We start from the raw sequence: 54568 nt of genomic DNA, 5'->3' as shown, positions 1-54568 counted from the left end.
CACCGGCCTCGGCGCGGTGAAGCGGATGGCGGCCGAGTTCCGGATCACGTCCTCGCCCACGGCCGGGACCCTCGCCGCCGCGCGCCTGCTCGACCCCGCGGTGCCACCGCCCCGCCGCGCGATCGGGCACTTCCGCCTGCCGCGCGACGGCGAGGAGTACTGCGGTGACGCCGTCGCGCTGGCCGACGTCACCGGCAGCCGGACCGCCGTCGTCGCCGACGGGCTCGGCCACGGCCCCGACGCCGCCGAAGCCGCGGACGCCGCGCTGCGCGTGTTCACCGAAAACCCGGACCGCCCGCTGTCGCACCAGCTGACCAACATGCACCGCGCGCTGCGCACGACCCGCGGCGCGGCGGTCGCGCTCGTGCGGATCGCGCCGCGGCGGCTCGAGTTCTGCGGCGTCGGCAACGTCAGCGGCGCGAGCCTCGGCGACGGGCCGTCCCGGCTGCTGCTCAGCACCCCCGGCATCGTCGGGTTCACCCTGCCCTCGGCACCGGTCCGGCACCTGACGCTGACCGACGAGGACGTCGTCGTCCTGCACACCGACGGCGTCGGCACCGGCTGGCGCGTCCCCGGCCGGGCCCCGGACCTGCTGCTGCTCGCCGCGGACCTCGCCCACCGGCACCGGAACGCCCGCGACGACGCGGCGATGCTCGCCCTCAGCGCGGACCGGTCCGCCTGATGCGCCCCGACCTGGCCCGGATCCGGCGGCGCCTCCGCACGGCCTGCACCGAGGCCGGCGTGCCCGCCGACGACCGCGGGCGGCTGGTCCTCGCCGTCACCCTGCTCGCCGAGCCCGCCCTCACCGCGGGCGAAACGGTGGACGTGGCCACGGCGGCTTCAGACCGGCGGCTCGCCGTCACCGTGCAGCTCGACCACGCGGTCAGCCAGGGCAGCCGCGACGCCCTGCCGCTGCTGCCCGAGCGCGGCGACGGCCGGACGCTGACCTGGCACCTCACCGGCGGCGGGCCGGCGGCCCCGGCCGACCCCGACGACGACCGGGCGACGCGCGAAGAGATGCTGGCGCTGGTGGCCCGCGCCGACACCCTCGCGCACGAACAACGGGACCTCAAGCACGAGATCGCGGAGACCAACAGCGGCGTGCTGGCGATGTACGTCGAGCTCGAACAGCGCGACGAGCAGCTCCGCCGGGCGCACGCGGCCATCTTCCGCGAGCTGGAGGACGCGCTGCGCCCGCGGCCGCCGGTGGTGCCGGGCCTGGAGCTGGCCGTCCACTATTCGCCGACCGACCAGGACTCCCCGACCGGTGGCGACCTGTACGACTGGTTCGTCCTGCCCGACGGCCACGTCCACGTGACCCTGGTCGACGCGGTCGGCCACGGCGTCACCTCGACCCGGCACGCCCTGACGGTCACGCACGCCATCCGCACGCTCGCCTTGGAGGGCCACCCGTTCCGCGACCTGATCGCGCACGCGTCCCACACCCTGGCGGCGATCGAACCGGGCCTGATGGCCACGGTCCTGCTGGCCCGGATGGACCCGGCGACGGGCCGCACCCGGTTCGCGAACGGCGGTCACCCGGAGCCGGTGCTGGTCACGGCGGCCGAGCCGGCGCGGCTGCTGCCGGCGCCGGTGCCGGGCCGCGGGGTCGGCTTCCCCGACCCGGGCAGCCGCGAGCTGGTCGACGTGGTCCTGGCCGAGGGCGACACGGTGCTGCTCTACACGGACGGCCTGGTCGAGAGCCGCAAGGACGTCGACGAAGGCCAGGCCCGGCTGTTGAAGCTGGCCGAAGCCCACCGGAGCCGGCCGACGGCGGGCCTGCCGCGCGAGCTGGTGACCCGGATGCACGACGTGGTGCTGCACGCCGACGACACGGTCGTCCTGGCGCTGCGCCGGACCGCCGCGTCGTAGGCCGCGGTTAGCCCCACCGGACCCGGGTATGCGCCGACGACCCGTCGGAAGGAGGCGCTGTGCGTGCGATGGTGTACCGCGGGCCGTACAAGGTCCGCGTCGAAGAAAAGGACGTCCCGGCGATCGAGCATCCCGGTGATGCGATCGTCCGGGTGAAGCTGGCCGCGATCTGCGGTTCGGACCTGCACCTGTACCACGGGATGATGCCGGACACGCGGGTCGGCATGACCTTCGGCCACGAGTTCATCGGCGTGGTCGAGGAAGTCGGCTCCGGCGTGCGGAACCTGCGGCGCGGCGACCGCGTCATGGTGCCGTTCAACGTCTTCTGCGGGACGTGCTGGTTCTGCGCGCGGGGGTTGTATTCCAACTGCCACAACGTCAACCCGAACGCCACCGCCGTCGGCGGCATCTACGGCTACTCCCATACCTGCGGCGGGTACGACGGCGGGCAGGCCGAGTTCGTCCGGGTGCCGTTCGCCGACGTGGGGCCCACGGTGATCCCGGACTGGCTGGACGACGAAGACGCCGTCCTGCTCACCGACGCACTTTCCACCGGCTACTTCGGCGCCCAGCTCGGCGAAATCGCCGAGGGCGACGTCGTGGTGGTGTTCGGGGCCGGGCCGGTGGGCCTGTTCGCGGCGAAGTCGGCGTGGCTGATGGGCGCGGGCCGGGTGATCGTCATCGACCACTTGGAAAACCGGCTGGAGAAGGCGCGCACCTTCGCCCACGCCGAGACCTACAACTTCACCGAATACGACGACATCGTCGTGCACCTCAAGAAGCTCACCGACCACCTCGGCGCCGACGTCGCCATCGACGCGGTGGGCGCGGAGGCCGACGGCAACCTCACCCAGCACGTCACCTCGGCCAAGCTGAAGCTGCAGGGCGGCTCCCCGGTGGCGCTCAACTGGTGCATCGACGGCGTCCGCAAGGGCGGCACGATCTCGGTGATGGGCGCCTACGGCCCGATGTTCAGCGCCGTCAAGTTCGGCGACGCGATGAACAAGGGCCTCACGCTGCGGATGAACCAGTGCCCGGTGAAGCGGCAGTGGCCGCGGTTGTTCGAGCACATCCGCAACGGCTACCTCAAGCCGAGCGACATCGTCACCCACCGGATCCCGCTCGAGCACATCGCCGAGGGCTACCACATCTTTTCCGCCAAGCTGGACGGCTGCATCAAGCCGCTCATCGTCCCGGACGCCGGCTGAGGAAGGAACGACCATGACCTACACGTCGGAGCGGCCGCCGATCGCCGAGTCGAGCGACAGCCTGCGCGCGCGGATCCCGGGCTGGGGTGCGGACCTGGACCCGAAGGACCGGCCGTCGGTGCCGAAGCTGCGGTGGCAGGAGGACAAGACCGGCGCCCACTGGGAGTTTCCCGAGCGGCAGCCGGAAAAATGGCCGCGGGAGCGCTCGATCGAGCACGAGTTCCTGACCCCGGTCTTCGGGACGTCCTGTCCCCCGAAGGGACTTTCCGGTGCCCTGCGCCGGTTTTCCTACCGGAAGTACAGCGAAGGGCGGGCCGCGCACTGGCTGCTCCTGCTGGCCGCCGACCGCGTGGACGCCTGGGAGAGCCACCTGCGCTCGTTCGCCACGCTCCGCCCGGACAACCCGATCACCGAAACCGGCGTGCTGAGCGAGTTCACCCGGCACGGTTTCTCGTCGCGGGCGGGGAAGAACCGCGCGGACGTCAAGCACCACCTGGCGGACCCGCTCATCATCGCCGGTCCTTGGGTGCTGGCGGCGGGCCTGGCCTGTTCGGCGGTCCGGAAGGTGCTGCGGTGGCGCCGCCGCTGATCGCCCGGCTCGCGGCGGCGGGGCTCCTCGCGCTCGCCGTCGCGGCCGGTGCCCCGGCGGACCGGCCCGCGGCCACGCCCGGGAAGGCGCACGGCGTCGCCGTCGACGGCAAGCTCACGACGAAAGCGGGAGTCCGGGAAGGAACCGGGGTCGCCGCGGGCACGGCTGACGTCTTTACTGAGGTCCGTTGGTCAGCGAGAGGTTGAAGGTGTACCGGGACGCCCGGTACACGTGCCACCCGTACTCGACCACCCGGCCGGAGTCGTCGTAGGTCGTGCGCTGCATCGTGAGCAACGCCGCCCCCGGCTCCTCCCGCAGCAGTTCCGCGTCCTCTTCGGTCGCGAGCCGGGCACCGATGTTCTGCTCGGCCGCGTGCAGCCGCACCCCCGCCGACCGCAGGAGCTGGTAGAGCCCGCGCTCGCGCAGCTCGTCGTCGTCGGCATCGAGAACGCCGTCGGGCAGGTAGTTGTTCATCAGGGCGAGCGGCTCGCCATCGGTCGAGCGGAGCCGCTTCAGCCGCCGCACGTGCGTCAGCCCGGGCGCTTCGAGCAGCTCGGCCACCTCGGCGCCGGCCTCCTCGACCCGGTTGACCAGCACCGCCGACTCCGGCTTGCCGCCCAGCCCGGTGAGGTCGTCGAACAGGCTGCTCAGCCGCAGCGGCCGGGCGACCTTCGTGCGGACGACCTGCGTGCCGACCCCGCGCCGCCGCACGAGCAGGCCCTGGTTGACCAGCGTCTGGATCGCCTGGCGGATCGTCGGCCGCGACAGGCGCAGCTTCGCGGCGAGGTCGACCTCGTTGCCCAGCCGCGCCCCCGCCGGCAGCCTGCCGTCCTCGATCGCCGCGTGCAGCTGCCGGGACACCTGGAAGTACAGCGGCTCGGGGCTGCCCGGGTCCAGGACGATCTCACGCCCCGCGTCCCAGGCCGGGAAGATCACGTCCGGCTTGCTCATCCGCGAAGCCTACCGCCTCCGCGCCACCTGTTGGGATGACGTGTTGTCCATATGTCTTGACAAAGTCCTCCGGCGCTGGAATCGTCGGCGACAGGGACACGAAGGGCGTGTCCGGGGAACAGCGGGGAGCGGACCTGTGACCGACGTGGTGCGGCGCATCGTCGCCCGGCGCGTGCACGACCCGGGAGCGATCGCCGAGGCGGCCGCGAACCGCATCCGCGCGGGGTCGCCCTTCAACGACCGGGGCCGCACCATGATCATCGCGGCGGATCACCCCGCCCGCGGGGCGAACGCGGTGGGCGGCAACCCGTCGGCGATGGCCGATCGCGGCGAACTGCTGGAGCGGCTGTGCCTGGCGCTGGAACGCCCGGGCGTCACCGGCGTCCTGGCGACCGCGGACGTCATCGACGACCTGCTGCTGCTCGGCGTGCTCGACGGCAAGACGGTGATCGGGTCGATGAACCGCACCGGGCTGGCCGGGTCGAGCTTCGAGATCGACGATCGCTTCGCCTGCTACGACGCCGAAGCGATCGAGCGGATGCGCTTCGACGGCGGCAAGACCCTGACCCGGATCTGCCTGGAGGACCCGGCCACGCCCAGCGTCCTGGAGAACACCGCGAAGGCGGTCAACGAGCTGGCCGACCGCAAGCTGATGGCGCTGGTCGAGCCGTTCCTGTCGAGGTGGGTCGACGGGCGCGTGCAGAACGACCTCTCCCCCGACGCCGTCATCAAGTCGATTACGATCGCCGCCGGACTCGGCCGCTCCTCGGCCTACACCTGGCTCAAGCTCCCGGTCGTGGACGACATGGAACGTGTCCTCGCGTCCTCGACCCTGCCGGCCGTCCTGCTCGGCGGCGAGGTGAAGGACCCGGACGCGGCCTTCGCCGCCTGGCAGCGGGCCCTGACCCAGCCGACCGTGCAGGGCCTGGTCGTCGGCCGGTCGCTGCTCTACCCCCACGACGGCGACGTCGCCAAGGCCGTCGACACCGCGGTGGGCCTGCTGTGAACCCGCCCCACCGCACCGGCGCCACTACCCGGAGGAACCCCGTGCACACCATCGAACACTGGATCAACGGCACCGCGACACCGGCGGGCTCGACCCGCACGGCGCCGGTCTACGACCCGGCCACCGGGCAGCGGCAGGCGTCGGTTCTTCTCGCCGAAGCGTCCGATCTGGACATCGCGGTCGCGGCCGCCGGCAAGGCCTTCGAGTCCTGGGGCGATTCCTCGCTGTCCCAGCGCACCAAGGTCATGTTCGCCTTCCGTGAGCTGCTGGTGCGGCACGAAGACGAGCTCGCCCGCATCATCTCCGCCGAGCACGGCAAGGTGATCGAGGACGCCCGGGGCGAGATCGTCCGCGGCCGCGAGGTCGTCGAGTACGCCTGCGGCATCGCCGACGCGCTCAAGGGCAGCTTCTCCGACCAGGTCTCCCGCGACGTCGACGTGCACGACTTCCGCCAGCCCCTGGGCGTGGTCGCCGGGATCACCCCGTTCAACTTCCCGATCATGGTGCCGCTGTGGATGCACCCGATCGCCATCGCCACCGGAAACACCTTCGTCCTCAAGCCGAGCGAACGCGACCCATCGGCCTCGAACTTCGTCGCGCGGCTGTACGCCGAAGCCGGGTTGCCGGATGGCGTCTTCAACGTGGTGCACGGCGACAAGACCGCGGTCGACGCGATCCTCGACCACCCCGGCATCGCGGCGGTGTCCTTCGTCGGCTCGACACCCATCGCCAAGTACGTCCACGAACGCGGCACCGCGGCGGGCAAGCGCGTCCAAGCCCTCGGCGGCGCGAAGAACCACGCCGTCGTGCTGCCCGACGCCGACCTCGAGTACGCCGCCGACCACCTCACGGCCGCCGCGTTCGGCTCGGCCGGCCAGCGGTGCATGGCGATCTCCGTCGGCGTCGCCGTCGGCTCGGCCGGCGACAAGCTGGTGGAGATCCTCGAACGCAAGGCCCACGAGGTGAAGGTCGGCCCCGGCACCGACCCGGCCAGCGACATGGGCCCGGTCGTCACCGAGGCCGCCCGCGAGCGCGTGGTCCACTCCGTCGCCCGCGGCGCGGAGCAAGGCGCGAAGGTCGTCGTCGACGGCCGCGACCTGAAGGTCGAAGGCCACGAGGAAGGCTTCTTCGTCGGTCCGTCCCTGCTCGACGCCGTCACCCCCGAGATGGACGCCTACCGCGAGGAGATCTTCGGCCCGGTGCTGGCGATCGTCCGCGCCGGAACGCTGGACGAGGCGATCGCCGTCATCAATGCCAACCCCTACGGCAACGGCACCGCCGTCTTCACCGCAAGCGGCGAAGCAGCGCGCAAGTTCCAGCGCGAGGTGAAGGTCGGCATGATCGGCGTCAACGTCCCGATCCCGGTCCCGATGTCGTACTACTCCTTCGGCGGCTGGAAGGATTCCCTCATCGGCGACAGCCCGATCCACGGCCCCGCGGGCGTCCGCTTCTACACCCGCGCGAAGGTGGTCACCACCCGCTGGCCGCACTCCGAGGCCGCCTTCAACTTCCCCACGTCCAGCTAGCGCCTCGGCAAGGAAGGTGGGCGTTGTAACCGTGTCGCGCGGACTCGAGGCTGGTGACCGCGAAGCTTCGATCCGGGATCGGGTGCGGCCGCGGCGGTCCGGGATCGTCGCGCCGCATTTCTGACGCAGGACACTGGTACGGCAGCAGCCCTTGCTGTGCCGCTGTCGTACTTTCACGACACGTTACGTTCTATTGCTGCCTTGTGCCCGTCGCGCTGATGCTGCGGCCGCTCACGACAGTGGGTGTGTCGCGCAGCAGTCCGCGCGGGCCGTGAACTCGTCGGTTCTCGTCTCCAGGGTGCGTAGTGCGACGCTGAACCGACGCCCCAGCAGCGTCGGTTCAGCGTATCCGGTCGCGAAGGCCATGAGGTCGTTCACCGCGAGCCCTGCCATCGTGGACAAGGAGGGCGCGCTCTGCCAGTTCTCGGTCCGCCGCAATGGTGTCACGCTCAGCTGGGCCTTGCGCAGCTCCGACGTTGTCGTGCCCGGCCCCCACCACAATGACTGGAGCTGTGGCCGCACACATCGGAAGCACGGTCCGGTGCCATCGTTCGGATAGAGCGGACCGACGGTGACGTCGAAGGGATCTCCCGCCACCTCCAGCACGGCGATGCGCGCCCGCCTCGCCACTTCATGGACCATCTCCCCGGTCGTGCCGGGGACGAAATGCGCGTCGTTGGTCCAGCACAGGCAAATCAGGGTCGTGTCCCGCAGCAGTCGTTCAACTTGGGCGCGGTCGGGACCGACGAACTCCGGCACTTCCTCGACGGCGACGTGGGGGTTGATCCGCCTCAGTGCGTCGCGTGCCGCCGTCACCTTGAGCTCGCCAACGGCGGAGGTGTCGTAGAGCACCTGCCGGCCGAGGTTGGACAGCTCGACCCGGTCACCGTCGACGAGACGCAACGTGCCGAAGCCGGTCAGTGCGAGGTTCAGCGCCAGCCACGATCCCCAGCCGCCCATGCCAAGCAGACACACCCGTTGGACACGCAGACGTTCCTGGTAGGCGAACCCCGGCAGCGAATCCCGTTCGTACGCGGAGAACTGGAGCAGCTGGCGGTCATACCGCTCCAGCTCGACCGCGCTCAACGCGGACTCGGCGGCCCCGTCGTCCAACAACCCCGCCCCGGCCAGCTGCCCGACGAGCCGGCGCACCTGCTCTTCGTCGGCCAGCAGCTCGTCGGCCAGTTGCGCTGTTGTGCGCGTGCCGTCGAGGAGCAACAGCAAGTCGACAAAGGCCTGCGGCGCATCCCGCACCACATAGGAGTTACGAGCCAGCTTGCCGATGACGACGTCACCGGCGGCGGTGCGGATCACCGGATGAGAAGGCTTGAGCCTGGGCTTCTCCAAGCCCACGGACGAGGTCCTCCCGGCCGCGTTCGGTCAGGCGTCCCGCTGTTCGCCTGCGACGACCGGCCACTCGAAGATGCCCTGGTCGGCGACCAGCGCGGTGCGCTCCGGCGCGGCCTGGAGCACGAGCGGAACGTCCCACATGCCCTGGTCGGCGGCTGCGGCGATGCGGTCGGCGAGTGGTTCCAGCACAATTGCGTCGATCATGATGTCCTCCCCAGTCGATGCGAAATCGACCATACACTCCACGACACACCTCGCCCAGTTCCCATGCGCCGGACAACACCACCCGTAGCAGGGCTACACGCCGGGTGTCGCCCTGGCGATCTCGACCAGGCGCTGCGCTTCGTCGTGCTCCCTTCCTTGGCGAGGTACTAGGACGAGTCCGCGATTGACTGCTCGGCGCACGTCGGCTCGGTCGTTCGGCACGGCGGCCGCAACCGGAACATCCTTCTCCGTTTTCCGGTACCGTGGCGGCAGCCCGCCGAAGGAGGCCGCTGTGGGATACCGAGTCCCCTTCCCGAAGAACGCCGTCCACCGCTTCAACACCTGTGTGGGCGCGCTCCGGACGTCGCCGCGCTGGGGACCGATGGTCCGCCGCCACCTCACCGAGATCACCTACACGGGCCGGCGGTCGGGGCGCACCTTCCGCACTCCGGTCGGCTATCGGCAAGCCGGCGACGTCGTCACCATCGGCGTGATGATGCCCGACGCGAAGTCGTGGTGGCGCAACTTCACCGGCGACGGTGCCCCGCTCACCCTCGAACTCGGCGACACCGGCCGCACCGGGCACGCGGTCGCGCGCCGCGATGCGAAGGGGCGGGTCACCGTGACCGTCCACCTCGACGGCGAAGCCTAGCCGGGCTGCGCGGCCATCCCGTGCCAGAGCAGATCGGCGAGGTCCGCCGCATCGCCCTTCCAGTCACCCTCCGGGTCGAGCCACAGGAGGCCGCCCAGTCCGCGCATGACCAGCACCGGGGTCAGGCCCGGCCGGACCGTGCCGGCCGCGACGTTGGCTCCGAGCATCGCCGACACCGCGCCGAGCATGTCCTCGTAGGCGTCGCCCGGCAGCTCGCCCCGGAACGCCGTCGCGGTCCGCAGCGCGTCGGCCAGCCCCTTCTTCGTCATCATGTAGTGGGCGACGTGGTCGGTCACCCAGACCCGGAAGGCTTGGTCCGGGGCGTGCTTCTCCAGCAGCACCGGCACGACTTCCACGATGTGCCGGACCTCGCGCCGGTAGACCGCCAGGATCAGCGACTCCGGCGTCGGGAAGTGCCGGTAGACCGTGCCGACGCCGACCTCGGCCTGCTTGGCGATCGCGTTGAACGAGACCTCGCCCGTGTCGGCCAGCGAGGCCGCCGCGGCGGCGAGGATGCGCTCGTGGTTGCGCCGCGTGTCCGCGCGGCGCGGGCTGACCGATCCGGTCGTCATCGTTCCTCCCGGTGGTCGTGCCGTCCCGCTGAATCTAGCCGAGTGCTGGAGCAGCTCCAGCCTCTGCGGTTCATTGCCAAGCGGATTGTAATCCGCTAGCCTCGCGACCGAGTGAAGCGGATGAGTATCCGCTCCCGCCCTTCACCGCCCCACCACACCGTCGGGCAGTCCGCCCGGCTCCGCGGAAAGAGACCAGTGGAAATCTCACTCCAAGTCAACGGCAAAACCGAACACCTGGACGTCGATCCCGGCGTCACGCTCCTGGACGCCCTGCGCGAGCGCCTCGCCGTCACCGGCCCGAAGAAGGGCTGCGACCGCGGGCAGTGCGGCGCCTGCACCGTGCACGTCGACGGCCGGCCCGTGCTGTCGTGCCTCACCCTGGCCGCCACCGTCAAGCAGCCGGTGACCACCGTCGAAGGACTGTCCACTGAGGACGGCCTGCACCCGGTGCAGCAGGCGTTCGTCGACCAGGACGCCCTGCAGTGCGGGTTCTGCACCGCCGGGCAGATCATGTCGGCGGTCGCCGCCGTCGAGCAGGACGTCGACGACGTGCGGGAGTTCATGTCCGGCAACCTCTGCCGGTGCGCGGCCTACCCGAACATCGTCAAGGCCGTCGAGCAGGCGAGGCGGGCCGATGCGTCCCTTTGAGCTGACCGCACCCACCACCGTCGAAGCGGCGGTCGCCACACCCGGCACGTACCTGGCCGGCGGGACGACCCTGGTCGACCTCATGAAGCTGGACGTCCTGACGCCGGACCACGTCCTGGACATCAACGACGTTCCGCTGCGCGGCATCGACACCACCGACGGGCTGCGCTTCGGCGCGCTCGAGCGGATGGGCGCCATCGCCGCCCACCCCGGCGTCTACCCGGCGATTTCGCGTGCCCTGCTGCTGAGCGCGTCCCAGCAGCTGCGGAACATGGCCAGCATCGGCGGGAACCTGCTGCAGCGCACGCGCTGCTCGTACTTCCGCGACGTCGCCATGCCGTGCAACAAGCGCGTTCCGGGCAGCGGCTGTTCCGCGATCACCGGCGCGAACCGGATGCACGCGATCCTCGGCACCAGCGAGTCGTGCGTGGCGACGCACGCCAGCGACGTCGCCGTCGCCCTGGTCGCCCTCGACGCCCGCCTGCGGCTGGCGGACGCGACCGGCACCCGCGAGGTCGCGCTCGGCGACTTCTACCAGCTGCCCGGCGAGACCCCCGCCGTGGAGAACGACCTGCGCCCCGGCGAACTGATCACCGAGGTCGTCGTGCCGCGGCTGGACTGGGCCGCGAACTCCACCTACGTGAAGGTTCGCGACCGGCAGTCCTACGAGTTCGCGCTGTGCTCCGCCGCCGTCGCGCTGGACGTCCGGGACGGGGTCGTCGCCGACGCCCGCGTCGCGGCCGGCGGCGTCGGGACGGTGCCGTGGCGGCTGCCGGCCGTCGAAGCGGCCCTGCGGGGCGGCCCGGCGACCGAGGCCGCCTTCGAAGCGGCCGCGGCCGCGGCCGTCGACGGCGCACAACCGTTGTCCGAGAACGGGTTCAAGGTGACGCTGCTGCAGCGGACCATCATCCGAGCGCTGCTCGAACTGACCGAGGGGAGCTCCCGATGATCACCCGGCTGGACGCGCCGCTGAAGGTCACCGGCGAGGCCAAGTACGGCGCCGACCACGCTTTTTCGGGCATGGTCTACGGCTACGTCCTGCTCAGCACGATCGCGCACGGCGAGATCGAGGCCGTGGACGCCACCGCGGCGAAGAGCGCACCCGGCGTCCTCGAGGTCTACACGCCGTTCGACCCGCTGACGCTGCAGACCCCGAGCATGCCGCCCTTCGGCGAGACGTGGGTTCCGCTGCAGAACAAGGAAGTCACCTACTACGGCCAGCCGATCGGCTTCGTCGTCGCGGAGACGTTCGAGCAGGCCCGGGACGCCGCGACCCTCGTCGAGGTCACCTACCGCGAGCGGCCCGCCCGGACCTCGCTCGCCGAACACCTCGACTCGGCCGAACCCGCGCCCCCGGCCATGGACGGCGCACCGCCGGAAATCGAGGTGCTCGAAGACGGCGTCGAATCCTTCGATGCCGCCCTGGCCGCGAGCCCGGTGGTCGTCGAGGCGACCTACACGACCGCGACGCAGAACCACGCCGCGATGGAGCCGCACTCCGCGGTCGCGGTGTGGGACGACGGCGAGCTGACCGTCTACAGCGGGAACCAGGCGTCCCACATGCAGGCGGCCGAACTGTCCACGGCGCTCGACCTGGCACCGGAAGCCGTCCGCGCGGTCAACCCGTTCGTCGGCGGCGCGTTCGGCGGCAAGGGCCGGACGTCCACGCCGGCGTTCCTGGCCGCGGCTGCGGCCCGCGCCCTCGGCCGGCCGGTGAAGGCCGCGCTCACCCGCGAACAGGTCTTCACCGCCACCGCCGGCCGGGCCGCGACGGTGCAGAAGCTCGCGCTCGGCGCCGAGCCGGACGGCACCCTGGTGGCCCTGCGCCACGACTCGTGGTGCCACACCGACACCGCCCGGTCGTTCGTCGAACCGACGTCGCACGGCACCTCGCGCGAGTGGTACGCCACGAAGAACCTGTCCATCTCCCAGAAGATCGTGCCGCTGAACGTCCCGCCGACGACGTTCATGCGCGCTCCCGGCGAGGCACCCGGATCGTTCGCGCTGGAGAGCGCGGTCGACGAGCTCGCCGTGAAGCTGGGCATGGACCCGATCGAGCTGCGCGTCCGCAACAACTCGACCGCCCCGCCCGGGCACGACCTGCAGTGGTCGAGCAAGCACCTCGACGAGTGCTTCCGCATCGGCGCGGACCGCTTCGGCTGGACGCACCGCCCGGCGGGCTCCCGCACCGACGGCGACTGGCTCGTCGGCATGGGCGTGGCCACCGCGGTGTTCCCCGCCCTGCGGTTCCCGGCCACCGTCGGCATCACGCTGCGGGCGGACGACACCGCCGTCGTCGCGACGAGCGGCGCGGACCCCGGCACCGGCCTGCTGACCGTGCTCTCCCTGGTGGGCGCCGAATCGCTGGACATCCCGGCGGACCGGATCACCCCGCGCCTCGGCGACTCGGCCCTCCCGCCGGGCGGCATGTCCGGCGGCTCGACGGCGACGGCGAGCGCCGGCACGGCGATCATGCTCGCCGCCACCAAGGCGATCGACGAACTGACCGCGCTCGCCGCCGACCCCGGCGCGCCGTTCGACGGGCGGCAGGTCACCTACGCCGACGGCCGCGTCTTCGCCGACGGCGAGTCGATGACCTTCGGCGAGCTGCTGCGGACCGTGGGGCGCGAAACGCTCGAGGTGACCGGGACGTCGGCGCCCGGCGAGGAGCTGACCAAGCACTCCTTCGCCTCGTGGGGCGCCCAGTTCGTCGAGGTCCGGGTGCACAAGTGGACGCGCGAGGCCCGGGTGTCGCGGATGCTCGGGGTGTTCGACGCGGGCCGGATCATCAACGACAAGGCGGCCCGCAGCCAGATCATGGGCGGCATGATCTGGGGTGTCTCGGCCGCGCTGCACGAGGGCCTGGAGATCGAGGCGAACGGCCGGCTCGCCAACGGCGACTTCGCGAGCTACCTGCTGCCGGTCAACGCCGACATCCCCGAGGTCGGCGTCCACTTCGTCGAGTACCCGGACACCCTGCACAACGCGGTCGGCGCGCGGGGCCTCGGCGAGATCGGCACGGTCGGGATGGCGGCGGCGGTCGCCAACGCCGTGTACAACGCCACCGGTGTCCGGGTCCGGCACATCCCGATCACCATCGAGGACCTCCTCGAAGGCTGACCGGCGTGGGCAGGGCGTCCCCGGACGCCCTGCCCACGCCGCACCAGGAACGCACGGCGCCGCCCCTGCTCGGTCGATCCGGGGCGGCGCCGTTATCCATCCGCGACAACCTCGGAGACGGAACGCCCATGACGGCGGCCCGTCCGCGGTCCTAGGCTGACGGGCGCTTCCCCCGACAGTCCACGAAGGGACCCCCGCATGTCCGACCCCGTCGTCCCCACCACATCCGGCGCGGTCCGCGGTCAGGTCACCCCCGCCGGCGTGGTGCTCTTCCGCGGCATCCCGTACGCCGCCGCGCCCGACGGCGAACTGCGCTTCGCCGAACCCGTCCCGGCCCCTCCGTGGGAGGGTGTCCGCGAGACGCGGAGACCCGGACCGACGGCGCCGCAACGCCGTCACGACGTGCCCGGCCTCGACCTGACCCCGCTCTCCGGCACCGGCTGGCGCCCGGGGCCGGAGTACCTGACGGTCGACGTGTGGACGCCGCAGCCGGGCGCCGCCTCCCTGCCGGTGCTGGTGTTCGTGCACGGCGGCGCGTTCCTCGGCGGCACCGGGTCCGCCGCGGTCCACGACGGCACGGCGTTCGCCCACGCCGGCGCGGTGCTGGTGACGGTGCAGTACCGCCTCGGCATCGACGGGTTCCTCCCCCTCGACGGCGGGGCGACCAACCTCGGCCTGCGCGACCAGCTCGCGGCGCTGCACTGGGTGCAGGAGAACATCGCCGCGTTCGGCGGCGACCCCGCCAACGTCACCCTCTTCGGCGCGGCGTCGGGCGCCGTCAGCGTCTCCTGCCTGCTCGGCTCGCCGTTGTCGGCCGGGCTCTTCCACCGCGCGATCGTCCAAAGCGGACACCCGGACATGGTGCGCGACAGCGTCCAGGCCCGGCGGCTGGCCAAGGTGGTCGCCGACGAGCTCAAGGCGGAACCGACGGCGGAGGCGTTCCGCAAGGTGTCGACCGAGCAGCTGCTCGACGCCCAGGACGCGGTCCTCCGCCCGGGCGGCGCACCCGACCTGCGCGACGCACTGGGCTACGACCGCGGCTACGGCCTGAGCCCCTTCCTCCCGATGGTCGGCGACGACGTCCTGCCCCAGCACCCGGCCAAGGCGATCAAGGCGGGCGCGGGCCGGGACGTCGACCTGATCGCCGGCAGCTGCAGCGAAGAGATGCGGCTCTACCTGGTGCCGACGGGTGCCCTCGAAGCGGTCACCGACGACCAGGCGGTGGCCTCCCTGGCGGTCTCGCACCCGGACCCGGCGGGCGTGCTGTACGCGTACGGCCTCGGGTCGGGCCGCACGGCGGGCGAGGTCCTGGTCGAGGCCCTGACGGACCTGGTCTTCCGCGACGGCGTGCGCGACCTCGCCGAGCACCACACCGGCCGGACGTTCAGGTACGAGTTCGAGTGGGGCTCGCCGCTGCTCGAAGGCCGGCTGGGTGCGTGCCACGGGCTGGAGCTGCCGTTCGTGTTCGGAGCGCTGGACACGCTTTCGGGGCCGCGAGGCCTGCTCGGCGAGAACCCCCCGCACGAGCTGGCGGCCGAGCTGAACGGCGCCTGGCACCGCTTCGCCACGACGGGTTCGCCGGGCTGGGCGGAGTACACCGGCGAGGACACGATGTTCCACGCGTACTGACGGCGCGACGCGGGCTCGGCTCGCCGCAACCTCCGCGCGGGGCGGCGCCGACGCACCCTTCATCTCCCTGTGCGACCGGCTGATCACGAACCGGTCGAGGGCTTTGCTCCAGCGGGCTGGCTCCGGGCCGGGACGGTTGACTATCCCCCTGCTCCGCTGCCACGCTCAGGCGCCCGGACGGCCGGATGAATGGGGACCACCGATGTCCGAGGCGGGCTCAGCCGCACCGCCACGCGCTTTCGTCCGCACGCTGCTGCGCAGCGGCACTCCCGCGGACCCCGCCGAACCCGTGTCCGACAGCAGCGACCTCACCGCCGTGGGGGAAGCGACGCTCGCCCGCGCCTCGCGTTACTGGGTTGCCGTGCCGCTGGCGTACCGGGCCGCCGCGTTCGTCAAGGTGTTCATCGGGTTCACCGCCGCGAACGGCGTGCTCGGGCTCGGGCCGGTGCTCGGCGCCACCCTTTTCGCCGTCGCGGCCAACACCGCCGCCGTCGTCTGGGTGCTGCGTTCGGGCGGCCTGCGGGCCCGCCTCACCGGGCGCGCCCTCGGTCTGGACCTTTCCCTCGGCGTGGCCCTCAACTTCGTGGTCGCCATGACCGCCCCGGCCGCGGTGCAGCCGTTCGCCGTCGACGTGTCCTGGACCTGGCTGGTCGGCTCGGTCGCCATGTGGGCGGGCACGTCCGGGCTGCCCGCGGCGCTGTGGCTGTTCGCGGCGGCCGTCCCGCTCCGGGCCGCGCTGACGCTCGCCGGCGGCCTGCCCTTGAGCAACCAGCTCGCCCTCACCCGGTCGATCGGCTGCATGGTGGCGCTGGCGGTGGCGATCGTGCTCGCCGTGGCGATCCTCATCCTGCTCGGCGTCGGCACGCGGTTCGCGGTGGACATCGGGCTGCGGCGCGGACGCGAGGCCGAGCGCCGCCGGACGCGGCGCATCATGCACGACAGCGTGCTGCAGACCCTCGAAGCACTGGCCATTTCGGCGCCGGGCGACGACGCCCAGGCCGTCACGCGGCTGTCGGAGCTGCGTTCGGTCGCCAAGGCGGAAGCGGCCGAGCTGCGCCGCCGGATCACCGAGCCCGTGCCGACCGGGTCGACGCGCGGGTTCGCGGTCGAACTCGCCGACGTCGCCACCGAGCTGGCCCGCGACGGCCTGCGCACCCAGCTCGTCGCCGCGGACTTCGCCGACGACCACAAGGTGTCGCAGGACCGGCGCACCGCATTGTGCGAGGCGGTCCGGGAAGCGTTGCGCAACACGGTGAAGCACTCCGGGACGAAGCAGGTCGTGCTCCGCGTGGAGAAACGCGACGGCGGGATCGCGGTGGTGGCCCGCGACCAGGGCCAGGGCTTCGACGTCGGCGTCCGGCCACCGGGCTTCGGCATCAGCCAGTCCATCATCGGCCGGCTGGCCGAGGTCGGCGGGCACGGCACGGTGGACTCGCAGCCGGGCCGCGGCACCCGCGTCACGATGTGGGTGCCGGGCTGAGCCCCCGCGCTCAGGCCACGCGGCGGGCGGCGCGCTCGGCGGCGAGGCTCGCGCGGCAGGCCGCGGTCAGCCGGGTGGTGGCGGCGCTGCCGCCGTGACCGCAGCGCGGGCAGGACATCGCCACGGCCAGGGCCAGCTCGTCGACGGCGACGGCCAGCTCGGTCCGGCAGCCGCGGCACCAGCGGTGCCGGGTGACCGGGCTGACGTGCGCCGGCGAGGCCACGCACTGGTGGATCCACCGGCCGTGCACGTGACAGGTCAGCCGGTCGTCGGGCGCGAGCAGGCCCATTTCCTCGGCGTCGTCCTCGGTGGCGAGCAGGACCGGCAGGCTCCGGACCCGGCTCGGGGTGCTGGTCGTGGCGGTCATGGCGCTCCCCTTTCCCTTCACCCGGACGTCGAACCGGCGGGCCCCGATTCGACACCCGGGCGCCGGCCGGCCGGATCCCGGCGGGTCGGCGCCCTTCCGGCCACTCCCCCGGGTCGGTGAAGATCGCCGGCGGCTCAGGTGTCGACCGGTGCCTGGACCGCGACCGCGAGGGGCACGCGCACCGCCACGAAGTCCGGCCTGCGCCGCAGCGCGAACCCCAGGGAGAGGTAGAGGCGGATCGCCGAGGTGTTGCCCGCGGCGGCGTGCATCATCGGGATCTCGCCGCGCTCGCGGATGCCCGCGGCCACGGCGAGCACCAGCCGCGTCCCGAAGCCCTGGCCGCGGTACGCCGGATCCGTGCAGACCGCGCTGATCTCCGTGTAGCCGGGCGGGTGCAGCCGCTCGCCGGCCATCGCGACGAGCGCGCCGCCGCGCCGGATGCCGAGGTAGGTGCCGAGCTCGACGGTCCGCTTCCGGAACGGTCCCGGCCGCGTCCGCTCGACGAGGTCCAGCATCTCCGGCACGTCCGCGGGGCCGAGCCGCACGGCCTCCGGCTCGGGCGCGGCCGCGACACCCTCGTCGACCAGCTGCACACCGGGGATCTCGTCGAGCACCGTCCAGCCGGACGGCGGCCGCGCGGCGGTCGCGGCGAGCACGACGGTCGCCCCCGGCCCGGCCAGCCCGGCGACGTCCAGCCAATCCTGCTCGCCCGGGTCGTCGGGCAGGGCCAGGAACGGCGCGACGTCCTCCGGGTAGCGCAGGACGCGCCCCTGCCGTTCCGCGAAGCGGGCGTGCGGACCGGTCAGCGACGCCCAGGTCGGGTTGTCGAGCGGAGAAGCCATGGCTCCAGCATGCGGAGGCGGGCCGGGTGACCGCCGCCACTCCCACATCCTGGGTAGGGTGCGCACGTGGGTTCCCAGGTCCCGGTGTGGATTCCGATCGTCGTCGCGCTGCTCGGCCTCGCCGGGGTGATCTTGACCCAGATCCTGTCCGGCCGGCGGGAGACCCGGCGCATGGCCGAGGAAGCGGCCCGCGAAGAGCGGCGCTGGCAGCGCGAACGCGAGGCCCGCACCCACGAGACCCGCGCCGACGCCTACGCCCAGCTGATGGGCGTCCTCGAAGCGTTCGACGGCGTGCTGTTCCAAGCCCGCGCGATCGTCGAGGCGGACGGCAAGCTCGACGAACACCAGATCACCGAGCTGCGCGAGGTGCGCAGCGAGGCCCAGCACGCGCTCGGGCCCGTCGTGCTGCACGCGCCGGAGGCGGTCCGGCGGCTGGTCAGCGACGCGACGCTGCCCCGGATGCGGCTGGCCATGATGCTGCTGGACCCCGACCCCGACCCCGACCGCGACCGCACCCGGCTGCGGCCTGCCTGGGAGGCCGGCCAGCGCGGCTACCGCGTCATGCGCGCCCGGATGCGGGCCGACCTCGGCTTCGACGCCGAACCGGTGGACGAGCTGTACGGTGCTCAGCCGACCGTGGTCAGTTCCTCGTCGGAGAGCACTTCGGAGCCGGCCGAGACGACCAGCCGGCCGCCGTCGACCTGGTAGCGGTAGTCGCCGTTCACCGCGACGAAGCCGCCGCCCTCGGCCTGGGCCGGCAGCATGATGTGGGTGTCGTCGGAGGCGGCCTGCCCGCGGGCCTGGCCGTCGTAGAAGATCCGGCCGTCGGGGGTCCGGCAGATCGTGACGAGGGATTTCGCGGTCTGCGCGACGAGCAGCGCCGACCCGGTGCCGCCGGGCAGGTAGCGCGCCGCGTCCCCCGGGCACGGCTTGTCCGCCGGGGTCGAGGTGGTCCTCGGCGGCGTGACGGGCGGGGTGACGCCGTTCGCGGTCGTGACCACGGTCTTGGTGGTCGGCAGCGCGGGCGTCGTGTACTCCGGGTACGGCCCCGACGCGGACGGCGAGGGCCGCGAGTCGCCGGCGAAGAGCAGGACCCCGCCCACCGCGGCGCCGGCCACCACCATCAGGGACAGCAGCACCCACAGTGCCCGCGCGCGAGCCCGGCCCGGCGCCAGGCCCGCGCAGGTGCCGCAGCGCCGGGCGGCGGGGTCGTTGACCGCGCCGCACTGCGCACACGTCCAGGGAAAACCCGCCATCGGGCCTCCTTCGGCCCGGCGCCACGCCACGCCGGTCCCTCCATCGTCACCGACGAGGGCACCGGCTGCAACGGCTCGTGGCTAGCCGTGCACGACGTTGACCATCCAGGGGATGCCGAACTTGTCGACGCAGGCGCCGAATTCGTCGCCCCACATCTGCTTTTCGAAGGGAACCGTGACGGTGCCGCCGTCGCTCAGCTTGTCCCAGTAGCCGCGCAGGTCGCCGGCGTCGTCCCCGCTGAGGCTCACCGAGATGTTGGTGCCCGGGTTGTGCTCCATGCCGGCCGGGGTGTCCGACGCCATCAGCGTGAAGCCGTTTTCGGCCTCCAGCTGCGCGTGCATGACCTTGTCCGAGTCCGCCCCTTCGGGTGAACCGAATTCTCCGAACGTGTTCAGGGTGAGCGTGCCGCCGAAGACACCCTTGTAGAACTCCATGGCCTGCCGCGCGTCGTCGCGGAAGCTCAGGTACGGGTTGAGACGAGAAGCCACGGCCATCTCCTTCGATCGGACGAGAGCAGCATCCTCGCAGAATGCCCGGGCTGCGCCAATCGGCGGATTTTCAGTCAGAGCACGAACCGCCGCTGCGCGACGGGTTCCATCGGCAGGGCGCCGTGCAACGCGGCCCGGGCACGCAGCTCCAGCGCCCGGTCCAGCGGCCGGGCTCCCGGCGCCGCGGTGTGGAACGTGCCACGGTCGAACAGGTACACCAGGGCGAGCTTGCCCTCGCGGCGCCCGGCCGTCTCGCCGAATTCGACGGTCGCGAACCGCAGGCAGCCACCGTAACCCGCCCGGGCCAGCCGGTCCGCGACGTCCACCAGGTCGCCGGTCAGCACGCGCAGGTCGCGGTTGCGGCGCCAGCACCGGACCGTCGACCGGCCCTGGAGGTCCTGCGTCACCAGCGGGTGCACCGGCAGCCGCGCCGACGTCGCGGCGATCAGCTCCGCCGCGGTCCGGGCCAGCGCGTCCCCGTCCACCTTGAAGTCGACCGTGCCGCCGCCGGTGGGCGCGAGGCCGAGCGCGGCGCGCATCCGCGGGGCGGCCGCGGCGAGGGTGTAGAGGGACTGCAGGTGCGGGCGGGAGGTCCAGCACCGGACGAGCTTGCTGTCCAGCAGGGTCACGACGAACGTTCCTATCCTCATTTCGGAGGCCGCCGGACCGGGCGCACTGGCAATGTCCACTGTGGACGTCAGACGCGGGGACGCGGGACCGGAAAGGACAGCATGCGCCCGCGCCGCCGATTCCGTACCGCGACCGGCCCGCGACGCGGCGAACGGCACCAGCCCGCCGCCGAACGGTCACTCCGGGTAGGTTCCGCCGATCAGCGGTATTCCTCTCGCCTCACACGGCGGCGACCTCCACCTTGCCGAAGTTTTCCCCGGCTTTCGAACCGCCAGAAGGCCGCTTCGGCGTCCTCGAACGAGTGAACGCTGTCGATGACCGGCTCGACGGGCCACCCGTCGAGCCACCGCGGCAGGTCTTCGGTGTTCCTCGCGGCTGCCGACCCGGATCTTCCGCCCGGTCGCCCCGCTGCGGAACAGCTCCATGAAGTCGACCGGCGGCCCGCTGCGGCCGACGAGCGCGATCTCGGCGTGGTGCGTCCCGCCGCGGCCAGCGACTGCGCGAACGTGCCGGGCCCGCCCACCTCGACGATCCGGTCCGCACCCCGCCCGCCGGTGGCGTCGAGCACCGCCTTGCCCCATTCCGGGGTGGCGACGTAGTCGATCACCGTGCCCGCGCCGAGTCTGGTCAGTTCGGCAACCTTGGCCGCACTCGTCGCCGTTGCCACGACTCGCGCACAGCGCGCCTTCGCCGGCTGCACGGCGAAGAGGGAGACGTCGCCGGTGCCGAGGGTCAGCACGACGTCGCCCGGGCGCACACCGTCGCGCGACGTCCACGCCGTGACCGCCGCACACGGCAGCGTCGCACCCTGCTCGAAGGTCAGCGAATCCGGCAGGGCGACGAGCGCGCGCTCCGGGACGGCGCGGTATTCGGCGAGCCGGCCGTTGCCGCACCCCGCACCGCGACTCCCCTGGACCACCCGGCCCTCGAGGACGTCTCCTTCAGCGCAGCCTTGGAAGCCCTCCGCGACCCGCACCGGCTGACCATGGTCGCCGCCCTCGCCCGGGAACCCGGGCAGTCGTGCGGCGCGATCATGCCGCCGGTCAGCAAGGCCGCCGCGTCCCGGCACTTCAAGATCCTCCGCGCGGCCGGGCTGCTCCGGCAGTGGGACAGCGGCACGCAGCGGCTGAACGCCCTGCGCCGCGAGGAGTTCGACACCCGCTTCCCCGGCTTGCTCGACCTCGCTCTCACCGAAGCCACCCGCGGCTGATTCTCCCCTTTCCTCGCCAACCAGACATTTAGCGTTGCTAATAGATCTGGGTCAGAGCTACCGTCGAAGGCATGACCGAACTCGCCGACCGGCTGCTCGGGGCCGTCCAGGGGATCCGCCGGGTGGTGCGCCGGCGGGTGCGCGCCGACGTGCCGGGCATGCCGCTGCCGGGCGCCCAGGTCGAGCTCCTGCGCGTGGTGGCCGACCACCCCGGCATCGGCGTCGCCGCGGCCGCACGCGAGCTGCACCTGGCGAACAACTCGGTCAGCACACTGGTGAACCAGCTCGCCGACGCCGGCCTGCTGCGCCGCGAGGCCGATCCCGCCGACCGGCGCGCGGCCCGGCTGGAGGTCACCGCCGCGGCCGCCGACCGGATGGCGGCCTGGCGCCGCGCCCGCACCGGGCTCGTCGCCGACGCCCTCGCGCAACTGTCCGAAGAGGACATCGCGGCGATCGACCAGGCGTTGCCGGCACTGGAAAAACTCATGGGCATCCTGAAGGAGGAGCCATGACCGAACCCGCGGCGGTGCGCTGCACCGGCCTGAGCCACTCGTTCGGCGCGACCCGCGCGGTCGACGGCGTCGACCTCGAAATCCACCCGGGCGAGGTGTTCGGCCTGCTCGGTCCGAACGGCGCCGGCAAGACGACCACGCTTCGGATGATCACCACCCTGCTGCCGGCCGCCCCGGACCGCATCACGGTCTTCGGCGTCGACGTCGCGCGCCGCCGGATGGCCGTGCGGCGGCTGATCGGCTACGTCCCGCAGCAGCTGTCCGCCGACAGCGCGCTGACCGGCCGGGAGAACGTCGCCCTGTTCGCCCGGCTCTTCGACGTGCCCCGCCGCGGGCGGGCCGAGCAGGTGCGGCTCGCCCTCGACCTGGTCGGGCTGGCCGGCGACGCCGACCGCACGGCCAAGACGTACTCCGGCGGCATGATCCGCCGGCTCGAGCTCGCCCAGGCCCTGGTGAGCTCGCCGCGGCTGCTCATCCTCGACGAACCGACGATCGGGCTCGACCCGGTCGCGCGGTCGTCGGTGTGGGACCGCATCGCCTCCATCCGCCGGGCGACCGGCATGACGGTGCTCGTCACCACGCACTACATGGACGAGGCCGAGCAGTACTGCGACCGCGTCGCCCTGATGGACGCCGGCCGGATCCGCGCGCTGGGCACGCCCGCCGAACTGGAGGCCGACCTCGGCCCGGAGGCCACGTTGGACGACGTGTTCCGGGCGGTGACGGGGAACCGCCTCGACCACGAAGAAGGAGGGATCCGCGGTGTCCGCGCCACTCGCCGTACCGCCCGCCGCCTCGGCTGACCCGGGCCCGCTGCGCCGGTTGCACGTGCTCGGCGCCCGCGTCGGCGCGATGTGCCTGGTGGAGCTGCAGAAACTGCGCCGCGATCAGACCGAGCTGCTGACCAGGGCGATCCAGCCCGCGTTGTGGCTGCTGATCTTCGGGGAGACGTTCACCCGGCTGCGCGCGATCCCGACCGGTTCGACGCCGTACCTCGACTTCCTGGCACCGGGCATCCTGGCCCAGTCGGCGCTGTTCATCGCGATCTTCTACGGCATCCAGATCATCTGGGAGCGCGACGTGGGCGTGCTCGCCAAGCTCCTGGTGACCCCGACCCCGCGCGCGGCGCTCGTCGCGGGCAAGGCCTTCGCCGCCGGGGTCCGCGCGCTCGTCCAAGCACTGATGGTGCTGATCCTGGCCGCCATTCTCGGCGTCGGGCTGACCGCGAACCCGCTGAAGCTGCTCGCGATGGCCGTCGTCCTCGTGCTCGGTTCGGCGTTCTTCTGCTGCCTGTCCATCGTGATCGCCGGGATCGTGCTGTCACGGGAACGGCTGATGGGCATCGGCCAGGCGATCACGATGCCGCTGTTCTTCGGCTCGAACGCGCTGTACCCGGTGGACCTGATGCCGCCGTGGCTGAAGGTGCTCAGCCACGTCAACCCGCTGAGCTACCAGGTCGACGCGCTGCGCGGCCTGCTCATCGGAACCCCGGCCCACCTCGGGACCGACTTCGCCGTGCTGGCGGTGGCGACGGCGGTGGCCGTTTCGGTCGCCTCGGCCCTGCTCGGCAGGTTGGCCCGGTGAGGGACATGTCTCACCGAACGGAACCTTTATCACCCGATGCCTAATCTCGAATTCGTGAAACGTCGCCGGGGCGTGGTCCCTTTTGCCGGTTTGTGTGTGCTCGCCGGAATTCTGGTGGCCGGGACGATGGCGCCCGCCGCCATCGGGGCGGGCCTGCTGTCCAATCAGGTCAGCGATTCGGTGGACGCCATTTCCGCCCGGCTCGCCGCGGCCGATCTGCCGCTGACCACGACCGTGACCGACCGCGACGGCACCCCCATCGCGACGCTCTACGCGCAGTACCGCCTCCCGGTCACCGCGGCCGGGATCGCGACCACGATGAAGGCCGCGATCATCGCCATCGAGGACCGCCGGTTCTACACCGAAGGCGGCGTCGACCTGCAAGGCATGCTGCGCGCGGCGGTCAACGACAGCACCGGCGGCGCGCTGCAGGGCGCGTCGACGATCACCCAGCAGGACGTCAAGAACTACCTCATCAACGTCGTCGACCGGAACGACCCCGCGGCCCAGCAGGCCGACCGCGAGGATTCGCTCGCCCGCAAGCTGCGGGAGGCGAAGATGGCCGTCCAGCTCAACGACACCATGAGCAAGGACGACATTCTGGCGAATTACCTCAATGTGGTCGAATTCAGCGGAACCGTGTACGGGGTCGGCGCGGCGGCCCAGGCGTATTTCGGGACGACCGCGGACAAACTGACCGTGCCCCAGGCGGCATTGCTCGCGGGAATGGTGAACAACCCCAGCGTCTACAACCCGTACACCCACCCGGACAAGGCGCTGCAGCGCCGCAACCTCGTCATCGACGGCATGGTCGCCAACGGCTCCATCCCGGCCTCGTACGCGGCGACGGCGAAGGCGGCCCCGCTCGGGCTGCTGCCGAACGGCCCGGTCACGCCGTCCGGCACGTGCCTCGGCGCGGCGCCGGACGCCGGATTCTTCTGCGCCTACGCGGAAAGCTACCTGGTGCACGCCGGGTTCACCGCCGACCGGCTGGCCACCGGCGGTTACACGATCAAGACCACCCTCGACCCGCGCGTCTCTCAGGTGGCCAAGGACGCCGTCGACGCGAACGTGCCGACCACCCAGGACGGCGTGGCCAACACCTTCGCCGTCGTCCAGCCGGGCCAGGACGGGCACCAGGTGCTCGCCATGGTCGCGAACCGCGACTACGGCACCGATCCGGCGCGGGGCCAGACGTCGACCGACATCGTCGCCGACGCGAGCAACGAGTTCGGCGCGGGCTCGTCCTTCAAGATCTTCACCTCGGCCGCGGCGCTCGTCACCGGCCAGGCGGGCCTGAACACCCCGCTGCCCAACCCGGACAGCCAGTGCTTCCCGGTGCCGGACGCGCATTCGGCGTGCTACACCGTCCACAACGACGGCCACTACGCCGACCCGATCACCCTCGCCGACGGGCTGGCGACGTCGCCGAACGTCGCCTTCGTCGGGCTCGAGAGCCAGGTCGGGATGCCCGCCGTGCTCGACATGGCCTACAAGCTCGGGCTGCGCACCACCCTCGCGACCAACGACGCCGGCCGCACGCCGGACCCGAAGTCCGGCAACCCGCAGTACCGCGAGCCGCAGTCGCAGTACTTCCGGAACCTGCTGTCGTTCACCCTCGGCAACAGCCCGGTGAGCCCACTGGAGATGGCCAACGTCTCGGCGACGCTGATGAGCGGCGGCGTGTGGTGCCCGCCGAACCCGATCCTGTCGGTGACCGACCGGGACGGCAACGCCGTGCCGGTCGCGCAGCAGGCGTGCGAGCGGGTCATCCCCCAGGGCGTGGCGGACACCCTGGAAGCGGGGCTGAGCAAGGACACCACGAGCGGCACGTCCGCCGAAGCGGCCCGCGCGGCCGGCTGGACCCGGCCCGACATCGGCAAGACGGGCACCACGCAGCTGAGCGAATCGGTCGCGTTCGTCGGCGGTGTCGACGGCTACGCGGTGTCGTCCATGGTGTTCGCCGACGGGCCGCACCCGCGGGAGATCTGCCCGGGCACGCCGGTGCACCTCGGCGACTGCGGCCACGGCGCGTTCGGCGGCACGGTCGCCGCGCCGCCGTACTTCCACGCCATGAGCCGGCTGCTGGCCGGGGTCCCCGACCAGCCGATCCCGCCCGCTGATCCGGCGTACCTGGCGGCGCGGTCGTGAACTACCGCGGTTCGAGGAAGACGAGCGGGATCTCGCGCTCGGTCTTCGTCTGGTACTGCGCGTAGTTCTTGAAGTCGGCGGTGATCTTCGGCCACAGCCGGGCGCGCTCTTCGGTGCCGGCGACGCGGGCACGCATCGGCCGCTTCGGGCCGCCCTTTAGCGAGACCTCGACGTCGGGGTTGTCGCGCAGGTTGAGGAACCACGCGGGGTGCGTGTCGTCGCCACCCCGCGACGCCACGACGACCACCACGTCACCCTCCTGGTGGGGCGAGGTGAGCAGCACCGACCGCGGCTGCCCGCTCTTGCGGCCGACGGTGGTGAGCTCCAGGACGGGCATGGCGACCTGCCAGCCCACCCGCCCACCGGTGAGCTTGATCAGGCCGCGGTGCACGGTGTTCATCGCCTTCAGAGCGAAGTCGCTTGGCATGATCCCAATCTAGTCCCGCGGCTTCCGGCGTCGCGGTACGGCCCGAATGTCCGGTTCGCCGAAGGCAAGTCCGGACAGGATCGGCAAAACCGCCCCGGCAACCGGCAACGGTGTGCGAGGCTGCGCGGCGAAGGAAGAACCGGAAGAGAGAAGACCGATGCTGATCTGGGGCTGGCGTACGCGCATCTACGTGCTGGCGATGACGACGTTCTTGTGCGGCCGGTGCGGTAACCCGGCTTCGCACGCGGTGCGCAAGGCGGTCACGAAGTTCACGCTGTTCTTCATCCCGCTGTTCCCGATCAGCGTCAAGTACACGGCGCAGTGCACCTTCTGCGGGATCGAGAACCGCATCCCGAAGGAGGACGCGCTCCGGCTGCAGGCCCAGGAGGAACAGGGCCAGGCCCAGCAGCAGGCGGCGCCGGGGTATCCGCCGCACCCCTCGCAGGGTGGTGCTTCGCAGGGTGGATTCCCGCAGCAGGGGTACCCGCAGCACCCGTCCCAGCCGCAGGGGTTCCCGCAGCCGGGTCCGCAGCAGCAGGGGCAGTTCCCGCAGCAGGGTCAGTAGGGACAGGCCTGTCGGCGGCGGTCCGGTGAGTGCCCGGACCGCCGCCGCGCCTGTCTCCGGTTCGGGGATTCCGGCACCGGCAAGGGGTGGGTTAGGTCGACCGCCGCCTCCGTCTCGGGCCGGGAGTTTCGCGGCAGCGGGACCCGAGCGGGTTTCCCGGTCGGCCGCCTCCTTTCAGGCCCGGCAGACCCGCCGCAGAGAAAACCCCGGGCAGGCCGCCCGGCGGCCGATCCGCCGTCGCGCGCCGTCGCGGCCCCAGCCGTCTTCGTGGCGGTGGGACTTCTCTATGCAATTGTCAAACATCCGCCGGTCGCCGGGTCAGGCGGCCGATCTGTGCTCGGGGTTGATCAGGGCTTGGCCTGCCGGTGTCAGGATCGCCGGGACCAGCTGGCCCGGGTGGCCGGGGCGGGCCGCGCGGACCAGGCCCCGGTGGGCCAGTGCGTGGGCGGCGAACTGGTCGCCGCACGACAGGCCGTCGATGAACAGGTCCGGTTCGCTGCTGCAGGAGACCCGGCCGCGGCCCGCGCCGACTGCTCGGAGCATCGCCCGCACCCGGTGGTTGACGACGGGGCGCGCTGCCGGTGAGCCGGTCTTCTCGTTCCCGTTCATGTCGATCCCTCCCGCTCGTGGTTCGGCCTCTACCCCTGCGTCGAACCGGTGGGCGGGATTTCGACAGCGGGTGCGGCCGGAGCGTCCCCTCATCGTCACCGCAGTCGATCCAGCGCGGGTCGAAGCCTCATCGACAGGTGTTCGGAGGCCGGCCGTGAACGGATGGGGGATCAGAAGGGTGGCCGGCCCGCCCCCACCGGTTCGGGCGTCCAGGCGCTGCTCCCTTCGCCACCCGTCGCGCGGCTGACCTTGGTCACCTTGGCGGTGGCGTACCGCAGGGCCGGCCCGATCTCCTCCACCTCCAGCTCCACGACCGTGCGCTTCTCACCCTCCTTCGTTTCGTACGACCGCTGTCTCAGCCGGCCGTGGACGACCACGCGAGCGCCGCGCACCAGCGACTCGGCGACGTTTTCCGCGTACTCCCGCCACAAACTGCAGCGCAGGAACAGCGCGTCGCCGTCGCGCCAGGCGCCGGACTCGCGGTCGAACAGCCGCGGGGTGCTCGCGACCGTGAAGTTCGCGACCGCCGAGCCGGCCGGGGTGAAGCGCAGGTCGGGGTCGCTCGTCAGGTTGCCGACCACGGTGACCGTCGTTTCGCCTGCCATCGGTCTCTCCTCGTCTTCCGGGTGCGGGGTGCACCGCTCTTGCCGATGAGGAGAGCACGGGGGTCCGACAATTCCGGGCCGGGCGACGAGATGCCGGCACCCGGCCGGGCTGGTTACCTGCCGCCATGCCGACGGCGTTTCAGAAGGAGCTCGTCACGCTCGCCCACCGGCTCGCGGACCTGTGCGACCTTGTCGCGATCGCGCTCGAGGAGGCCACTCGCTCGGTGCTGGAAAGTGACCACACGCTGGGCGGACGTGCGCGGGACCAAGGGGCCGCGGTGACCTCGCTCGGGGCCGCGTGCGAGGACCAGGCGTGTGCGTTGCTGGCCCTGCACGCGCCGCGGGAGGCGGAGGTGAAGGCGGTCGTCGCGGCCGTGCACACCGCCGCGGATCTCACTCGGATGGGTGGTCTTGCGCGGGAAGTCGCCGAGGCGCGGGGGCCCGTGCCGCCGGAGGCGCGGCCCGCGCTGGGCCGGCTGGGCGGGCACGCGGTGGCCGCCGCGCGGGCCCTCCGGGTGGTGCTGGTCGGTGGGGACGGGACCGGGCTCGGTGACGCGGTGTCGCTGGTGGGGTCGGCCGAACGGGAGGTGCGGGCGTGGGCGGACGGCCGGGAGGGACCGCGCGTGGCCGGTTTCGCGGTCGAGCTCGCGTTGCTGGCCGCGGTCTACGGCCGGTTCGCCGCGACGGCGGCCCGGATCGGGCACCGGGCCAAGGGATCCACGCCGTCCGAGGCTTGACGGCTCGGTCGGCGGGGCGCGGGCTTCATGCCGGTTAAGGCTGCCGGTCCGAGCGCCGGGGTTCGCGCCGATCGGGGCTTACTGCCCGAGCGCCGGGCCGCGGGATTCACACCGATTAGGGCTTGCCGGCCCGAGCGCCGGGCCACGAGGTTCACCCCAATCGAGGCCTGACCGCTCGAGCGCCGGCCACGGGATTCGCGCCAATCGAGGCCTGACCGCTCAGGCGCCGCGCCACGAAGTTCACGCCGGTCGAGGCCTGACGGCTCGATCGGTAAGAGCACAGCCGCTGCGGGCCGGTCGGTGCTCAACACCGCCAGGACGCCGCCCTGCCGCGCCCCGGCGGCCATCGCGACTACCGTGGCGGGCATGAGCAACACCGAGGCCGCCCCCGCCGAACTCGCCTGTGGCGATCGGCCCGCGGCCGCCGATCCCGATCGGCCCGTGGTCGAGGTGCTCGCTCCGCGGGCGGTGCCGCTCGGCGGGCCACGGGCGATGCGGGTCCGGCGGACCCTGCCGCAGCGGTCGCGGTCGCTGATCGGCGCCTGGTGCTTCGCCGACCACTACGGCCCCGACGAGGTCAGCGGGCCCGGGGCGATGGACGTCGCGCCGCATCCGCACACCGGGCTGCAGACCGTCAGCTGGCTGTTCTCCGGCGAGATCGAACACCGCGACAGCCTGGGCACGCACGCGATGGTCCGCCCCGGCGAACTGAACCTGATGACCGGCGGGCACGGCATCTGCCACTCCGAAGTCTCGACCGCCGCCACGAAGACGCTGCACGGCGTCCAGCTCTGGGTGGCGCTGCCCGAGCGGCACCGCGACACGGCGCCGGCGTTCGACCACTACGTCCCCTCGGTGAACCGGATCGAAGGCGCGGAGATCCGCGTGTTCCTCGGCTCGCTGGCCGGCCGGACGTCGCCGATCCCGACGTTCACCCCGCTGCTGGGCGCGGAAGTCGTGCTGGGGCCGGACGCCCACATGTCCCTCGGCGTGGACCCCGGCTTCGAACACGGCGTCCTGGCCGACACCGGCGACGTCGAAGTGGCCGGGACCCGCGTCCGGACGGCGGAGCTGGGCTACGTCGGCACCGGGGTGCGGTCCCTGACCCTGAGCAACCGCGGCACCGAACCGGCCCGGTTCCTGCTGCTGGGCGGCACGCCGTTCAACGAAGAGATCCTGATGTGGTGGAACTTCGTCGGCCGCACCCACGAAGAAATCGCCGCGTTCCGCGAAGCGTGGCAAGCCGGGTCGGAGCGGTTCGGCAGCGTCACCGGCTATGCGGGCGAGCGCCTGCCCGCTCCCGCGCTGCCGGCGGTCCGCATCAAACCCCGCCGCAACCCCGGCTCAGGCCAGGAAGCCGCCCACGGCTGACCCGAACGCGGGCGCGTCGTCCAGCCACGGGTAGTGCACGGCGCCGGGCAGGACGACCGCGCGGGCGTCCGGGAACAGCGCGGCGAAGCGGTCCGCGACGGCCGGGCCGGCGATCCAGTCCAGTTCGCCGGCCAGCACCAGCACCGGAGCGGTGACGGCGCCGAGCTCGGCGCGGGTCGTCTCGGGCTCGAAAGCGCCGTCAGAGTTGTAGATCCGGGCGGCCGCACCGTTGCGCTGGCCCGCTTCGCCGGCTTGGTGCTGTCGGGCCGCGGCATCCCAGCGGCCGTAGTACAGCGGCGCGAAGGCGGCCCAGTCCGCACTGGTCGCCTTCTTCGCGGCGATCGATTCGTAGGCGGCGGCCGCGCCGGCGAACCAGGGAGCGCCGGCCCGCTGGGCCATGATCCGCCGCCGTTCCCCGGGCGGCACGTCGAAGCCGACGGCTCGCGGGCTCGGTGCGATCAACGCGAGCCGGCTCAGGCGCCGGGGGTAGCGGGCCGCGTACCGGACGGCCAGGCTCGCCCCGGCCGAGTGCCCGAGGAGGTCGAAACGTTCGAGGCCGAGGTGCTTGCGCAGCGCCTCGACGTCTTCGACCTGACGGTCGCACCGGTAGGTCGCGGGGTCGGCGGGCGTTTCCGAGTCGCCGGTGCCGCGGAGGTCCAGCACGGCGAGGCGGCGCCGGGTGCTCAGGCCGCCGAGATCGCCGAGGTAGCTGCCGGCCCGCATCGGGCCGCCGGGCAGGCAGACCACCGGCGGCCCGGCGCCCGGCCCGGAGAGGTGGACGGCGAGCGCGGTTCCGTCCGGCGCGGAGAAGATCGGCACACCCCGACCCTGGCATCCCCGGGCCCGGGGAAACAAGCTTCACCGCTCCCGGGCGAGGTAGGCCTCCAGCGTCGCCATCCGGTGGCCGCGCGCGAACCGCTCCACCTCGTCCGGTTCCGCCCCGCCCTCGATCAGCGCCAGCAGCCGCTCGTGCTCCTCGACCGACTCCGGCGCCCGGCCCGGCACCGACGTGAACGTGCTGTCGCGGACCGCCGCCAGCCGGGTCCAGCAGCGCTGGACCAGGTCGACCAGGTTCGGGTTGGGACAGGCGCCGAACAGCACCTCGTGGAACTCGGCGTTCAGCGCGGTGAACGCCACCGGGTCGAATTCGGCGAGGCTGCGGCGCATCCGGTCGTTCAGCGCGCGGGCGCGCCCCAGCGCCTCGGCCGTCAGCAGCGGCGCCGCGAGGCCGGTGGCCGCGCCCTCGACGATCGCCACCGTCTGCATCGCGTGCTGGTAGGCGACCGGATCGATGGCCACCACCCGGGCGCCGACGTTCCGCTCGAACTCGATCAGCTCCTCGGCCTCCAGCCGGCGCAGAGCCTCGCGGACCGGCACCGCGCTGACGTCGAGCTCGCGGCCGATCTGGTCGAGCACCAGCCGGTAGCCGGGCCCGTAGCGCCCTTCGAGGATCCGGGCCTTGATCGTCTCGTAGGCCAGCTGTGACTTGGTGACCGGTCTTCCCGCGGACGCGCCAATCATGTAGGAAACCATATATGGTCCGCCGGCGAGCGACCCCCCAAGGAGGCGATGCCGATGTCCCCGGTGATCCCGAGCGCGGCCGACCTGATCGTCGGCGGGCTGCGCGCCCACGGCGTCGACACCGTCTTCGGCCTGCCCGGAGTGCAGACCTACGACCTGTTCGACAGCCTCGCCCGCACCGGTGGCGACATCCGCGTGATCGGCGCCCGGCACGAACAGACCGTCGCCTACATGGCGTTCGGGTACGCGCAGGCGACCGGCCGCACCGGCGTTTGCACCGTCGTCCCCGGCCCCGGCGTCCTCAACGCGTCCGCCGCGTTGCTCTCGGCACATGGTGCCAGCGCACCCGTGCTGTGCCTCACCGCCGAGATCCCGCGCGCGTACCTCGGCCGCGGGCTCGGGCACCTGCACGAAATGCCCGACCAGCTGGCGACCCTGCGCTCGATCACCAAGTGGTCGGCACTCGTCGAGCACCCGGTGGAGGTGCCGGACGCACTGGCGACGGCGTTCCGGCAAGCGGCCGGCGGGCGGCCCCGGCCGGTTTCGCTGGCGGTGCCGTGGGACGTGCTCGGCCTGCGCGCCCCGGCCGCTGTCACCGGCCCGCTGCCGCTGCCCCGGCCGGCCGTCGACCCGGCCGGCGTGGAGGAAGCCGCGGAACTCCTGCACTCGGCGAAACACCCGATGATCATGGTGGGCGGCGGCGCCCGGCACGCCGCCGCCGAGGTGCGGGCGCTGGCGGAGCGGCTGCAGGCGCCGGTGGTGCCGTTCCGCGGCGGACGCGGCATCGTGGGCGACGACCACCCGCTCGGCTTCACCTGCGTCTCGGGCTTCGAACGGTGGGCCGAAACCGACGTCGTGATCGGCATCGGCTCACGGATGGAGCTGTCCTGGTTCCGCTGGCCGGGCAAGCCCGCCGGCCTGAAGACCATCCTGCTCGACATCGACCCGCGGCAGGCGACCCGGCTCGAAGCGGACGTCGCGATCATCGCCGACGCCGCCGACGCGACGGCCGCGCTCACCGCCGCCGCCGGTCCAGAACGGACGGACCGGACGGTGGAGTTCGCCGCGCTGAAGGCCACCGTGGCCGAGCGCGTCACCGACGTCGGGCCGGAACTGGAGTACCTCCGGGCGATCCGGGATGTGCTCCCGCGTGACGGCTTCTTCGTCGAGGAGATCTGCCAGGTCGGCTTCGCGTCCTACTTCGGGTTCGAGGTCTACGCCCCGCGCACGTTCGTCACCTGCGGCCACCAGGGCACGCTCGGCTTCGGCTACCCGACGGCGCTGGGCGTGCAGGCGGCCTTCCCCGGCCGTCCGGTGGTTTCGGTGGCCGGCGACGGCGGTTTCATGTTCGCCGCGCAGGAACTCGCCACCGCAGTCCAATATGGACTCAACGTCGTCGCGGTGGTGTTCGACAACGGCTACTACGGCAACGTCCACCTCGACCAGGAGCGGTTGTTCGAGGGCCGCGCGCTGGGCGGGCGGCTGGGCAATCCGGATTTCGCCCGGCTCGCGGACACGTTCGGCGCGCTCGGCCTGACCGCCCGCACCCCGGACGACCTGCGCGGCGCACTGGACAAGGCGTTCGCCGCGGGCCGGCCGGCGCTGGTGCACGTGCCGTGCGAACTGGGCGTGGGTGCGTCGCCGTGGAAGTACCTGATGCCGAATTCGGACCGCAGCTGATTTTCCCGCGCTCAGGTGACCGCCCGCCCGGGGGCCGGCATCGAGCACGGAGGCAACGCCTCAGGTGCCTGGGTGTTTCCAGCCGACCAGCCACTCCCCCGTCGGCAGGCCGGTGTCGCCGGTGAGCGGGTTCAGGTGCTGCACCACGACCGTCACCGCCTGCTCCTTGATCGGGATGGTGATCGCTTCGCCGTAGTACACCGGGGCGTCGAACCCGAACTTCGACCACATCAGCTGTCCGGTCCCGTCGCCGAAGTCGGTGACGCGGCTGATGCCGGGGGCCTTGGTCACGTCTCGCGCATCGGCCAGGCTCTGCCGCGCCTCGATCGTCTCGCCCTCCTCCTCGGAGGAGGGCTGGTAGGCAGGCGACGCCTGGCTGACCGACAGCGACCACTGCTGGGACCACGCCTGCGCCGACTCGTGCAGTGCGGTCACCGTGGACAGCGGGAACGGGTACTGCTCCTGCTGCTTCTCGACCGCCTCCACCAGTTCCTCGTGCAGGTCCTCCACCCACGACTGGGCCGTGACCAGATGCCCGGTGGCCTCGACCAGGGAGGCACTCGGCTGCTCGGCGGCGGTCAACTGCTGCTGCACGTTCCGGATGATGCTGAACATCGGCAGGAGCAGCGTGTTGTCCCGCGCCTCCAACAGCGTGGCCTGCACTTCCAGCAGCGCGCGGGCGACCCCGCCGGCGGCCTGTTTCATCAACGCGATCTGCGCTTCGGGCACGATCGCCGTGCCCGAGGGGGCGAGTTTGCGGACGATGTCGGCCTGGTTGCCCAGATCGGGAAAAGTCTTGACCAGCAGGCTGATCGCGTCCTCGATGCGCACACTGGGCGAGGGCGTCCATTGCCGGGCCAGCAGATGCCGCATCTTCAGGTTGGCCTTGAGGGTGGGACCGGCGAACGGCACCGGCGCGACGTATTCGGTGACCTTCATGTCGTACGGCGCGCCGAGGGTGGGGGCGGCCGGGTCGTCGGGCACCCGCACCGCACCGGGCGCCGAGGTCGGCGTCAGGCTCTGGGCGGTGAGAGTCCACAGGTTCGGAATCCGCCGGGCCACGGTGATCGCCTGGGCCGGGTAGTGGGTTCCGGGCGGGATTATCCTGCGCCGCACCAGTTCCGCCGCGTTCATCGAATAGTCCGCCGGGTACTCGAGCTGGACCCTGATCATGATCTTGTCCCTCGCCGCACTCAGCGAAGCGCGGATCTCTTCCTCCACGCCCGCGTACGCCGGGGTGTTGAACTCCGACACCTGTGGCGCCAGATTCCAGAACTCGAAGGAATTCGCGGCCTCGCCGACCAGCTGGTCGGCGACCAGGTGACCGGCGTCGTAGAACTTCCTGATGTCCGCGCCCTGCAACATCATCTGCTCGGCGCGGGCCAGGCTGGTCACCACCGCGAGTTTGGAGTCCTTCTTGCGTTCCTTCTTGCGCAGCGACTTCTTGTCGATCACGGCTTCGACCGCCCGCGGGCGGTCCACCGTGCCCAGCGGCTGGTTCCCCGGCAGGCTCTGCTGGTTCTTGTTGACCTTGTAGGTCGCCTTGATGAGCTCGGCAGCAGTGTCCACGCTGTCCGCGGCGTGGCCGGTGAACTTCCGCTGGACCGGCACCCCCGACCGCGCCGCCGCCAGCCCGGCGGCGACCGCACGGTTGCCGGCCGCGCCCTGGAGCCGGAGAAGCGCGTTGCGATCCGGGGCGAGCCGCGCGGCCGGCTCGCCATCCTCGTCCCGGCGGTGCTTCCGGTCAGCTTCCCGCGCCCGATCACGCCCCATACTCCCGACGGTAGTCACTCCATCACGCATCGGACATGACCGATCGGGCAGCCAAAGGGGCAGCGCTCACCTGTGCGGGGTCATGACGACCCGGCAGCCAGGCGCTCCAGCACGGCGAAGACCCGGTCGACGTCGGCACCGGTCGTCCGCCAGTTGCTGAACGCGGCGCGCAGCGCCGGCCGGCCGTCGTACGCCGTCGGGGTCAGGAACGTGGTCCCCTCCTCGGCGATCGCACGCACGAGGGCATCGATGTCCCGTTCGACAGCCGGGGTGAAGCAGACGACGTTGAGCCGCACCGGCGCGAGGAGGTGCCAGTGCGGCGAGCCGTCGATGCGCGCGCCCAGGTCGCGGGCCAGCGCGACGCAGCGTTCGACGATCTCTCGGTGCCCGGCGCGGCCGTACGCCACGAGGGAGAACCAAGCCGGGAGTGCGCGCAGCCGCCGGGAATTCTCCGGTGTCAGGTGCAGGAAGTCCGGGGTGTCGCCGATCTCGCCGAGGTAGGCCGCGTTGTTGCTGAACACGCGCAGCTGCAGGTCGCGGCGGCGGGTGAACTGGACGGCCGAGTCGTAGGGCACGTTGAGCCACTTGTGCAGGTCGACGACCACCGAATCGGCCTGGTCGAGGCCGGCGGTGAGCGCCGCGTGGGCCGGGGCCAGCGCGGCGAACGCGCCGAACGCGGCGTCGACGTGCAGCCAGAAGTCGTACCGCTGCTTGAGTGCGGCGATCGCCCGCAGGTCGTCGAAGTCGACGGTGTTGACCGTCCCCGCGTTCGCGACGACGACTGCGGGGCCGTCGAGTGTCTCGAGCGCTTCGGCGAGCTTCGCGACGTCGATGGCTTCGCGGCCCGGCAGCACCGGTACCTGCCGCAGGGCGGAACGCCCCATCCCGAGGAACGACAACGCCTTCAGGACGCTCGAATGCGGTGAACCGGACAGCACGGTGACCGGACCGAGCGCCGCGGCGCCTTCGGTGGAGACGGTCACCCCGATCCGTTCGCCGAGCCACTCGCGGGCGATGGCCAGGCCGGTCACCGTGGACATCGTGGCGCCGGTGACGAACGCGCCGGAGAACTCCGGGCCCAGCCCGAACAGCTCGGCCAGCCAGCCGACGGTCTCGCGTTCCAGGTCCTGCGCCGAGGAGTCCATGCCACTGGCGGGGTTCTGGTCGTAGGCGGCGGTGAGCCAGTCACCGGCCAGGGAGGCCGGGGTGGCCCCGCCGGTCACGAAGCCGAGGTACCGCGGGCCGGCACTGGCGGCGAAGCCGGGTTCCCAGCGCCGCGCGAACTCGTCCAGCGCACCCCGCGCACCCGCGCCGGCGGCCGGCAAGGGCGCCGGCGCCACCGGGAGGGGCGGGACGGCCGCCGCCCGGCGGTCCAGCCCGGCGAGCGCCTCCGCCGCGAGTTTGCTTGCGGCGTCGAGAAGATCGGGCAGGGTGTGCAGGTCATCGGCGAGCCTCGGGTCCATCTCGCCGACGCTAGGCTCGGCGGCATCCCGCTGTCGCGGGCCAATCCCCGGAAACTGGTCCGGTCAGCGCCTGCGGAGCCGGCGGACCCGGGACTCGGCCGGGTCGAACGCCACCCGGCGCAACGGGGCCGCCAGCAGCAGCACCACCGCCATCGACGACAGCGCCGCCAGCACCAGCGCCGCCACGAACTGGGCCGCGCCCGACGTCGCCGTGGCCAGGACCGCGTAGCCGGCCAGCACCAGGCCGAGCGGGGCCAAGAAGCCGGTCACCACCGGCACCAGCGGCACCCGGTCACCGTCGGGGCGGCGGGCGGACACCACCGCCGCCCCGGCGCAGGTGACCGCCGCGACCAGCAAGCAGCCGCCGACGGTGTCGCTCAACCGGTGCCAGCCCAGGGCCACCGCGGCCGCCGAGACCCAGGCGACGCCGAAGCCCCCCGTCACCAGGGCCGTCCGCCGGAACCGGCGGGGCAGGACGATCGCGAGCGCCACGAGCACGGCCATCGCCGCGCTGGCGTGCCCGCTCGGGAAGCTGTTGTGGCTCGCCACGCCGAGGCGGTCGCCGGTGCTCGGCCGGTCCAGGACGTACAGCTTGAGCAGCTGCGCCACCACGAGCGGCGCGGCCAGCAGGACCAGCGCCGGCACGCCGAGGGCCAGCCGCCGCCGGGCCAGGGCGATCACCACGATCAGGACCGCCACCCCGCCGAGCGCCACCACCAGGTCGGTCTCCCGCAGCGGGGCCGCCCAGGCCACCGTGGTCCCCGCGGACTGGGCACTGCGGACGACGCCGTTCTCGACGCCGCGGCCGGCCTCCGTGCGGACGAACAGCAGGTAGGCCGCGACGAAAGCCAGGGCGAACCCGGCCGCGCCCGCCGCCAGGACCGCCGTGCGGGACGCGGCCCGGGTCACGAGCGCGGGGCGGGGCGGACGGGTCGCGGAAGGTGCGTCGGTGAGGATCACTGCCATGTCCCCGAGTCTGGAACGCGCTTTTCGGGATCCCGTCAACGCGATGTCATGGTTTCGCTACAAGATCCGCCCGGGTCGCCATGACGTGCGCTTTTCCGAATAATGGCGCCGTGGCCGAGGTACTGGTGGTAGAGGACGACGCGGCGGTGCGGGAGGGGCTGCAGCTGGCCCTGCGCAGGCAGGGGCACGTGGTGCACACCGCGGAATCGGGCGAGCTCGGCATCGAGGGGCTCGTGCGCCACCGGCCCGACATCGTCGTGCTCGACCTGATGCTGCCCGGCATGGACGGCTTCGAGACCTGCCGCCGGATGCGGGCGTCCGGACCGGTCCCGATCATCATGCTCACCGCGCGCAGCGACGACTTCGACGTCGTGGCCGGGCTCGAAGCGGGCGCGGACGACTACGTCGCCAAGCCGGTCGAGCCGCGCGTGCTGGACGCGCGGATCCGGGCCGTCCTGCGCCGGGCGATCGGCGAGCGGCCGGGCGAGCCCGCCGCGGCCGAGGAGCGGCACGGCGACCTGGTGATCGACCGGGCCGCGCTCCAGGTGACCAAGCGCGGCGCGCCGGTGTCACTGACCCCGACCGAGCTCAAGCTGCTGCTGGAGCTCTCGCGCACGCCCGGGCAGGTGTACAGCCGCCAGCAGATCCTCTCCGCCGTGTGGGACCACGACTACCTCGGGGACTCCCGGCTCGTCGACGCCTGCGTGCAGCGGCTGCGCGCGAAGATCGAGGACGTGCCGGCGCACCCGGAGCACGTGCAGACGGTCCGGGGGTTCGGCTACCGGTTCGGCCGGTCGTGACGGCACCGCGGATCCGGTCCTGGCTCGCCGGGCTGCGGCCCCGGCTGGTGGCCGCGTTCGCGGTGATCATGATCCTCGGCGCCACCACCGCGGCCGGCGTGAGCTACGTGTTCGCGCGCCGGGCCATCCTGGAAGGCGTCCAGGACCAGACGATGCTGAAGCTGCGGGACCAGATCGCCGCGTACTTGCCCACCATGTCGCTGCCGCCGTCCCAGCCCACGCTCGACGCCTTCGCGACGGCGCTCAAGTCCAGCAACGCCCTCGTCGTCTACCGGGACCAGCACGCGACCTCGGGCCTGTCGATCGACGACGTGCCGGGCGACCTGCGCCACGCCGTGGCCACCACCACGAACATCCACTTCCAGCGCGTCGACGTCCAGGGCTTCCCGCTGTTCTTCGTCGGTGTCCCGGTGCAGACCCCCAGCGGCCGGCCGAGCGGCCTCGAGGTCTACTCCATGACGCGGCTGATCGACCAGCAGGAGGCGATCGACGCACTGGCCCGCAACGCCATTCTGTTCTCCGCGCTGGCCTTGCCCTTGGCGGTCGGGGTCGCGCTGCTCGCGGCGCGGCAGGTGCTGCGGCCGGTGCGCGCGCTGAACGCCGCGGCGAGCCAGCTCGGCCGCGGCCGGCTGGACGTGCGGCTGCGCGCCAAGGGCTCCGACGAGCTCGCGCAGCTGGTCACGACGTTCAACCACACCGCCGCGGAGCTGGAGCGCACGATGGGCAGCCTGCGCGCGATGGAGGCGGACTCGCGGCGGTTCGTCGCCGACGTCTCGCACGAGCTGCGGACCCCGCTGGCGGCGATGAACGCGGTCACCGACGTGCTCGACGAGGACGCCGAGCAGCTGCCGCCGGACACCGCGGTCGCGGCGCGGCTGGTGTCGGCGGAGACGCGGCGGCTGACGCGGCTGGTACAGGACCTGATCGAGATCTCCCGGTTCGACGCCGGGCGGGCGGAGCTGCGCCGGGAAGGGCTGGACGTCGCCGCGGCGATCACCGACACCCTCGCCGCCCGGGGCTGGGAACCGGGGACCGACCTGGTCGCCGACCTGCCGCCGGGGATCAGGGCGGGCCTCGACCGGCGGCGGCTCGACATCGTCGTGGCGAACCTGGTCGGCAACGCGCTGCGGCACGGCGCGCCACCGGTCGAGGTGGTGCTGCGGCAGGAGCACGGTGACGTCGTGCTCACCGTCACCGACCACGGCCCGGGAGTCCCCGCCGACGTGCTGCCGAAGGTGTTCGACCGCTTCACCAAGGCCGACGTCGCCCGCACCCGGTCCGAGGGCAGCGGCCTCGGACTCTCCATCGCCCGGGAAAACGCGCGGCTGCACGGTGGCGACATCGTCGCGGCCAACACGGGCACCGGTGCCCGGTTCGAGCTGCGCCTGCCCCGGGAGGCCCCGTGAAGAAACTCGCCGTCCTCGCGGTGCTGCTGCTGGTGAGCGGGTGCGGGATCCAACCGACGCCGGTGCTCCAGGCGGGCCCGGCGCCGACCCTGCGGAGCCCGGCGAGCGACGGCCGCGGCACCGAACCGATCCTCTACTTCGTCCTCGCCGACCGGGTGACCCCGGTGGTGCGGCCGTCCGCCGGGGTGGCGGGCATCGAGTCCGCGCTGGCGCTGCTGATGGACGGACCGTCCGCCGACGAGCGGGAAGGCGGGTACACGACGGACCTCCCCCGCCTCTCCGGCGCGATCACCTCGACCCCCGGCCCGCCGACGACGATCACCGTCCCGTTCCCGCTGCGGCCGATCACCGGCGCCGGGATCAACCAGCTGGTCTGCACCGCGTTCGCGGCGCTGGCCGCCCAGGGTGGGTACACCGCCGACGGCACCGTCGCCCTCGCCGGCCCGGACGTCCTGCTGCCCTACCAGACGTGCCAGGCGTGAGGGCCGATGTCGACATGACGCCAAAGCCTCAGCCGGGGTAAGGGCGCGCCGCCCGAGCCTCGGTCAGCGACCGGGCCCACCAGCCCAGCTGGTCGAGCATCGCCTTCGCCGCGACGCCCGCCGCGGCGTCGTTCGGCAGGCCGTCGTCCCCGAACCGCGCCTGGGCGCCGTGGAAGCTGACCGTTTCGCGGATGGTCACGGCGTGCAGCTCCGCGAAGACCGCGCGCAGGTGCTCGACCGCGCGCAGCCCGCCCGAAATCCCGCCGTAGGACACGAAAGCGACCGGCTTGGCCCGCCATTCGGGCCGGTGCCAGTCGATGGCGTTCTTGAGCGAAGCGGGGTAACTGTGGTTGTACTCCGGGGTGACCACGACGAAGGCGTCGGCGGCTTCGAGCCGCGGCGCGACCTTCGCGACCTCGGCGGCCACCGTCGCGGACGGCGCGGCGCCGAAGGCCGGCATGACGAGCGGGAGGCCGGGCTCGGCGAGGTCGACGACGTCGACCTCGAAGCCGCCGTGTGCCTGCGCGACCCCGGCCAGCCAGTCCGCCACCACCGGCCCGAACCGTCCTTCCCGGACACTTCCCACGATCACCGCGACCCGGCTCGGCACTTCCGACACACTTCCTCCTTGACACGCAGGCGTCACCGCTCTCCGCATCAGGGTGGAACTTCAAGTTCGCTTGAAGTCAAGGGTGCCCCTGCATTCGAGCGTGTCACTGTGGTTGGCTGGCACCATGGTGAACGCCACGGCCCGGCCGGTGCCCGACCTGACGGTCGGCGAACTCTCCCGGCGCAGCGGGGTGCCCGCGTCGGCCCTGCGGTTCTACGAAGACGAAGGCCTCATCCACAGCCGCCGCACCGCGGGGAACCAGCGGCGCTACCGCCGGGACACGCTGCGGCGGGTGACGTTCATCCGGATGTCCCAGCGGGTCGGCATGCCGCTGTCGAAGATCCGGGAAGTGCTCGGCCTGCTGTCCGACGACCGCACGCCCACCCGCGCCGACTGGGCCCGGATTTCGCGGTGCTGGCAAGAGGACCTGAACGCGCGGATCCGCCAGATGGAACAGCTGCGCGACCAGCTGGACGACTGCATCGGCTGCGGCTGCATGTCACTGGCCAAGTGCCGGCTCGCCAACCCCGGCGACCGGCTCGGCGCCGACGGCCCGGGGCCGCGGCGCCTCGCCGACCACCGCGGGGGCGGCTACGAAGACTGACGCTCCAGCAGGCCGCGGAGGTACATCGCCTGCCCGGCGTGCTGGATGTCGTCGTCGAGGACGCTGATCAGGCGCACGCCCAGCGAAACCGGCGGGTCCCAGGCCTCGTCGACGATCCGGTCGAGGTCCTGCTCGCCGAGGCCGGCGACGAACCGGACGGTCTGCTCGTGCACGGCGTCGTAATAGCCGGTGAGCAGGTCCGGTTCGTCGACGCGGACCGCTTCGACGTCGGCCGGGCGGTGGCCGTAGCCGGTGTCACCGGCCGGGAACGGGAGGCCGAACCGGGAAAGCCAGTCCTGGCCGGTCCACACCTGCTCCGTCCCGGCCACGTCGGCGACGTGGTCGTCCTGGACCCGGCTCAGGTGCCACACCAGCCAGGCGATCGAGTTGGCCTCGTCGTCCGGCCGGGTCCCGAGCTGCCCGGCGGTGAGCTTGTCCACCGCCGCGTGCACCGTGCCCTGGACCCGGCTGAACCCTTCGACGAGCAGATCGGCCACGTTCATCCGGTTGCCTCCTGTTGCTGACACCGTTTCCCGCGGTGCTACCCGATCATGCCCGCCGGCAAACCGCGTCCGCTACCGCGGCAGCAGCTGGTCGAAGAACGAGCGGTAGCGGCGCAGCGCGATCCGCAGCTCCTCGGTGGCCGGTTCGCCCTGCTGCCACTGGGATTCCAGCTCGCTCTTGTGCTCGGCGAAGGTGGTGGCCAGCGCGCTGATCACGGCGGCGACGAGCTCGTCGGCCTGCCGGACCGCCTGCTTCGGGTCGTCGACGAAGCCGGTCTGGACGTTCTGCCAGCGCTCGCGGAAGCCGGTGACCTTCTCTTCGTCGATCAGCTCCGGCGTCTCCACGTCGCCACCCGACGTCGCCGGCCTCTCCACGTCCCCACCCGAGCCGGCGGGCGTCTCGACATCGCCACCCGACGCGGCGGGCGTCTCGACGTCGCCACCCGATTCGGCGGGCGTTTCCACGTCCCCGCCCGATTCGGCGGGCGTTTCCACGTCCCCGCCCGAGCCGTAGGAAGTGGTGGTGTCGTCGGCATCGTGGCGCCCGGCCGAGGCCAGGTCGGCGGTGCTCAGGTTCTGTTCGTCGTCGGCGGTGCCCGGTTCGCGGAAGTCCGCCCCGTCCTGGCCGGGGACATCGGTGGTGCTGTCGTCCCGGTAGCCGCCGGTCTCGTGCACGTCCTCACGCCCCGTCAGGTCCCGGTCGTCCTCGGCGTCGTGCCGCGTCAGGTGCTCGGTCATGGTCAACGTCCTCCATTCCACTCGGTCCGCGGGTTCGCGGACGCCTGGCGCTCGGTCTCGTGACGGTCGGTGTCACGACGGTCGGTCTCGTGAAGCTCGGCCTCGTGACGGTTGCTGTCGTCACGGCCGGCGTCGCGGCGGTCGGCCGCCCGCTGCTCGGTGCGGTCACCATCGTGGTCGTGCCCGTGGTCGTGCCCGTTCCGGCGGTCGTGGTGGTCGTGCTGTTCCTCGCCGGCGCCATCGGTCAGCAGGTCCTCGAACACGGCGCGGTAGCGCACCATCGCGTCCCGCAGGTCCTCAGTGGACGCACCGTCCCGCTTCTGCTGCGTGGTGTGCGCGGCCCGGTAGTGCTCGAGGGTCTTGGCGTGCCGCACGGAAAGGTCGGCCACCTGCTGCTCGTAGCCCTCGGTCGGGTAACCGCGTTCGGCCATCAGCGAGTTCAGCAGCTGGTCGGCCTCGGCGACCGCCGGGGCCGGCTCGTCGACGAACTTTTCCTGTACCTGCGCCCATTCCCGGACGTAGCGCTCGCGCGCCGACGTCGAAAGCGGCCGGATGTCGAGCTCCTTGTGCCGGCGTTCCCGCTCGGCGAGCTCGCGCTGCGCGGCCCGGGGGCTGTCCTTCTCCGCGACCGTGCGGTCGTACTCGGGACCGAACCGCTGCTGCAGCCGTTTTCGTTGCATTTCCTGCGTCACCAGCCAGATCACGGCGCCGAGCACCGCGACGGCCACGACGACGATCAAGACGATCAGCCATGTGGGCATCGCTCAAACTCCTTCAAGGATGTCAAGCCCCCGATGCGAGCGGTGTTCCCTGATTACCTCGGCCGAAAACGGGCACGGGGCTCCTGACCTCGGGATTCGGCCGTCCGGCGGCGTCGATACGGCCGGATGCCCGCGACCCGCACGGGGAGGTGACGGTGATGACACGGCGTAGCTAGCAGCGTTATCAGTATCGTAGTATCATCGATAACAGTTCGAGTGGAGCGGCGGCCGCCGATGCCGCCTAGACCGGAAAGAAGGAACCGATGAGCACCCCCACCGAGTCCCGCGTCGCGATCGTCACCGGCGGCTCCCGCGGCATCGGCCGCCAGGTCGCCGAGCGCCTGGCCGCCGACGGCATGGCGGTCGTCGTCAACTACGCGGGCAACGAAAAGGAGGCCACGGCCACCGTCGAGGCCATCACCGCGCGCGGTGGCCGGGCCATCGCGGCCCGCGCCGACGTGGCCGACCCGGCCGCGGTCGCGGAGCTGTTCGACACCGCGGAACGCACGTACGGCGGCGTGGACGTCGTCGCCCACCTGGCCGGCGTGATGAACCCGCCGACCCCGATCGCCGACACCGACTTCGAGGTCCTCGACCGCGTGCACCGCACCAACATCCGCGGCACGTTCGCGGTGGCCCAGCAGGCCTCGCGGCGGGTGCGCGACGGCGGCGCGGTGATCACCACCTCGACGTCGGTGCTCGGGCTGAACCTGCCCGGCTACGGCGTCTACAACGCGACGAAGGGCGCGGTCGAGGCGATCACCATGATCCTGGCCCGCGAGCTGCGCGGCCGCGACATCACCGTGAACACGGTCGCGCCCGGCCCGACCGCGACCGCGCTGTTCCTCGACGGCAAGGACGAGGAGACCATCGCCCGGATGGCCAAGCAGCCGCCGCTGGAGCGGCTCGGGCAGCCGGAGGACATCGCCGAGGTCGTCGCGTTCCTGGCCGGTCCGGCGCGCTGGGTGAACGGCCAGGTGCTGCGCGCGAACGGCGGCATCGTCTAGCGGGTGAACCGGCTGACGATGACGTGGTCCTTCGCCGGCCCGCGCACCGCCCACTCCTGCCGCCAGCGGGCGGCGCCGGTCACGCGGTACTCCCCGCGGTAGTGGTCGGCCCGGCAGGGGTGGTCCGCCGTCCAGTGGCCTTCGCGCAGGTCGAGGTCGTGGAAGAAGCCGCCGTGGTCGAAGTGGACCGACGCGCGGCCGGGGCCCGCCGGGCGGTAGTGCAGGGTCCGGGTGACCGGCCCGCGGTGACCGCCGAGCCGCAGTTCGCCCTCCTCGTGGTAGACGAGGACGCCGCCGGCCTCGGTGAAGGTGGCGGTCCCGGTCACCTCGCCCGCGGGGTCGCCGTCCGCGGTGCGGATTTCCCGGTCCAGGCGCCAGGCGCCGCCGAAATACGCGGCGAGATCGGGAACCGGCCAGTACTGCACGCCCCCATTCTGGCACCCCGCGGCGGGGCGGGCCGGAACTGTCGGACCCCCGCTCTATAGTCGGGCGGGTGGCAGAGACCGACCTCGCACCCGCGTCCGACGCGCTGGAGACCCTCCGGCGCGTGTTCGGCTACGACAGCTTCCGCGGCGACCAGGCGGCGATCGTCGAGCACGTGATCGCCGGCGGCGACGCGCTCGTGCTGATGCCCACCGGCGGCGGGAAGTCGTTGTGCTACCAGATTCCCGCGCTCGTGCGGCCCGGCGTGGGCGTGGTGGTCTCGCCGCTGATCGCGCTGATGCAGGACCAGGTCGACGCGCTGCGCAACGCCGGCGTCCGCGCCGGTTTCCTCAACTCCACCCAGGATTACGCGGCGCGGCAGGAGGTGGAGTCGGCGTTCCTGAACGGCGAGCTCGACCTGCTCTACCTGGCGCCCGAACGGCTTTCGGTGGAATCCACCGTGCGGCTGCTCGACCGCGGCAAGATCTCGCTGTTCGCGATCGACGAAGCGCACTGCGTCGCCCAGTGGGGCCACGACTTCCGGCCCGACTACCTCCAGCTCTCGGCTCTGCACGAGCGGTGGCCGGACGTGCCGCGGATCGCGCTGACGGCGACCGCGACCGAGGCCACGCACAAGGAGATCGCCACCCGGCTGAACCTCGACGAGGCCCGGCACTTCGTCGCGAGCTTCGACCGGCCGAACATCCAGTACCGGATCGTCGGCAAGAACTCGCCGCAGCGGCAGCTGCTGGAGCTGCTGCGCACCGAGCACCCGGGTGACGCGGGAATCGTCTACTGCCTGTCCCGGAACTCGGTGGAGAAGACCGCGGAGTTCCTGGTGCAGAACGGGATTCCGGCGGTGCCCTACCACGCGGGGCTCGACGCGCGCACCCGCGCGAAGCACCAGTCGCGGTTCCTGCGCGAGGACGGGCTGATCGTGGTCGCGACGATCGCGTTCGGGATGGGCATCGACAAACCGGACGTCCGGTTCGTCGCGCACCTCGACCTGCCGAAGTCGGTCGAAGGCTACTACCAGGAAACCGGCCGCGCGGGCCGCGACGGCCTGCCGTCCACCGCCTGGCTCGCGTACGGGCTGCAGGACGTCGTCCAGCAGCGCAAGATGATCGACACGTCCGAGGGCGACGAAGCGCACCGGCGGCGGCTGGGCGCGCACCTGAACGCGATGCTCGCGCTGTGCGAGACGGTCGAGTGCCGCCGCGTGCAGATCCTCAACTACTTCGGGCAGCCGGCCGGCCCGTGCGGCAACTGCGACACGTGCCTGAACCCGCCCGAGAAGTGGGACGGCACGATCCCGGCGCAGAAGCTGCTCTCGACCGTCGTGCGGCTGCGCAACGAGCGGCGCCAGAAGTTCGGTGCCGGCCAGGTCATCGACATCCTGCTCGGCAAGTCCACGCCGAAGGTCACGCAGTTCCAGCACGACACGCTCAAGACGTTCGGCATCGGCACCGAGCTGCGCGAGCCGGAATGGCGGGCGGTGGTGCGGCAGCTGCTCGCCCAGGGCCTGCTCGCCGTCGAAGGCGACTACGGCTCGCTCGTGCTCACCGAGACGAGCGCGGAGGTACTGGGCGGCGGTCGCCAGGTGCTGCTGCGGCGCGAACTCGAGCGGGCGCCCGCCGCGAAGGTCCGCAGCGCCAAGAAGGCCGCCGCCGCGGTCGTGGAGATGCCCGCGGAGGCGGCCCCGCTGTTCGAACGCCTGCGGGCCTGGCGGGCCGCCACCGCGAAGGAACAGGGCGTGCCCGCCTACGTGGTCTTCCACGACGCGACCCTGCGCCAGATCGCCACGCAACGGCCGGCGTCGCTGGCGGATCTGGGCACGGTCAGCGGCGTCGGGGAGAACAAGCTCGCCAAGTACGGCGAGGGGCTCTTGGAGGTCCTGACCGCCGAGTGATCTAGCGGCCGGTGGCCGGCCCGGGGTGGCCCGGCTGCCCGGTCACCGAGTTGACCTTGCGGACCGCACCGGCGATCTGCTGGTGGTACTTGCCCTTGGTCTTGTCGTCGACGAACTTCGCGGCCTTGCCGACGGCCTGGTTCACCTTTTCGGGGTTCTTCTTGGCGTAGGCGCGAGCCGCACCGGCGGCGCCGGCCAGCATGGTCAGCTTCTTCATCAGAGGCACGGTGGCCCTCCCTCGTCGGTTGCGGTCATCCTGACAACGCGGACGAACCACCCGGAGGTTCCCCGTGTGACGAGGGCCAAAACCTGGGCCCGCCGCGGCCGGCGCCGGAAAAGGCCGCGCGGACCGCCGCCGCGCGGCCCTAGGCTCGTGATCATGCGCGACCTGGCCGCCCTGCCGAAGGCCCACCTGCACGTCCACCTGGAGAGCACGATCCGTCCCGCCACGCTCCGCGAGCTGGGCGAGGCGAACGGGGTCGACGTCCCGGGCGAGCCCCCGGTGTTCGACGGCTTCCGCGCCTTCGCCGACTACAACGCGCTGATCCGGTCCTGCCTCCGGCGTCCGGAAGACTTCGAACGCATCGCCCGCGAGTACTGTGAGGACGAAGCCGCCCAGGGCACGCGCTACGCCGAAGTCACCTTCACCGCGGCCTCGCACGGGGAACGCTTGGGCGACCTCGAAATGCCCCTCGCATCCGTCCTCAAAGGACTATCCCAGAGCACCGACCTGGCGTGGCGGCTGCTGCTCGACCAATCCCGGCGCCGGTCGGTCGAGCGGGCCGAGCGCACCCTCGACCTCGCGTTGAAGTACGACGAAGTCTTCGCGATCGGCGTGGCGGGCGAGGAAAACCACTCACTCCGGCCGTTCGCCACGCTCTTCGAAAAGGCTCAGGCGGCCGGCATCCACCTGCTGCACCACACCGGCGAAGACGCCGGGCCCGGCAGCATCCACGAGGCCATCGAAGTGGGCCGCACGGAACGGCTCGGCCACGGCATCCGCGTCCTCGACGACCCCTCGCTGGTCGCGGAAGTGCGTGCGCGCGGCCTGGCCCTGGAGGTGTGCCCGTCGTCGAACGTGACGCTGGGGCTGGTGCCGTCGCTGCCCGAACACCCGCTCCCCCGCCTGCTCGGCGCGGGCCTGACGGTCACGCTCAACACCGACGTCCCGTCGGTCACCGGCGCCGGACTGGCCGGGGAGTACGCCCGGGTGCAACGGGCGTTCGGCTACGACGACACGACGATGGCGGACTTCGCCCGCGCGAGCGTCACGGCGTCCTTCGCGCCCGAAGCGACCAAACAGGCCATCCTGCGCGGCATCGACGCCTGGCTCACACCGGCAGCAGGCGGGTGACCAGCGTGCCGAGCTGGTGCACCGTGCGGCACTCGTGCATCGCCACGACCTCGGCGTACTCCAGTGCCGCCGAGTCCCCGGTGGACCACAGCGACCGCCGTTCCGGGTTGAGCCAGTAGACGTGCCGGGCGCGGGACTTGATGGCGCGGACCGCGTCGAGGTTGGGGTCGCCGCCGTTGGTGCGGGCGTCGCCGAGGATCAGCACCGACGTCCGCGGGCCGATCGCGTCCAGCCAGTTCTCGGTGAACTGGCGCAGGGAGCCGCCGTAGTCGCTGTGGCCGTCCCAGCGCACCAGCGCCGCTTCGGACAGCATGCGCGCGCCCAGGTGTTCGGGGTCGGCCGCGCCGCCGGTGACCAGGTGGGTGACCTCGTCGGCGCTGTCGACGAAGGCGAACACGCGGATCTTGCTGAACTGGTCGCGCAGCGCCTGCACCAGCAACATGGTGAAGTTCGCGAACCCGGCCACCGAGCCGGAAAGGTCGCACAGCAGCACGATTTCCGGCCGTCCGGGCCGCCGGTGGCGGTAGGCCGGGCGCAGCGGCACGCCGCCGGTCGAGAGCGACCGGCGCAGCGTGCGTCGCAGGTCGATCTGGCCGCGCGTGGTCCGCTTGCGACGGGCGGCCAAGCGCGTCGCCAGCTTGCGGGACAACGGCTGGATGGTGCGCCGCAGCTCCGCGAGCTGGGTGCGGCTGGCGATGAGGAAGTCGACCCGGTCGGGCGACGGCGCGATGGCGTGCTTGGCGACGCGTTCGCGGCCGCGGATCTCGGCCGCGCGGCGGCGCGCCTCCGTGCGGACCTGCCCGCGGAAGCCCTCGACGCGGCGGCGGATCTCGTCGCGGTCGAGCCGGTCGGTGAACTCGCCGCGCGCGCCGCCGCCGCGGACCGCGGCCAGCACCCGGGCGATCAGCGTCTGCGGCTGGAGCCGCTCCAGGGTCTGGTGGGCCGAGAAGCCGCCGCCCGGGCCCGACGCCGAGCCGTACTGGCCCAGCATGTCGACGGCGAGGCCGGCGAGCTGGGACAACGCCTGCCGGTCACCGTCGGCGAGCGCGGCGGCCAGCTCTTCCCGCAGTTCCTCCAGCGTCGACGGCCGCTCTTCACGGGCCCGCTCGGGAGTGCCGATCCCCGCCGGGAAGTAGAGGTCGAAGGCGGCGTCGAAGACCGCGCGCTGCCCGCCACGCCGGACCAGCGCCGCGGCCAGACCCTCGCGGACCAGTTCACGGTCGTCGAGGCCGAGCACCTCCAGCGCCGCGGCGGCGTCGACCGTCTCGGCGGGGCCGGCCGGGATGCCCTGGGCGCGCAGCGCCTTGACGAACGCGGCGAGCCGCTCCGGCACGCCGCCGGTCACGACGCGTCCAGGACCTGTTCGAGCTTCAGGGCGGCGCCCGCCTTGGCGATGTCGTCCTGGTGCTTGAGGACGACGCCGAGGCTCTCCCGCACGACCCGCTCGTCCAGGGTGGCCGCCCCGAGCGCGAGCAGGGTGCGCGCCCAGTCGATCGTCTCCGCGACCGACGGCAGCTTGCGCAGGTCCATCGCGCGCAGCGCGGCGATCACCCGGACGACGGAATCGGCGAGGGCGGCGTCGATCCCCGGGACCTTGAGCCGGACGATGTCGCGTTCGAGGTCCTCGTCCGGGAAGTCGATGTGCAGGAACAGGCACCGGCGGCGCAGCGCCTCGGACAGCTCGCGCGTCGCGTTGGACGTCAGCACGGCGAACGGCGCGCGCGTGGCGGTGATCGTGCCGAGCTCCGGGACGGTGACCTGGAAGTCGCCGAGCACCTCCAGCAGCAGGCCCTCGACCTCCATGTCGGCCTTGTCGGTCTCGTCGATCAGCAGCACGGTCGGCTCGTCCGAGGAGATCGCCGTCAGCAGCGGGCGGCGCAGCAGGAACTCCTCGCCGAAGATGTCGGTGCGCGCGGCCTCCCAGGTTTCGTCGCGGCCGGCGGTGATCCGCAGCAGCTGCTTCGCGTGGTTCCACTCGTACAGCGCGCGGGCCTCGTCGATGCCCTCGTAGCACTGCAGGCGCACCAGCCGCGAGCCGCTGACCTGGGCGACCGCCTTGGCGAGCTCGGTCTTGCCGACGCCGGCGGGCCCCTCGACCAGCAGCGGCTTGCCGAGCCGGTCGGCGAGGAACACGGTGGTCGCCACCGCCGTGGACGCCAGGTAGCCCGCCTCGGCCAGCCGGGCCGACACGTCGTCGACGGAGGTGAAGAATCCGGTGCCCACCACGTGCCTCCTAAGCGGTCGCTCACCAGGAGCGTACCGGAAGAGCGGGCTAGCATCGGCCGCGTGACCTACGTTGCCGCTTCCGGCCGATACGACTCGATCCCCTACCGGCGCTGCGGGCGTTCCGGGCTCAAACTGCCCGCGATCTCGCTCGGGCTGTGGCACAACTTCGGCCACGACCGGCCCCTGGAAACCCAGCGCGCGATCACCCGCCGCGCCTTCGACCTGGGCATCACCCACTTCGACCTGGCCAACAACTACGGCCCGCCGTACGGCTCGGCCGAGGAGAACTTCGGGCGGCTGCTGGCCACGGACTTCCGGCCGTACCGCGACGAGCTGGTGATCTCCACCAAGGCCGGCTACGACATGTGGCCCGGCCCGTACGGCGAGTGGGGCTCCCGCAAGTACCTGCTGTCCTCCCTCGACCAGTCGCTCGGGCGGCTGGGCCTGGACTACGTCGACATCTTCTACTCGCACCGCTTCGACCCCGAGACACCCCTGGAGGAGACCGTCGGGGCGCTCGACGCCGCCGTCCGCGCCGGGAAGGCGCTGTATGTCGGGATCTCGTCCTACAACTCGGAGCGGACGGCCGAGGCCGCGCGGCTCCTGCGGGAACTCGGCACGCCGCTGCTGATCCACCAGCCGTCGTACTCGATGCTCAACCGCTGGATCGAGGAGGACGGGCTCCTCGACACCCTCGAAGAGGCGGGCGCCGGCTGCATCGCGTTTTCGCCGCTCGCCCAAGGCCTGCTGACGGACAAGTACCTGAAGGGCGTCCCGGCCGACTCCCGCGCGGCGCAGGGCAAGTCCCTCGACCCGGACACCCTCGACGAGAACCGCCTGGGCCGCGTGCGCGCGCTGAACGACATCGCGAGCCGCCGCGGGCAGTCGCTGGCGCAGCTGGCCCTGGCCTGGGCGCTGCGCGACAGCCGGGTGACGTCGGTGCTGATCGGCGCGAGCAGCGTGCGGCAGCTGGAGGACAACGCCGGCGCGCTCGGCAACCTCGAGTTCTCGTCCGAGGAGCTGACCGAGATCGACGGCCACGCGACCGACGCGGACATCAACCTCTGGAAGCGTTCGTCCGACTCCTGAGCTCAGCCGGCGGGGGGTGCCCGCGGGGGCGCCCCCCGTTTTCCACTTTACCGGTGGGCACCGACAGTTTCGGCGTCGCCGCGGCGCCCCTCCGTTTCGGCGTCGCCGCCGCGGGCCTCCGTTCCGGCGTCGCCGCGGCGCCCTTCCGTTTCGGCGTCGCCGCCTTGGGCCTCCGCGGACAGGTCCTGCCACTCGTCCCAGGTCGCGAGCCGGTCCGCGTAGGCCTGGCGGATCATCGGGTGGAAGCCCGTCCCGAAGAGCACCCGAAGGGGTGGGTTGGCCGCGTCGACGACCTTCAGCAGGGCCCGGGCGGCGGCGGCCGGATCCCCGGCCGGCTGCTTGCCCGCGACCTCGGCGATGCGGCGGCGGAGCCCGTCGTAGACCGGGCTGGTCTCGGCGACGTGGCCGTTGGCGAGAGGATCCGGGTTCCTGCCGTCGCGGGTGGCGAAGCCGCCCGGCTCGATGATCGTGACCTTGACGCCGAAGTCCGCGACCTCCTTGGCCAAGGTTTCGTTCAGGGCTTCAATCGCCCACCTCGACGCCTGGTACGCGCCGCCGAGCGGCATCGCGATGAGGCCCGCGGCCGACGACAGCTGGATGAAGTGCCCGGCGCCTTGTTCGCGCAGGACGGGCAGGGCGGCCTGGATGACCCACACCGGGCCGAACACGTTGGTCTCCAGCTGGGCGCGCAGCTCGGGCTCGGTCAGTTCCTCGATGGCGCCGATCTGCGCGTAGCCGGCGTTGTTCACGACGACGTCCAGCCGCCCGAAGTGCTCGGCGGCCCGCTTCACGGTCTCGAAGACGGCGGCCTTGTCGGTCACGTCCAGCTCCAGCGGGAGCACCGCGTCGCCGTAGCGGGCGACGAGGTCGTCGAAACTCCCGGTGGACCGGGCGGTGGCGGCCACCCGGTCGCCTCGGGACAGGGCGGCCTCGACGAAACAGCGGCCGAGGCCGCGCGACGAACCCGTGACGAACCAGATCTTGCTCATGGTGTTTCCGTTCTCCGCAGTGACATCCGAAGTGACATCCGATCGCCCACAGGACACCGGCGGCCGGACGCCCGTGACACCACGCGGTCGTGACGCCGATCACTCGCAGCCTCAACGTTTGACCAAATTTCGTATTTGGTCATACGATGGCAGCGTGCCTCCTGCCGAAGACCGGGCCGAACGGGCCGAGCGCATCCTCGACGCCGCTGCCGAACTGCTCCTGCGCGCCGGCTACCGGCGGACGACGATCGAGGACGTCGCCGAGCGGGCCGACGTCGGCAAGGGCACCGTCTACCTGCACTGGAAGAACCGCGAAGAGCTGTTCCTCGCCGTCCTGCTCCGCGAGTCGGTCCGGGTGCTCGAAGAGCTCGTGGCGGCGATCGCGGCCGATCCGCTCAGCGTGCGGCTTTCGCGGCTGACGGAGATCCAGTACGCCAACGTGCTGAAGCGTCCGCTGCTGCGGGCCGGCTACGCCGACGACACCGAGACACTCGGCAAGCTGCTGCCGAAGCTGCACGGCAAACTCGACCCCCGCCACGGGGAAGCCTTCGTGGAGTACCTGGAACTGCTGGCCGCCAACGACCTGCTCCGCACGGACCGGCCGGTCCGTGAGCTCGTCGTCGCCTTCTCGGCCGTGCTGCACGGGTTCCTCGGCGCCTCCCGGCCCCCCGAACCGGCCCTGCTCGCCGACACGGTCGCGCACGCCTTCGAACCGCTCGCCGTGTCGACGAGGCAGCTGCGTGCCGTGGCACCGCGGGCACTGGCGCTGTTCACCGAAGCCGTCGCGCTCGACCGCAAACAGCTCGAACGCGCTTACTGAAACCCTGGAGGACCTCGTGCGCACCGGAATCCTGATCGACGAACTCGGCGTCGGCTTCGACGCCATCACGACCCAAGCCCGCGAAGCCGCGAAGCTCGGCTACGGCACGCTGTGGGTGGCGCAGCGCGGCGGCTGGGACGCGCTCACGGCGCTGCCCGCGCTCGCCGCGGCCGCTCCCGGCGTCGGGCTGGGCACGTGCGTCGTGCCGACGTACTCGCGGCACCCGATCACCATGGCGGCGCAGGCACTGACCGTCCAGGCGGCGGCCGGGGTGCCGGTCCACCTCGGCGTCGGGCTGAGCCACAAGTTCATCGTCGAGAACGAGTTCGGCTACTCCCACGACCGTCCGATCCGCCACCTGCGCGAGTACCTCCAAGCGCTGAACCCGTTGCTGCGCGGCGAAAAGGCGGACGTCCACGGCGAGTCGCTGACGGCCGCGGGCGCGGTGAACGCGCCCGGTGCCGAGCCACCCGCGGTGCTGGTCGGTTCGGTGAGCCCGCAGTCGACGCGGCTGGCCGGCGAGCTGGCCGACGGCGTGATCACGACCTGGGCGGGCCCGCGGGCGATCGGCGAGTTCGTGGTGCCGGCGCTGGGGCGCCCGGCCCGGGTGGTGTCCGGCCAGCTGATCTGCGTGACGTCCGAAGTGGACGAACGCCGCGCGTGGCTGGACGAGACGTACGGCGGGGCGGCGAGCATCCCGGCGTACCGGGCGATCCTCGACCGCGACGGCCACGAGCGGATCTCGGACAGCGCGCTCGTCGGCGACGAGGAAACCGTGCGCCGCCAGGTGAAGTCCCTCGAAGCCGCGGGCGCGACGGAACTGCTGGTGATGCCGTTCGGCTCGGCGGAAGAGCAGGCCCGCACCCGCGAACTGCTGGCCCCGTGAACCGCCTCCGGGTCGACGACCCGCACCCGGCCCCGGACGCTTGAGCTCACCCGGCCGCGGGGCGCCCCCCGTTTTCCACTCTACCGGCGAGCACCGACAATTCCGCGCCGCCCGGCGTCCGCCAACACGACGACGACACGACCCGCCCGGTGGTGCGCTGGCTGTGCGAACACGACCACCGGCCGGCCGAGGCGCGCATCCACACAGCGAACCCGGTCGGCCGCGAGTGGCCGACCGCGATGCCGCGGCGGTACGGCCCCGGCGTGCGCTAACGCGGCGCCGGCAAATGGGTCGCCTCCGGAAAGAGGTTCAACGCCCACAGGGCCGCCCTGTCAGCGACGGCGACTTCGCGGCGATTTCCCTGGACCACGACCTCGGCGGCGACCACACGACCCA

The 54568-nt window shown here is 72.3% G+C and carries 61 protein-coding genes and 1 pseudogene (2 of these 62 cut by a window edge); 35 read left to right on the top strand and 27 right to left on the bottom strand.

The genetic code is table 11. The features are described from left to right. From AB0M30_RS14920 to AB0M30_RS14900, 5 genes are all read left to right on the top strand, one after another. Positions 1-682 carry the 3' portion of a SpoIIE family protein phosphatase gene (locus tag AB0M30_RS14920; protein WP_364584315.1) on the top strand. It extends 311 nt beyond the left edge of the window, so the window shows 682 of its 993 coding nt (coding positions 312-993); its start codon lies off the left edge, out of view; it ends in the stop codon at positions 680-682. Then, on the top strand, positions 682-1872 hold the full coding sequence (locus AB0M30_RS14915) for a PP2C family protein-serine/threonine phosphatase (RefSeq protein ID WP_364584313.1): 1191 nt from the start codon (positions 682-684) through the stop codon (positions 1870-1872). Before AB0M30_RS14920 ends, AB0M30_RS14915 begins: the two co-directional genes overlap by 1 nt. A 68-nt stretch (positions 1873-1940) precedes the next feature. Beyond that, positions 1941-3080, top strand: a complete 1140-nt coding sequence (locus tag AB0M30_RS14910) for a zinc-dependent alcohol dehydrogenase (RefSeq protein WP_364584476.1) — start codon at positions 1941-1943, stop codon at positions 3078-3080. A gap of 13 nt (positions 3081-3093) precedes the next feature. Next, positions 3094-3669, top strand: a complete 576-nt coding sequence (locus AB0M30_RS14905; protein ID WP_364584311.1) for a hypothetical protein — start codon at positions 3094-3096, stop codon at positions 3667-3669. Further along, positions 3654-3875: a hypothetical protein gene (locus AB0M30_RS14900; RefSeq protein WP_364584310.1), complete on the top strand. Its 222-nt coding sequence runs from the start codon at positions 3654-3656 to the stop codon at positions 3873-3875. The genes AB0M30_RS14905 and AB0M30_RS14900 overlap by 16 nt, the downstream gene beginning before the upstream one ends. On the opposite strand, the gene AB0M30_RS14895 is transcribed toward AB0M30_RS14900, so the two are convergent. Next, the gene (locus AB0M30_RS14895) at positions 3844-4620 is read right to left on the bottom strand and encodes a GntR family transcriptional regulator (protein ID WP_364584308.1); all 777 of its coding nucleotides are present in this window, start codon (positions 4618-4620) and stop codon (positions 3844-3846) included. The two genes, AB0M30_RS14900 and AB0M30_RS14895, sit on opposite strands and share 32 nt — an antisense overlap. 136 nt (positions 4621-4756) lie before the next feature. On the opposite strand from AB0M30_RS14895, the gene AB0M30_RS14890 reads away from it, so the two are divergent. Together AB0M30_RS14890 and AB0M30_RS14885 are read left to right on the top strand one after the other, a co-directional pair. Then, positions 4757-5626 carry an aldolase gene (locus tag AB0M30_RS14890; RefSeq protein ID WP_364584306.1) on the top strand — a complete coding sequence of 290 codons (870 nt, stop codon included), beginning with the start codon at positions 4757-4759 and terminating at the stop codon, positions 5624-5626. Positions 5627-5667: 41 nt separating this feature from the next. Next, complete coding sequence (locus tag AB0M30_RS14885; RefSeq protein WP_364584304.1) at positions 5668-7152, top strand: CoA-acylating methylmalonate-semialdehyde dehydrogenase; 1485 nt, start codon at positions 5668-5670, stop codon at positions 7150-7152. Between the two features lie 231 nt (positions 7153-7383). Here the strand turns inward: AB0M30_RS14885 and AB0M30_RS14880 are convergent, their stop codons facing one another. Both AB0M30_RS14880 and AB0M30_RS14875 read right to left on the bottom strand, forming a co-directional pair. Next, positions 7384-8505, bottom strand: coding sequence for a ThiF family adenylyltransferase (locus AB0M30_RS14880; RefSeq protein ID WP_364584302.1), 1122 nt, complete (start codon positions 8503-8505; stop codon positions 7384-7386). Positions 8506-8532: 27 nt separating this feature from the next. Then, positions 8533-8706 carry a hypothetical protein gene (locus AB0M30_RS14875; protein WP_364584300.1) on the bottom strand — a complete coding sequence of 58 codons (174 nt, stop codon included), beginning with the start codon at positions 8704-8706 and terminating at the stop codon, positions 8533-8535. A gap of 292 nt (positions 8707-8998) precedes the next feature. Here AB0M30_RS14875 and AB0M30_RS14870 point away from each other — a divergent pair, with 292 nt between their 5' ends. Further along, complete coding sequence (locus tag AB0M30_RS14870) at positions 8999-9358, top strand: hypothetical protein (protein WP_364584298.1); 360 nt, start codon at positions 8999-9001, stop codon at positions 9356-9358. Here AB0M30_RS14870 and AB0M30_RS14865 read toward each other — a convergent pair. Beyond that, a complete protein-coding gene (locus AB0M30_RS14865) occupies positions 9355-9930 on the bottom strand; it encodes a TetR/AcrR family transcriptional regulator (protein ID WP_364584297.1) in 576 nt (191 codons plus the stop codon). The genes AB0M30_RS14870 and AB0M30_RS14865 overlap by 4 nt on opposite strands. A gap of 195 nt (positions 9931-10125) precedes the next feature. On the opposite strand from AB0M30_RS14865, the gene AB0M30_RS14860 reads away from it, so the two are divergent. The 5 genes from AB0M30_RS14860 (at position 10126) to AB0M30_RS14840 (ending at position 16807) form a co-directional block, all read left to right on the top strand. Continuing rightward, positions 10126-10578 (top strand): (2Fe-2S)-binding protein, encoded by a 453-nt coding sequence (locus AB0M30_RS14860; RefSeq protein WP_360176958.1) that lies wholly within the window; start codon positions 10126-10128, stop codon positions 10576-10578. Further along, positions 10565-11527 (top strand): xanthine dehydrogenase family protein subunit M, encoded by a 963-nt coding sequence (locus tag AB0M30_RS14855; RefSeq protein WP_364584295.1) that lies wholly within the window; start codon positions 10565-10567, stop codon positions 11525-11527. The genes AB0M30_RS14860 and AB0M30_RS14855 overlap by 14 nt, the downstream gene beginning before the upstream one ends. Next, positions 11524-13698, top strand: coding sequence for a xanthine dehydrogenase family protein molybdopterin-binding subunit (locus tag AB0M30_RS14850; RefSeq protein WP_364584294.1), 2175 nt, complete (start codon positions 11524-11526; stop codon positions 13696-13698). Before AB0M30_RS14855 ends, AB0M30_RS14850 begins: the two co-directional genes overlap by 4 nt. A 198-nt stretch (positions 13699-13896) precedes the next feature. Further along, on the top strand, positions 13897-15327 hold the full coding sequence (locus AB0M30_RS14845) for a carboxylesterase family protein (protein WP_364584292.1): 1431 nt from the start codon (positions 13897-13899) through the stop codon (positions 15325-15327). Between the two features lie 202 nt (positions 15328-15529). Further along, a complete protein-coding gene (locus tag AB0M30_RS14840) occupies positions 15530-16807 on the top strand; it encodes an ATP-binding protein (protein WP_364584290.1) in 1278 nt (425 codons plus the stop codon). 10 nt (positions 16808-16817) lie between these two features. Here AB0M30_RS14840 and AB0M30_RS14835 read toward each other — a convergent pair whose 3' ends face one another. Both AB0M30_RS14835 and AB0M30_RS14830 read right to left on the bottom strand, forming a co-directional pair. Next, positions 16818-17174: a hypothetical protein gene (locus AB0M30_RS14835; RefSeq protein ID WP_364584288.1), complete on the bottom strand. Its 357-nt coding sequence runs from the start codon at positions 17172-17174 to the stop codon at positions 16818-16820. A 134-nt stretch (positions 17175-17308) separates the two neighbouring features. Then, complete coding sequence (locus AB0M30_RS14830; RefSeq protein WP_364584287.1) at positions 17309-18016, bottom strand: GNAT family N-acetyltransferase; 708 nt, start codon at positions 18014-18016, stop codon at positions 17309-17311. Between the two features lie 66 nt (positions 18017-18082). Between AB0M30_RS14830 and AB0M30_RS14825 the strand changes: the two genes are divergently transcribed. Further along, positions 18083-18724, top strand: coding sequence for a hypothetical protein (locus tag AB0M30_RS14825; RefSeq protein ID WP_364584285.1), 642 nt, complete (start codon positions 18083-18085; stop codon positions 18722-18724). On the opposite strand, the gene AB0M30_RS14820 is transcribed toward AB0M30_RS14825, so the two are convergent. The 4 genes from AB0M30_RS14820 to AB0M30_RS14805 form a co-directional block, all read right to left on the bottom strand. Next, positions 18643-19272, bottom strand: a complete 630-nt coding sequence (locus tag AB0M30_RS14820; protein WP_364584283.1) for a hypothetical protein — start codon at positions 19270-19272, stop codon at positions 18643-18645. The two genes, AB0M30_RS14825 and AB0M30_RS14820, sit on opposite strands and share 82 nt — an antisense overlap. Positions 19273-19353: 81 nt before the next feature. Then, complete coding sequence (locus AB0M30_RS14815) at positions 19354-19761, bottom strand: VOC family protein (protein ID WP_364584281.1); 408 nt, start codon at positions 19759-19761, stop codon at positions 19354-19356. 74 nt (positions 19762-19835) lie between these two features. Further along, positions 19836-20390: a hypothetical protein gene (locus AB0M30_RS14810; protein ID WP_364584279.1), complete on the bottom strand. Its 555-nt coding sequence runs from the start codon at positions 20388-20390 to the stop codon at positions 19836-19838. Between the two features lie 200 nt (positions 20391-20590). Next, positions 20591-21367, bottom strand: a complete 777-nt coding sequence (locus AB0M30_RS14805; RefSeq protein WP_364584278.1) for a zinc-binding dehydrogenase — start codon at positions 21365-21367, stop codon at positions 20591-20593. Here AB0M30_RS14805 and AB0M30_RS14800 point away from each other — a divergent pair. The 5 genes from AB0M30_RS14800 to AB0M30_RS14780 all read left to right on the top strand — a co-directional run bounded on the left by AB0M30_RS14800 (position 21302) and on the right by AB0M30_RS14780 (position 25848). Beyond that, positions 21302-21601: a helix-turn-helix domain-containing protein gene (locus tag AB0M30_RS14800; protein ID WP_364584474.1), complete on the top strand. Its 300-nt coding sequence runs from the start codon at positions 21302-21304 to the stop codon at positions 21599-21601. The two genes, AB0M30_RS14805 and AB0M30_RS14800, sit on opposite strands and share 66 nt — an antisense overlap. 71 nt (positions 21602-21672) lie before the next feature. After that, complete coding sequence (locus AB0M30_RS14795) at positions 21673-22113, top strand: MarR family transcriptional regulator (RefSeq protein WP_364584276.1); 441 nt, start codon at positions 21673-21675, stop codon at positions 22111-22113. Continuing rightward, entirely contained in the window at positions 22110-22916 is an 807-nt protein-coding gene (locus tag AB0M30_RS14790; protein WP_364584274.1) for an ATP-binding cassette domain-containing protein, read from the top strand. The genes AB0M30_RS14795 and AB0M30_RS14790 overlap by 4 nt, the downstream gene beginning before the upstream one ends. After that, positions 22876-23697 (top strand): ABC transporter permease, encoded by an 822-nt coding sequence (locus AB0M30_RS14785; RefSeq protein ID WP_364584272.1) that lies wholly within the window; start codon positions 22876-22878, stop codon positions 23695-23697. The genes AB0M30_RS14790 and AB0M30_RS14785 overlap by 41 nt, the downstream gene beginning before the upstream one ends. 36 nt (positions 23698-23733) lie before the next feature. Next, positions 23734-25848: a transglycosylase domain-containing protein gene (locus AB0M30_RS14780; RefSeq protein ID WP_364584271.1), complete on the top strand. Its 2115-nt coding sequence runs from the start codon at positions 23734-23736 to the stop codon at positions 25846-25848. 1 nt (position 25849) lies between these two features. Here AB0M30_RS14780 and AB0M30_RS14775 read toward each other — a convergent pair whose 3' ends face one another. Beyond that, a complete protein-coding gene (locus tag AB0M30_RS14775; RefSeq protein ID WP_364584269.1) occupies positions 25850-26275 on the bottom strand; it encodes a nitroreductase/quinone reductase family protein in 426 nt (141 codons plus the stop codon). 157 nt (positions 26276-26432) lie between these two features. Here AB0M30_RS14775 and AB0M30_RS14770 point away from each other — a divergent pair, with 157 nt between their 5' ends. Next, entirely contained in the window at positions 26433-26840 is a 408-nt protein-coding gene (locus AB0M30_RS14770; protein WP_103341851.1) for a zinc-ribbon domain-containing protein, read from the top strand. A gap of 318 nt (positions 26841-27158) precedes the next feature. Here the strand turns inward: AB0M30_RS14770 and AB0M30_RS14765 are convergent, their stop codons facing one another. Then, positions 27159-27449 (bottom strand): hypothetical protein, encoded by a 291-nt coding sequence (locus AB0M30_RS14765; RefSeq protein ID WP_364584267.1) that lies wholly within the window; start codon positions 27447-27449, stop codon positions 27159-27161. Between the two features lie 170 nt (positions 27450-27619). Continuing rightward, positions 27620-28054, bottom strand: coding sequence for a single-stranded DNA-binding protein (locus AB0M30_RS14760; protein ID WP_364584265.1), 435 nt, complete (start codon positions 28052-28054; stop codon positions 27620-27622). A 125-nt stretch (positions 28055-28179) separates the two neighbouring features. Between AB0M30_RS14760 and AB0M30_RS14755 the strand changes: the two genes are divergently transcribed. Together AB0M30_RS14755 and AB0M30_RS14750 are read left to right on the top strand one after the other, a co-directional pair. Further along, positions 28180-28791 (top strand): PhoU domain-containing protein, encoded by a 612-nt coding sequence (locus AB0M30_RS14755; RefSeq protein WP_364584263.1) that lies wholly within the window; start codon positions 28180-28182, stop codon positions 28789-28791. 366 nt (positions 28792-29157) lie between these two features. Then, positions 29158-30162 carry a pirin family protein gene (locus AB0M30_RS14750; RefSeq protein ID WP_364584261.1) on the top strand — a complete coding sequence of 335 codons (1005 nt, stop codon included), beginning with the start codon at positions 29158-29160 and terminating at the stop codon, positions 30160-30162. Here the strand turns inward: AB0M30_RS14750 and AB0M30_RS14745 are convergent. Then, a complete protein-coding gene (locus AB0M30_RS14745) occupies positions 30136-30981 on the bottom strand; it encodes an alpha/beta hydrolase (protein ID WP_364584259.1) in 846 nt (281 codons plus the stop codon). The two genes, AB0M30_RS14750 and AB0M30_RS14745, sit on opposite strands and share 27 nt — an antisense overlap. Positions 30982-31020: 39 nt before the next feature. Continuing rightward, positions 31021-31695, bottom strand: a complete 675-nt coding sequence (locus tag AB0M30_RS14740; RefSeq protein WP_364584257.1) for a GntR family transcriptional regulator — start codon at positions 31693-31695, stop codon at positions 31021-31023. 42 nt (positions 31696-31737) lie between these two features. Here AB0M30_RS14740 and AB0M30_RS14735 point away from each other — a divergent pair, with 42 nt between their 5' ends. Beyond that, positions 31738-33363, top strand: coding sequence for a thiamine pyrophosphate-dependent enzyme (locus AB0M30_RS14735; protein ID WP_364584255.1), 1626 nt, complete (start codon positions 31738-31740; stop codon positions 33361-33363). 60 nt (positions 33364-33423) lie between these two features. On the opposite strand, the gene AB0M30_RS14730 is transcribed toward AB0M30_RS14735, so the two are convergent. The 3 genes from AB0M30_RS14730 to AB0M30_RS14720 form a co-directional block, all read right to left on the bottom strand. Beyond that, positions 33424-35136, bottom strand: a complete 1713-nt coding sequence (locus AB0M30_RS14730) for a DNA/RNA non-specific endonuclease (RefSeq protein ID WP_364584253.1) — start codon at positions 35134-35136, stop codon at positions 33424-33426. 80 nt (positions 35137-35216) lie between these two features. Then, entirely contained in the window at positions 35217-36599 is a 1383-nt protein-coding gene (locus AB0M30_RS14725; protein ID WP_364584251.1) for a pyridoxal-dependent decarboxylase, read from the bottom strand. A 63-nt stretch (positions 36600-36662) separates the two neighbouring features. After that, positions 36663-37559, bottom strand: a complete 897-nt coding sequence (locus AB0M30_RS14720; RefSeq protein WP_364584472.1) for a phosphatase PAP2 family protein — start codon at positions 37557-37559, stop codon at positions 36663-36665. A 116-nt stretch (positions 37560-37675) separates the two neighbouring features. On the opposite strand from AB0M30_RS14720, the gene AB0M30_RS14715 reads away from it, so the two are divergent. The 3 genes from AB0M30_RS14715 to AB0M30_RS14705 are packed head-to-tail and all read left to right on the top strand — an operon-like array spanning position 37676 to position 40253. After that, positions 37676-38365: a response regulator transcription factor gene (locus AB0M30_RS14715; protein WP_360177057.1), complete on the top strand. Its 690-nt coding sequence runs from the start codon at positions 37676-37678 to the stop codon at positions 38363-38365. After that, entirely contained in the window at positions 38362-39771 is a 1410-nt protein-coding gene (locus AB0M30_RS14710) for a HAMP domain-containing sensor histidine kinase (protein WP_364584249.1), read from the top strand. The genes AB0M30_RS14715 and AB0M30_RS14710 overlap by 4 nt, the downstream gene beginning before the upstream one ends. After that, positions 39768-40253, top strand: a complete 486-nt coding sequence (locus tag AB0M30_RS14705) for a hypothetical protein (protein ID WP_364584247.1) — start codon at positions 39768-39770, stop codon at positions 40251-40253. Before AB0M30_RS14710 ends, AB0M30_RS14705 begins: the two co-directional genes overlap by 4 nt. Positions 40254-40281: 28 nt before the next feature. Here AB0M30_RS14705 and AB0M30_RS14700 read toward each other — a convergent pair whose 3' ends face one another. After that, a complete protein-coding gene (locus AB0M30_RS14700; RefSeq protein ID WP_364584245.1) occupies positions 40282-40872 on the bottom strand; it encodes an NAD(P)H-dependent oxidoreductase in 591 nt (196 codons plus the stop codon). A 115-nt stretch (positions 40873-40987) separates the two neighbouring features. On the opposite strand from AB0M30_RS14700, the gene soxR reads away from it, so the two are divergent. Further along, on the top strand, positions 40988-41467 hold the full coding sequence (gene soxR, locus AB0M30_RS14695; RefSeq protein WP_364584243.1) for a redox-sensitive transcriptional activator SoxR: 480 nt from the start codon (positions 40988-40990) through the stop codon (positions 41465-41467). On the opposite strand, the gene AB0M30_RS14690 is transcribed toward soxR, so the two are convergent. The 3 genes from AB0M30_RS14690 to AB0M30_RS14680 all read right to left on the bottom strand — a co-directional run bounded on the left by AB0M30_RS14690 (position 41455) and on the right by AB0M30_RS14680 (position 43469). Beyond that, entirely contained in the window at positions 41455-41970 is a 516-nt protein-coding gene (locus tag AB0M30_RS14690; RefSeq protein WP_364584241.1) for a DUF664 domain-containing protein, read from the bottom strand. The two genes, soxR and AB0M30_RS14690, sit on opposite strands and share 13 nt — an antisense overlap. Before the next feature lie 72 nt (positions 41971-42042). Continuing rightward, complete coding sequence (locus AB0M30_RS14685) at positions 42043-42708, bottom strand: hypothetical protein (RefSeq protein WP_364584240.1); 666 nt, start codon at positions 42706-42708, stop codon at positions 42043-42045. A gap of 2 nt (positions 42709-42710) precedes the next feature. Continuing rightward, on the bottom strand, positions 42711-43469 hold the full coding sequence (locus AB0M30_RS14680) for a hypothetical protein (RefSeq protein WP_364584239.1): 759 nt from the start codon (positions 43467-43469) through the stop codon (positions 42711-42713). Positions 43470-43732: 263 nt separating this feature from the next. Between AB0M30_RS14680 and AB0M30_RS14675 the strand changes: the two genes are divergently transcribed. Further along, entirely contained in the window at positions 43733-44476 is a 744-nt protein-coding gene (locus AB0M30_RS14675) for an SDR family oxidoreductase (protein WP_364584237.1), read from the top strand. Here the strand turns inward: AB0M30_RS14675 and AB0M30_RS14670 are convergent. Next, positions 44473-44901, bottom strand: coding sequence for a DUF6314 family protein (locus tag AB0M30_RS14670; RefSeq protein WP_364584236.1), 429 nt, complete (start codon positions 44899-44901; stop codon positions 44473-44475). The two genes, AB0M30_RS14675 and AB0M30_RS14670, sit on opposite strands and share 4 nt — an antisense overlap. A gap of 68 nt (positions 44902-44969) precedes the next feature. Here AB0M30_RS14670 and recQ point away from each other — a divergent pair, with 68 nt between their 5' ends. Further along, positions 44970-46808 (top strand): DNA helicase RecQ, encoded by a 1839-nt coding sequence (recQ, locus tag AB0M30_RS14665; RefSeq protein ID WP_364584234.1) that lies wholly within the window; start codon positions 44970-44972, stop codon positions 46806-46808. A gap of 1 nt (position 46809) precedes the next feature. On the opposite strand, the gene AB0M30_RS14660 is transcribed toward recQ, so the two are convergent. Next, positions 46810-47034 (bottom strand): antitoxin, encoded by a 225-nt coding sequence (locus AB0M30_RS14660; RefSeq protein WP_360177090.1) that lies wholly within the window; start codon positions 47032-47034, stop codon positions 46810-46812. A 153-nt stretch (positions 47035-47187) separates the two neighbouring features. Between AB0M30_RS14660 and add the strand changes: the two genes are divergently transcribed. Then, a complete protein-coding gene (add, locus tag AB0M30_RS14655) occupies positions 47188-48162 on the top strand; it encodes an adenosine deaminase (RefSeq protein ID WP_364584232.1) in 975 nt (324 codons plus the stop codon). On the opposite strand, the gene AB0M30_RS14650 is transcribed toward add, so the two are convergent. Next, positions 48140-49507, bottom strand: coding sequence for a VWA domain-containing protein (locus tag AB0M30_RS14650; RefSeq protein WP_364584230.1), 1368 nt, complete (start codon positions 49505-49507; stop codon positions 48140-48142). The genes add and AB0M30_RS14650 overlap by 23 nt on opposite strands. Beyond that, positions 49504-50385: a MoxR family ATPase gene (locus AB0M30_RS14645; RefSeq protein WP_364584228.1), complete on the bottom strand. Its 882-nt coding sequence runs from the start codon at positions 50383-50385 to the stop codon at positions 49504-49506. Before AB0M30_RS14645 ends, AB0M30_RS14650 begins: the two co-directional genes overlap by 4 nt. A gap of 63 nt (positions 50386-50448) precedes the next feature. On the opposite strand from AB0M30_RS14645, the gene mgrA reads away from it, so the two are divergent. Continuing rightward, positions 50449-51477 carry an L-glyceraldehyde 3-phosphate reductase gene (gene mgrA, locus AB0M30_RS14640; protein WP_364584226.1) on the top strand — a complete coding sequence of 343 codons (1029 nt, stop codon included), beginning with the start codon at positions 50449-50451 and terminating at the stop codon, positions 51475-51477. Positions 51478-51524: 47 nt separating this feature from the next. Here mgrA and AB0M30_RS14635 read toward each other — a convergent pair whose 3' ends face one another. Then, on the bottom strand, positions 51525-52466 hold the full coding sequence (locus tag AB0M30_RS14635) for an SDR family NAD(P)-dependent oxidoreductase (protein WP_364584224.1): 942 nt from the start codon (positions 52464-52466) through the stop codon (positions 51525-51527). A 154-nt stretch (positions 52467-52620) separates the two neighbouring features. Between AB0M30_RS14635 and AB0M30_RS14630 the strand changes: the two genes are divergently transcribed. The 4 genes and pseudogenes from AB0M30_RS14630 to AB0M30_RS14615 all read left to right on the top strand — a co-directional run. Beyond that, positions 52621-53286 (top strand): helix-turn-helix domain-containing protein, encoded by a 666-nt coding sequence (locus AB0M30_RS14630; RefSeq protein ID WP_364584222.1) that lies wholly within the window; start codon positions 52621-52623, stop codon positions 53284-53286. A gap of 16 nt (positions 53287-53302) precedes the next feature. After that, positions 53303-54172, top strand: a complete 870-nt coding sequence (locus tag AB0M30_RS14625; RefSeq protein ID WP_364584219.1) for a TIGR03564 family F420-dependent LLM class oxidoreductase — start codon at positions 53303-53305, stop codon at positions 54170-54172. A 140-nt stretch (positions 54173-54312) separates the two neighbouring features. Next, positions 54313-54444, top strand: a pseudogene (locus tag AB0M30_RS14620) (hypothetical protein); the annotation flags it as partial. Positions 54445-54458: 14 nt separating this feature from the next. Further along, positions 54459-54568, top strand: the start of a protein-coding gene (locus AB0M30_RS14615; protein WP_364584216.1) for a cyclic-phosphate processing receiver domain-containing protein. The gene runs 127 nt beyond the window's last position; the window shows 110 of its 237 coding nt (coding positions 1-110); the start codon lies at positions 54459-54461; its stop codon lies off the right edge, out of view.

It is taken from the genome of Amycolatopsis sp. NPDC051716 (genome assembly GCF_040681595.1).
Classification (GTDB): Bacteria; Actinomycetota; Actinomycetes; order Mycobacteriales; family Pseudonocardiaceae; genus Amycolatopsis.
The sequence above is the reverse complement of the archived record's forward strand: the minus strand, read 5'-3'. Positions and strand labels throughout refer to the sequence as shown.

Coding starts and splice junctions, on each gene's coding strand:
- AB0M30_RS14915 (WP_364584313.1), top strand. CDS start 682: ATGCGCCCCGACCTGGCCCGGATCCGGCGGCGCCTCCGCACGGCCTGC.
- AB0M30_RS14910 (WP_364584476.1), top strand. CDS start 1,941: ATGGTGTACCGCGGGCCGTACAAGGTCCGCGTCGAAGAAAAGGACGTC.
- AB0M30_RS14905 (WP_364584311.1), top strand. CDS start 3,094: ATGACCTACACGTCGGAGCGGCCGCCGATCGCCGAGTCGAGCGACAGC.
- AB0M30_RS14895 (WP_364584308.1), bottom strand. CDS start 4,620: ATGAGCAAGCCGGACGTGATCTTCCCGGCCTGGGACGCGGGGCGTGAG.
- AB0M30_RS14875 (WP_364584300.1), bottom strand. CDS start 8,706: ATGATCGACGCAATTGTGCTGGAACCACTCGCCGACCGCATCGCCGCA.
- AB0M30_RS14865 (WP_364584297.1), bottom strand. CDS start 9,930: ATGACGACCGGATCGGTCAGCCCGCGCCGCGCGGACACGCGGCGCAAC.
- AB0M30_RS14855 (WP_364584295.1), top strand. CDS start 10,565: ATGCGTCCCTTTGAGCTGACCGCACCCACCACCGTCGAAGCGGCGGTC.
- AB0M30_RS14850 (WP_364584294.1), top strand. CDS start 11,524: ATGATCACCCGGCTGGACGCGCCGCTGAAGGTCACCGGCGAGGCCAAG.
- AB0M30_RS14845 (WP_364584292.1), top strand. CDS start 13,897: ATGTCCGACCCCGTCGTCCCCACCACATCCGGCGCGGTCCGCGGTCAG.
- AB0M30_RS14840 (WP_364584290.1), top strand. CDS start 15,530: ATGTCCGAGGCGGGCTCAGCCGCACCGCCACGCGCTTTCGTCCGCACG.
- AB0M30_RS14835 (WP_364584288.1), bottom strand. CDS start 17,174: ATGACCGCCACGACCAGCACCCCGAGCCGGGTCCGGAGCCTGCCGGTC.
- AB0M30_RS14830 (WP_364584287.1), bottom strand. CDS start 18,016: ATGGCTTCTCCGCTCGACAACCCGACCTGGGCGTCGCTGACCGGTCCG.
- AB0M30_RS14820 (WP_364584283.1), bottom strand. CDS start 19,272: ATGGCGGGTTTTCCCTGGACGTGTGCGCAGTGCGGCGCGGTCAACGAC.
- AB0M30_RS14795 (WP_364584276.1), top strand. CDS start 21,673: ATGACCGAACTCGCCGACCGGCTGCTCGGGGCCGTCCAGGGGATCCGC.
- AB0M30_RS14790 (WP_364584274.1), top strand. CDS start 22,110: ATGACCGAACCCGCGGCGGTGCGCTGCACCGGCCTGAGCCACTCGTTC.
- AB0M30_RS14780 (WP_364584271.1), top strand. CDS start 23,734: ATGCCTAATCTCGAATTCGTGAAACGTCGCCGGGGCGTGGTCCCTTTT.
- AB0M30_RS14775 (WP_364584269.1), bottom strand. CDS start 26,275: ATGCCAAGCGACTTCGCTCTGAAGGCGATGAACACCGTGCACCGCGGC.
- AB0M30_RS14770 (WP_103341851.1), top strand. CDS start 26,433: ATGCTGATCTGGGGCTGGCGTACGCGCATCTACGTGCTGGCGATGACG.
- AB0M30_RS14765 (WP_364584267.1), bottom strand. CDS start 27,449: ATGAACGGGAACGAGAAGACCGGCTCACCGGCAGCGCGCCCCGTCGTC.
- AB0M30_RS14760 (WP_364584265.1), bottom strand. CDS start 28,054: ATGGCAGGCGAAACGACGGTCACCGTGGTCGGCAACCTGACGAGCGAC.
- AB0M30_RS14755 (WP_364584263.1), top strand. CDS start 28,180: ATGCCGACGGCGTTTCAGAAGGAGCTCGTCACGCTCGCCCACCGGCTC.
- AB0M30_RS14750 (WP_364584261.1), top strand. CDS start 29,158: ATGAGCAACACCGAGGCCGCCCCCGCCGAACTCGCCTGTGGCGATCGG.
- AB0M30_RS14740 (WP_364584257.1), bottom strand. CDS start 31,695: ATGGTTTCCTACATGATTGGCGCGTCCGCGGGAAGACCGGTCACCAAG.
- AB0M30_RS14735 (WP_364584255.1), top strand. CDS start 31,738: ATGTCCCCGGTGATCCCGAGCGCGGCCGACCTGATCGTCGGCGGGCTG.
- AB0M30_RS14730 (WP_364584253.1), bottom strand. CDS start 35,136: ATGGGGCGTGATCGGGCGCGGGAAGCTGACCGGAAGCACCGCCGGGAC.
- AB0M30_RS14725 (WP_364584251.1), bottom strand. CDS start 36,599: ATGGACCCGAGGCTCGCCGATGACCTGCACACCCTGCCCGATCTTCTC.
- soxR (WP_364584243.1), top strand. CDS start 40,988: ATGGTGAACGCCACGGCCCGGCCGGTGCCCGACCTGACGGTCGGCGAA.
- AB0M30_RS14690 (WP_364584241.1), bottom strand. CDS start 41,970: ATGAACGTGGCCGATCTGCTCGTCGAAGGGTTCAGCCGGGTCCAGGGC.
- AB0M30_RS14685 (WP_364584240.1), bottom strand. CDS start 42,708: ATGACCGAGCACCTGACGCGGCACGACGCCGAGGACGACCGGGACCTG.
- AB0M30_RS14680 (WP_364584239.1), bottom strand. CDS start 43,469: ATGCCCACATGGCTGATCGTCTTGATCGTCGTCGTGGCCGTCGCGGTG.
- AB0M30_RS14675 (WP_364584237.1), top strand. CDS start 43,733: ATGAGCACCCCCACCGAGTCCCGCGTCGCGATCGTCACCGGCGGCTCC.
- add (WP_364584232.1), top strand. CDS start 47,188: ATGCGCGACCTGGCCGCCCTGCCGAAGGCCCACCTGCACGTCCACCTG.
- AB0M30_RS14635 (WP_364584224.1), bottom strand. CDS start 52,466: ATGAGCAAGATCTGGTTCGTCACGGGTTCGTCGCGCGGCCTCGGCCGC.